Origin of the sequence: Acinetobacter vivianii (assembly GCF_014635885.1) — a bacterium.
In the GTDB taxonomy this organism is placed as follows: domain Bacteria; phylum Pseudomonadota; class Gammaproteobacteria; order Pseudomonadales; family Moraxellaceae; genus Acinetobacter; species Acinetobacter vivianii.
This window is the reverse complement of record NZ_BMDR01000013.1, coordinates 1-57671: the sequence shown is the minus strand read 5'-3', so window position 1 is coordinate 57671 and position 57671 is coordinate 1. Positions and strand designations below refer to the sequence as shown.

At 42.2% G+C, this 57671-nt stretch carries 48 protein-coding genes, 2 tRNA genes and 2 rRNA genes (1 of these 52 running past the window's edge); 27 read left to right on the top strand and 25 right to left on the bottom strand.

Features of this window, described 5'->3' with window-relative positions:
• A protein-coding gene (gene tyrS, locus IEV36_RS17965; RefSeq protein WP_009506246.1) for a tyrosine--tRNA ligase crosses the window boundary here: on the bottom strand, positions 1–1042 show its 5' portion. The gene continues 191 nt to the left of window position 1, outside the view; only the first 1042 of its 1233 coding nucleotides appear in the window; the start codon lies at positions 1040–1042; the stop codon falls past the left edge of the window.
• A 61-nt stretch (positions 1043–1103) separates the two neighbouring features.
• Between tyrS and IEV36_RS17960 the strand changes: the two genes are divergently transcribed.
• Positions 1104–2237 (top strand): anhydro-N-acetylmuramic acid kinase, encoded by a 1134-nt coding sequence (locus tag IEV36_RS17960; protein WP_004776518.1) that lies wholly within the window; start codon positions 1104–1106, stop codon positions 2235–2237.
• Between the two features lie 52 nt (positions 2238–2289).
• Here IEV36_RS17960 and erpA read toward each other — a convergent pair whose 3' ends face one another.
• From erpA to IEV36_RS17935, 5 genes are all read right to left on the bottom strand, one after another.
• Positions 2290–2625, bottom strand: a complete 336-nt coding sequence (gene erpA, locus IEV36_RS17955) for an iron-sulfur cluster insertion protein ErpA (RefSeq protein WP_004776517.1) — start codon at positions 2623–2625, stop codon at positions 2290–2292.
• A 112-nt stretch (positions 2626–2737) separates the two neighbouring features.
• Positions 2738–3742 carry a putative solute-binding protein gene (locus IEV36_RS17950; RefSeq protein ID WP_004776516.1) on the bottom strand — a complete coding sequence of 335 codons (1005 nt, stop codon included), beginning with the start codon at positions 3740–3742 and terminating at the stop codon, positions 2738–2740.
• Positions 3743–4028: 286 nt separating this feature from the next.
• Positions 4029–5036 (bottom strand): putative solute-binding protein, encoded by a 1008-nt coding sequence (locus tag IEV36_RS17945; protein ID WP_004776514.1) that lies wholly within the window; start codon positions 5034–5036, stop codon positions 4029–4031.
• A gap of 217 nt (positions 5037–5253) precedes the next feature.
• Positions 5254–6255: a putative solute-binding protein gene (locus IEV36_RS17940; protein ID WP_005260331.1), complete on the bottom strand. Its 1002-nt coding sequence runs from the start codon at positions 6253–6255 to the stop codon at positions 5254–5256.
• Between the two features lie 210 nt (positions 6256–6465).
• On the bottom strand, positions 6466–7473 hold the full coding sequence (locus IEV36_RS17935) for a putative solute-binding protein (protein ID WP_005260333.1): 1008 nt from the start codon (positions 7471–7473) through the stop codon (positions 6466–6468).
• Between the two features lie 211 nt (positions 7474–7684).
• Here IEV36_RS17935 and IEV36_RS17930 point away from each other — a divergent pair, with 211 nt between their 5' ends.
• The 4 genes from IEV36_RS17930 to IEV36_RS17915 all read left to right on the top strand — a co-directional run bounded on the left by IEV36_RS17930 (position 7685) and on the right by IEV36_RS17915 (position 12038).
• Complete coding sequence (locus IEV36_RS17930) at positions 7685–9613, top strand: ATP-binding cassette domain-containing protein (protein WP_032864124.1); 1929 nt, start codon at positions 7685–7687, stop codon at positions 9611–9613.
• A 339-nt stretch (positions 9614–9952) separates the two neighbouring features.
• Complete coding sequence (locus IEV36_RS17925; RefSeq protein ID WP_004776506.1) at positions 9953–10510, top strand: VTT domain-containing protein; 558 nt, start codon at positions 9953–9955, stop codon at positions 10508–10510.
• A gap of 210 nt (positions 10511–10720) precedes the next feature.
• Complete coding sequence (locus IEV36_RS17920; protein WP_005260337.1) at positions 10721–11878, top strand: PepSY-associated TM helix domain-containing protein; 1158 nt, start codon at positions 10721–10723, stop codon at positions 11876–11878.
• On the top strand, positions 11862–12038 hold the full coding sequence (locus IEV36_RS17915; RefSeq protein ID WP_005260339.1) for a hypothetical protein: 177 nt from the start codon (positions 11862–11864) through the stop codon (positions 12036–12038). The genes IEV36_RS17920 and IEV36_RS17915 overlap by 17 nt, the downstream gene beginning before the upstream one ends.
• Before the next feature lie 33 nt (positions 12039–12071).
• Here the strand turns inward: IEV36_RS17915 and gyrB are convergent, their stop codons facing one another.
• The 4 genes from gyrB to dnaA all read right to left on the bottom strand — a co-directional run bounded on the left by gyrB (position 12072) and on the right by dnaA (position 18365).
• On the bottom strand, positions 12072–14540 hold the full coding sequence (gene gyrB / locus IEV36_RS17910; RefSeq protein ID WP_005260341.1) for a DNA topoisomerase (ATP-hydrolyzing) subunit B: 2469 nt from the start codon (positions 14538–14540) through the stop codon (positions 12072–12074).
• 49 nt (positions 14541–14589) lie between these two features.
• Complete coding sequence (recF, locus tag IEV36_RS17905) at positions 14590–15672, bottom strand: DNA replication/repair protein RecF (protein ID WP_005260342.1); 1083 nt, start codon at positions 15670–15672, stop codon at positions 14590–14592.
• Between the two features lie 28 nt (positions 15673–15700).
• Positions 15701–16849 (bottom strand): DNA polymerase III subunit beta, encoded by a 1149-nt coding sequence (gene dnaN, locus IEV36_RS17900; protein ID WP_005228168.1) that lies wholly within the window; start codon positions 16847–16849, stop codon positions 15701–15703.
• Between the two features lie 112 nt (positions 16850–16961).
• Entirely contained in the window at positions 16962–18365 is a 1404-nt protein-coding gene (gene dnaA / locus IEV36_RS17895) for a chromosomal replication initiator protein DnaA (RefSeq protein ID WP_004776496.1), read from the bottom strand.
• A gap of 667 nt (positions 18366–19032) precedes the next feature.
• Here dnaA and rpmH point away from each other — a divergent pair.
• The 5 genes from rpmH to mnmE all read left to right on the top strand — a co-directional run bounded on the left by rpmH (position 19033) and on the right by mnmE (position 23153).
• Positions 19033–19167, top strand: a complete 135-nt coding sequence (gene rpmH, locus IEV36_RS17890) for a 50S ribosomal protein L34 (RefSeq protein ID WP_000831329.1) — start codon at positions 19033–19035, stop codon at positions 19165–19167.
• Between the two features lie 27 nt (positions 19168–19194).
• Positions 19195–19590 (top strand): ribonuclease P protein component, encoded by a 396-nt coding sequence (gene rnpA, locus IEV36_RS17885; protein WP_005260345.1) that lies wholly within the window; start codon positions 19195–19197, stop codon positions 19588–19590.
• Between the two features lie 9 nt (positions 19591–19599).
• Positions 19600–19920 carry a membrane protein insertion efficiency factor YidD gene (yidD, locus tag IEV36_RS17880; protein WP_004660550.1) on the top strand — a complete coding sequence of 107 codons (321 nt, stop codon included), beginning with the start codon at positions 19600–19602 and terminating at the stop codon, positions 19918–19920.
• Positions 19921–19925: 5 nt separating this feature from the next.
• Positions 19926–21683 (top strand): membrane protein insertase YidC, encoded by a 1758-nt coding sequence (gene yidC / locus IEV36_RS17875; protein WP_005260347.1) that lies wholly within the window; start codon positions 19926–19928, stop codon positions 21681–21683.
• Positions 21684–21797: 114 nt separating this feature from the next.
• Complete coding sequence (gene mnmE / locus IEV36_RS17870; RefSeq protein WP_005260349.1) at positions 21798–23153, top strand: tRNA uridine-5-carboxymethylaminomethyl(34) synthesis GTPase MnmE; 1356 nt, start codon at positions 21798–21800, stop codon at positions 23151–23153.
• 54 nt (positions 23154–23207) lie between these two features.
• Here mnmE and IEV36_RS17865 read toward each other — a convergent pair whose 3' ends face one another.
• Positions 23208–24398 (bottom strand): PilT/PilU family type 4a pilus ATPase, encoded by a 1191-nt coding sequence (locus IEV36_RS17865; protein WP_005260351.1) that lies wholly within the window; start codon positions 24396–24398, stop codon positions 23208–23210.
• A gap of 430 nt (positions 24399–24828) precedes the next feature.
• Here IEV36_RS17865 and IEV36_RS17860 point away from each other — a divergent pair, with 430 nt between their 5' ends.
• Positions 24829–25527 (top strand): DsbC family protein, encoded by a 699-nt coding sequence (locus IEV36_RS17860; protein WP_005260353.1) that lies wholly within the window; start codon positions 24829–24831, stop codon positions 25525–25527.
• A gap of 56 nt (positions 25528–25583) precedes the next feature.
• Here IEV36_RS17860 and IEV36_RS17855 read toward each other — a convergent pair whose 3' ends face one another.
• The 5 genes from IEV36_RS17855 to IEV36_RS17835 form a co-directional block, all read right to left on the bottom strand.
• Entirely contained in the window at positions 25584–25835 is a 252-nt protein-coding gene (locus IEV36_RS17855) for a GlsB/YeaQ/YmgE family stress response membrane protein (protein ID WP_004776487.1), read from the bottom strand.
• Between the two features lie 251 nt (positions 25836–26086).
• Complete coding sequence (hpt, locus tag IEV36_RS17850; RefSeq protein ID WP_004776485.1) at positions 26087–26614, bottom strand: hypoxanthine phosphoribosyltransferase; 528 nt, start codon at positions 26612–26614, stop codon at positions 26087–26089.
• A gap of 233 nt (positions 26615–26847) precedes the next feature.
• Positions 26848–28164 carry a guanine deaminase gene (gene guaD / locus IEV36_RS17845; protein ID WP_005260355.1) on the bottom strand — a complete coding sequence of 439 codons (1317 nt, stop codon included), beginning with the start codon at positions 28162–28164 and terminating at the stop codon, positions 26848–26850.
• A 280-nt stretch (positions 28165–28444) separates the two neighbouring features.
• Positions 28445–29401 (bottom strand): TerC family protein, encoded by a 957-nt coding sequence (locus IEV36_RS17840; protein ID WP_004776481.1) that lies wholly within the window; start codon positions 29399–29401, stop codon positions 28445–28447.
• Positions 29402–29698: 297 nt separating this feature from the next.
• Positions 29699–30613 carry a LysR family transcriptional regulator gene (locus tag IEV36_RS17835; RefSeq protein ID WP_005260357.1) on the bottom strand — a complete coding sequence of 305 codons (915 nt, stop codon included), beginning with the start codon at positions 30611–30613 and terminating at the stop codon, positions 29699–29701.
• Positions 30614–30718: 105 nt separating this feature from the next.
• On the opposite strand from IEV36_RS17835, the gene IEV36_RS17830 reads away from it, so the two are divergent.
• The 4 genes from IEV36_RS17830 to IEV36_RS17815 are packed head-to-tail and all read left to right on the top strand — an operon-like array spanning position 30719 to position 34543.
• On the top strand, positions 30719–31951 hold the full coding sequence (locus IEV36_RS17830; RefSeq protein WP_005260359.1) for an acyl-CoA dehydrogenase family protein: 1233 nt from the start codon (positions 30719–30721) through the stop codon (positions 31949–31951).
• A gap of 12 nt (positions 31952–31963) precedes the next feature.
• Positions 31964–33085 carry a phosphotransferase family protein gene (locus IEV36_RS17825; RefSeq protein ID WP_005260361.1) on the top strand — a complete coding sequence of 374 codons (1122 nt, stop codon included), beginning with the start codon at positions 31964–31966 and terminating at the stop codon, positions 33083–33085.
• The gene (locus IEV36_RS17820; RefSeq protein ID WP_005260363.1) at positions 33082–33780 is read left to right on the top strand and encodes a histidine phosphatase family protein; all 699 of its coding nucleotides are present in this window, start codon (positions 33082–33084) and stop codon (positions 33778–33780) included. Before IEV36_RS17825 ends, IEV36_RS17820 begins: the two co-directional genes overlap by 4 nt.
• 19 nt (positions 33781–33799) lie before the next feature.
• Positions 33800–34543 carry an SDR family oxidoreductase gene (locus IEV36_RS17815; RefSeq protein ID WP_005260365.1) on the top strand — a complete coding sequence of 248 codons (744 nt, stop codon included), beginning with the start codon at positions 33800–33802 and terminating at the stop codon, positions 34541–34543.
• A gap of 515 nt (positions 34544–35058) precedes the next feature.
• Here IEV36_RS17815 and mpl read toward each other — a convergent pair.
• Positions 35059–36420, bottom strand: a complete 1362-nt coding sequence (gene mpl / locus IEV36_RS17810) for a UDP-N-acetylmuramate:L-alanyl-gamma-D-glutamyl-meso-diaminopimelate ligase (protein WP_005260367.1) — start codon at positions 36418–36420, stop codon at positions 35059–35061.
• 222 nt (positions 36421–36642) lie between these two features.
• Between mpl and IEV36_RS17805 the strand changes: the two genes are divergently transcribed.
• The 4 genes from IEV36_RS17805 to IEV36_RS17790 all read left to right on the top strand — a co-directional run bounded on the left by IEV36_RS17805 (position 36643) and on the right by IEV36_RS17790 (position 40832).
• Positions 36643–36996, top strand: coding sequence for a DMT family protein (locus tag IEV36_RS17805; RefSeq protein WP_005186310.1), 354 nt, complete (start codon positions 36643–36645; stop codon positions 36994–36996).
• A gap of 135 nt (positions 36997–37131) precedes the next feature.
• Positions 37132–37644, top strand: coding sequence for a 5-(carboxyamino)imidazole ribonucleotide mutase (gene purE, locus IEV36_RS17800; RefSeq protein ID WP_005260369.1), 513 nt, complete (start codon positions 37132–37134; stop codon positions 37642–37644).
• Positions 37645–37810: 166 nt separating this feature from the next.
• Positions 37811–38938: a 5-(carboxyamino)imidazole ribonucleotide synthase gene (locus IEV36_RS17795; protein ID WP_264822267.1), complete on the top strand. Its 1128-nt coding sequence runs from the start codon at positions 37811–37813 to the stop codon at positions 38936–38938.
• Positions 38939–39536: 598 nt separating this feature from the next.
• On the top strand, positions 39537–40832 hold the full coding sequence (locus IEV36_RS17790) for a lytic murein transglycosylase (protein WP_005260373.1): 1296 nt from the start codon (positions 39537–39539) through the stop codon (positions 40830–40832).
• Between the two features lie 44 nt (positions 40833–40876).
• Here IEV36_RS17790 and IEV36_RS17785 read toward each other — a convergent pair whose 3' ends face one another.
• The 8 genes from IEV36_RS17785 to IEV36_RS17750 all read right to left on the bottom strand — a co-directional run bounded on the left by IEV36_RS17785 (position 40877) and on the right by IEV36_RS17750 (position 49205).
• On the bottom strand, positions 40877–41260 hold the full coding sequence (locus tag IEV36_RS17785; protein ID WP_171067092.1) for a hypothetical protein: 384 nt from the start codon (positions 41258–41260) through the stop codon (positions 40877–40879).
• Positions 41261–41371: 111 nt separating this feature from the next.
• Entirely contained in the window at positions 41372–42283 is a 912-nt protein-coding gene (locus IEV36_RS17780; RefSeq protein WP_005260375.1) for a matrixin family metalloprotease, read from the bottom strand.
• Between the two features lie 381 nt (positions 42284–42664).
• On the bottom strand, positions 42665–43576 hold the full coding sequence (locus tag IEV36_RS17775; protein WP_005260377.1) for a matrixin family metalloprotease: 912 nt from the start codon (positions 43574–43576) through the stop codon (positions 42665–42667).
• A 395-nt stretch (positions 43577–43971) separates the two neighbouring features.
• The gene (locus tag IEV36_RS17770; RefSeq protein ID WP_005260379.1) at positions 43972–44880 is read right to left on the bottom strand and encodes a matrixin family metalloprotease; all 909 of its coding nucleotides are present in this window, start codon (positions 44878–44880) and stop codon (positions 43972–43974) included.
• Entirely contained in the window at positions 44877–45293 is a 417-nt protein-coding gene (locus IEV36_RS17765; protein ID WP_005260381.1) for a hypothetical protein, read from the bottom strand. The genes IEV36_RS17770 and IEV36_RS17765 overlap by 4 nt, the downstream gene beginning before the upstream one ends.
• 214 nt (positions 45294–45507) lie before the next feature.
• The gene (gene dnaK / locus IEV36_RS17760; protein ID WP_004656796.1) at positions 45508–47454 is read right to left on the bottom strand and encodes a molecular chaperone DnaK; all 1947 of its coding nucleotides are present in this window, start codon (positions 47452–47454) and stop codon (positions 45508–45510) included.
• A 152-nt stretch (positions 47455–47606) separates the two neighbouring features.
• Positions 47607–48152: a nucleotide exchange factor GrpE gene (grpE, locus tag IEV36_RS17755; RefSeq protein ID WP_005228204.1), complete on the bottom strand. Its 546-nt coding sequence runs from the start codon at positions 48150–48152 to the stop codon at positions 47607–47609.
• 159 nt (positions 48153–48311) lie between these two features.
• On the bottom strand, positions 48312–49205 hold the full coding sequence (locus tag IEV36_RS17750) for a LysR family transcriptional regulator (protein ID WP_005260383.1): 894 nt from the start codon (positions 49203–49205) through the stop codon (positions 48312–48314).
• A 107-nt stretch (positions 49206–49312) separates the two neighbouring features.
• Here IEV36_RS17750 and IEV36_RS17745 point away from each other — a divergent pair, with 107 nt between their 5' ends.
• The 8 genes from IEV36_RS17745 to IEV36_RS17710 all read left to right on the top strand — a co-directional run.
• On the top strand, positions 49313–50167 hold the full coding sequence (locus tag IEV36_RS17745; protein ID WP_005260385.1) for an MBL fold metallo-hydrolase: 855 nt from the start codon (positions 49313–49315) through the stop codon (positions 50165–50167).
• A 387-nt stretch (positions 50168–50554) separates the two neighbouring features.
• On the top strand, positions 50555–50791 hold the full coding sequence (locus tag IEV36_RS17740; RefSeq protein ID WP_005260387.1) for a hypothetical protein: 237 nt from the start codon (positions 50555–50557) through the stop codon (positions 50789–50791).
• Positions 50792–51150: 359 nt separating this feature from the next.
• Positions 51151–52221: an alpha/beta hydrolase gene (locus tag IEV36_RS17735; RefSeq protein WP_005260389.1), complete on the top strand. Its 1071-nt coding sequence runs from the start codon at positions 51151–51153 to the stop codon at positions 52219–52221.
• 130 nt (positions 52222–52351) lie between these two features.
• Complete coding sequence (locus tag IEV36_RS17730) at positions 52352–52909, top strand: peptidylprolyl isomerase (RefSeq protein ID WP_004776438.1); 558 nt, start codon at positions 52352–52354, stop codon at positions 52907–52909.
• A gap of 423 nt (positions 52910–53332) precedes the next feature.
• Positions 53333–54869: ribosomal RNA gene (locus tag IEV36_RS17725) — 16S ribosomal RNA — on the top strand.
• A gap of 59 nt (positions 54870–54928) precedes the next feature.
• Positions 54929–55005: transfer RNA gene (locus tag IEV36_RS17720), tRNA-Ile, on the top strand.
• A gap of 71 nt (positions 55006–55076) precedes the next feature.
• A tRNA-Ala gene (locus IEV36_RS17715) sits at positions 55077–55152 on the top strand.
• Positions 55153–55522: 370 nt separating this feature from the next.
• A 23S ribosomal RNA gene (locus IEV36_RS17710) occupies positions 55523–57671 on the top strand; the annotation flags it as partial.

Genomic DNA, 57671 nt, shown 5'->3' with positions numbered 1-57671 from the left:
ACTCGCCACCAAACTCACCACGAGAAATCGTTACTTCAGGTGTATCTTCTGGCACTTCACCTTCAGTTACGCGGTTCCCTGCACTCTTATGTGCATTTTCTGCTGCTTCTGCATCATGGAAACGCTCAACCAGCTCAAGTGCTAAAATACGTTTGATCTCTTGTGGATTTCGACCCGCAGCCATCTCATCAAGTAGTACCTTGATTTCATCGAGTGACTTAAAGCTGAGTAGATCGAAGTAGCGCTCAATCAGACTATCTGGCATCGACAGAATTTTTTGGTACATCGCACCTGGTGTATCAAATACGCCAATATAGTTGCCTAAAGATTTAGACATCTTATTGACGCCATCTAAACCTTCAAGAATTGGCACAGTGATACACACTTGTGATTCTTGACCATAACGACCTTGTAAGGTACGACCCATCAACAAGTTAAAAGTCTGGTCTGTTCCGCCTAACTCGACGTCTGCTTCAAGCGCAATCGAGTCATAGCCTTGTACCAATGGATAGAGGAACTCATGAATCGCAATCGGCTGATGGTTGTTATAGCGCTTGGTAAAGTCATCACGTTCTAACATACGCGATACAGTTTGCTGGCTTGCCAACTGAATTAAATCAGCAGCAGTTTTTTGGCTAAACCATTCTGAGTTAAAACGAACTTTAGTTTTATTTGGGTCTAGAATTTTAAAAACTTGTTCTTGGTAGGTTTTTGCATTGGCAATGACCTGCTCTTGTGACAACGGCGGACGCGTCGCGCTCTTACCTGTTGGGTCACCAATCATTGCAGTATAGTCACCAATCAGGAAAGTAACTTCATGTCCCAAATCCTGAAAGGTTTTTAATTTATTGATCAGAACAGTATGTCCCAAGTGTAAATCAGGAGCCGTAGGGTCAAAGCCTGCTTTTACACGGAGTGGACGATTTTCTTTGAGTTTTTTAAGTAAATCTTCTTCAGAGATAATCTCGTGCGTGCCTCGTTGAATGAGAGCAAGCTGTTCTTCGGCTGGCAAGAAATTTGACATCACAAAACCTAAACACATCAGTTATTCAATTTGTGCGATATACTAACATTTTTTCAGCATCTTGCAGGATAAGTTGTATATGAGCGCAATCTATATTGGTGTAATGACAGGCACGAGCATGGATGGTGTTGATATTGTTGCAACTTCATTCGACCCTTTAACGCTGCATGCCACGCTAACCGTGCCTTTTGAGCCAGAATTACGTGATGAGTTAATGGCTTTGACACTGCCTGATGACAATGAAATTGACCGTATGGGTAAAGCTGATGTCGCTTTGGCACAAATGATTGGGCGCGGCATCAACGAATTGATCGAGAAAAATAATTTAGACCGCACGCAAATTAAAGCCATTGGTTCACATGGGCAAACTATCCGCCATCGTCCTGAACATGGTTTTACTTTGCAAATTGGTGACCCGAATATCATCACTGAAATCACTCAACTCCCTGTAGTGTCTGATTTCCGTCGTCGCGATATGGCCGCAGGAGGACAAGGTGCACCTTTAGTTCCTGCTTTCCATCAAGCCTTATTTCAGCATGACAGTATTCATCGTGTGATCCTGAATTTAGGTGGGATTGCCAATATCAGTATGCTGCCTGCAAACAATGCAGACGGCGTTTATGGCTTTGATACAGGCCCTGCCAATATCTTGATGGATGGCTGGTGTCATCGCCATACCGGTCATCCTTATGATGAAAATGGCGACTGGGCGGCCTATGGTAATCCGATTCGCTCATTGCTAGATCGTTTGCAAAGCCATGAGTTTTTTGCCAAAGAACCCCCTAAGAGTACGGGTCGTGAAGACTTTAATCTGGAATGGCTAGATGAACAGCTCAGTGACTGGCGTAATGATCTAGGCTATGACGAGCTAGAAGACACACCCGAAAATGTTCAGGCAACCTTAATGAAGCTGACCACGCGCGCCATTAAAAAAGCCATTTATCGCAGTAAAGAGTCGATGCCGACAGGTGAAATCTATGTCTGTGGTGGTGGTGCGTATAATTCACATTTACTTGAACAATTACGCTGGCGCTTGCGTAAACATAACTGGTCTGTGCAAACCACAGATGCACTAGGCTTAGCACCGACGTGGGTAGAAGCAACAGCGTTTGCATGGCTCGCGATGCGATTCGTGGAACAGTTGAGTGGAAACTTGCCTGCGGTCACAGGTGCATCAGGTGATCGTATTTTAGGGACTATCACCGCGGTATAAACAATAAAAAAAGCTTCTCAACTGGAGAAGCTTTTTTTATGACAAGAATCTATTAAATCGAGAAAGATGAACCACAGCCACAGGTCGTGGTCGCATTTGGATTTTGCACCACAAAACGTGAACCTTCCAGTCCTTCAAGATAGTCAACAACCGAGCCGACCAGATATTGATAGCTCAGTGAGTCCACAAGCATTTTAACATCACCATTCATGAATTCAGCATCATCTTCATTCACGCTTTCAGCAAAGTTAAAGCCGTAAGAGAAACCTGAACATCCGCCACCCGTTACATATACGCGTAACATAAGGTCGTTATTCCCTTCACTTTCGCGTAGTTGGCGAACTTTGTTGGCAGCATTATCTGACAATTCTAGAGCTTGGGCGTTCATGATGGATATTCCTCAGACTTCAATACGTCTTTAATAAATAAAAGACCCGATATTCAGTATAGCATACTCAATATCGGGTCTGTATTTGAAGTTTTAAAGTGCGTTTACAAGATTATTTATAGTTCTCGTCTTGTAAGCCACATTCAAAATTCTTGGCATCTTCACGACAACGGAATTGCCATAATAATTTCATCATACGCTTGTCATAAATCCCTTTTGCAGTCAGGTTGATACGTGCTTCACGCATCAGTTTTTGATAGCCAGGCTTGTCCGCAGCAGGCACTTCCATCCAGTATTTTTGAGGAATATCTGCTTTCATTTTCCCTAGAATGCCAAAAGCACGTGGCAGTTGCGCCTTCACCCACTCACGAGATTTCTGCCCAAACCCTGTCGGGAATTTATCAGGATGAATAATCAGGTTACCTGTCACTTGCAAGATTGGATAATTCACAATCGCACCTTTGGTTCCTAAACCCTTATAGAGTTCCAACGGTTTAAATGCAGCCGCTGGCGCACCAATGATATCGACCTGTCCATTATTAAATTTGGCACCGAAGTTGGTAATATCTGAACTGACCGCTTGTGCGCCGACTTGTGAAGCCATGATTTTTTGGGCTTCATCATAATCCAGTACAGCGATTTTCTTGCCTGCTGCTTTGGCAACAGTATTGATATTACGGTCATTTACCAATAAGTAGGCATCGCCGACAGGAATCACCCCAACCACTTCATATTTGCCATTCACCATCGCTTTGGCAAAGGTTGGACTTGCCAAGCCCTGCATCACTTTCACAGCGAGTTTAAGGTCTGTAATCGCTCCAATTGCATCCAATGAACCTGTAAACTGGTTAAACTGACGTCCCCGCATGCCTGTGATACTGACACCATCACACTTACCTGCTTTAAAGTCTTCCGCAATGACCGCCTCATTGGTGCCCACTTTAAGCTCAATATCTGCGCCCCAGTTTTTTGCAGCCAGTTGATAGTCTTTCATTAAGGCATAGACATCACCGCTTTTCCCGACGATGTCGAATACACAAATTGTTTGTTTCGCTTGAGTCCCGGCAGATACCGCAGCGATACCTGTTGCAAGTATTAATGTTTTAAACCACTGCATTTTATTCTTCCTTTGCATCTATGCTGATTGTTGTTGCACCACACCCAAAATTTAAAATCACACTACACCCTGATTCAGGTTTTCAAATGAATCTATGTTTTTATTCAGTCATGTTTAATCGTCCTGATTAAAACATATTTTCAATTTCTCAAGATTCCATTTGGTTTTTATATCTTTCTATCATTACGATCTTTCAATCTAAACACAATGACTCAAATGACAGTGATAAAAAAACAAAAAGCCTAGAATAATCTAGGCTTTAAGTACACTTTATGGCAATTAAGGATTATTCACCTGGTAATGCACATTCAAAGTTTGCTTTATCTACTGAACAACGTGCTTTCTTCAATACAGACATCATGCCCGCATCGTAAATACCACGTTTGGTTAAGTCCATACGACCGTCACGTAACAGTTTTTGGTATTTTAAGTTGTCTTCAGCACTTAAGTTCATTTTGTATTTTGCTGGAATCTCTGACTCGTAACGCTTGATCATGGCAAATGCTTTTGGCAATTGTTTCACGAAGTAGTCACGAGATTTTTGACCAAAACCAGCAGGGAATTTTTCTGGACGAATCACAAGATCCGCAGTCACTTGTAGAACTGGGAAGTTAAACATTGCACCATTCGCGCCCAAACCTTTGCTTAATTCTAATGGTTTGTAGGCATAAGCAGGCGCACCAACCATATCGACCTGACCATTGTTGAATTTCGCAGCAAAGTTAGAAATATCAGAAAGGACCGCTTGCGCGCCTACGCGTTGTACCATGATTTTTTGCGCATCGTCATAACCCAATACTGCGAATTTTTTACCCGCTGCTTTTTCAATTGAGTTAATGCTCTTGTCACGTACGAAAATGTAAGCAGCACCGAGCGGAGAGATACCCGCGACTTCGTATTTGTTACCACCTAAATTGGTTGTCATTTTTGCAGCATTACGTGCATCAAGAACATAGGTAATTGCACGTTGTGCAACTGCATTGCTTGGTGCACCACCGAGCGAGTCAACAGAACCCGCAAATTTGTTATATGGACGAGCACGCATTGCTGTCATTGCTACAGCAGCACATTTACCCGCTTTAAAGTTATTATCCGCAACCTGTTCATCCGTGATCGCGAGAAGGTTTACATCTGCACCCCAGCCTTTCGCTGCGAGCGCCCAATCTTGCATCATTTTGTATGATTCGCCTGACTTTCCTAGTAAGTCAAATACACATACGTCAATTGCTGCTTGAGTAGAAGCAGATACACCTAGGATCGAAGTTGCTGCAAGAGCAAGTGCCATTTTTTTCATAGTTTTCATCCTTTCACAAACTTTATGTTTGTCTCCTTGTTCGAAGCAAATATTAATCATGTTTTTTGAAAAAAAATAGAGCTTCTACTCTATTTTTATACCCATATTGTTTAGTTTTTGTCCTATTTTATCCATTTTGCTTATTTTCATAGACAAATTTATTATATCTGCTGATCATTATTTGTCTATTTATGTTTCTGAGTTGCTGCACTCCTTATTATTCACCACTCAAAGTACACTCAAAGTTAGTCCGCTCAACGGTACAGCGAGCACGTTTAAGTACATTCATCATACTCGCGTCATATACGCCTTGCTTGGTTAAATTCATACGCCCATCACGCAGCATTTTTTGATAACGGGTTTTATCTTCATTGGTCAACGTAATTTTTTTCGCATTCATGCCCGCCTCTAAACGTTGCACCATGGCAAAGTTACTCGGCAATTTATTGACGAACCATTTTCGTGATTGGGGACCGAAGCCTGCTGGGAATTTTTCTGGGCGAATAATCAGGTCACCAGTAATATTGACCACCGGAAAATTAAATAGCGCGCCATTGACCAGTCCCTTACTGATTTCCAAAGGTTTATAGGCATAGGCAGGTGCAGCAATGACATCGACTTGCCCACTATTAAACTTTTTCACAAAGTCTGAAATATCTGAGGGCACAGCGACCAAGTCGATACTTTCAACAATCGCTTTTTGCGCCTGATCATAATGTAAATAAGCGAATTTCTTGCCTTTGGCTTTTTCAATGGTGTCAATCTTTTTATCACGCACAAAAATGTAGGCCAGACCGACCTGAATAATGCCAGCAACTTCGAATTTTTCCCCATCCATTGTCGCAGTCAGACGATGCTGATTACGTTTATCCAGCACATAACTAATTGCTTTCTGTGCAATGGCATTACTGGTGACTGCCCCGACGGCGTCAACAGAACCAGCAAATTTATTATATTTACGGGCCCGCATGGAGGTCATATAAACGCCATCACATTTGCCCGCATCAAAATCTTTTTCCGCTTTTTCTTCATCTTGATAAGGGATTAATTCAATGTCACCTTGCCAGGTTTTGGCAGCAAGCTTCCATTCTTCGACCAGCTTATAAGATTCCCCAGCCTTACCCAATAAATCAAATACGCAAATGTCCTGTTTTGCCTGTGCAGGCGTCGCCATGACAAATAGAGCCGTAGCACCCAATGCCCAAAGTCCTTTTTTCATCTTGTTTTCCCTTTCTACGCGATATTGCACAATTTTCCATCAGTGCCTGATCAATATAGTCAGCTTTCGGCTAAAAGCATAGTGCTTTTATATACATACGTCGGGTTTTCATCACTTTTAACACTATTGATCACAGTTTGACAATTTAAGCCAAATCCTTTCAAAGGGGCTATTAAACCCCTTCGTTCATCACAAGATGATGGATTCTGGTTATTCTCCGCCTAAGGTACATTCAAAATTAGTACGATCGACTGTACAGCGTGCCCGTTTGAGTACGTTCATCATGGTGGCGTCGTAAATTCCACGTTTAGTCAGATCGATCCGTGCTTCACGCAAAATTTGCTGATAACGTGTTTTATCTTCCTGACTCAGATTGATTTTGTATTTGGCTGGTAATTCCGCTTCGATTCGCTGGATTAAAGCAAAATTGGTATTAAGACGATTGAGAAACCACTGTCTTGAGTTTTGCCCAAAATTGGTCGTGAACTTTTCAGGCCGAATAATCAGATCCATGGTCATGTTAACCGCAGGAAAAGTAATGATTGCACCGTCATTACCTAAACCTTTATAGATTTCCAGTGGTTTATACGCATAGGCTGGCGCTGCCATAATATCGGCCTGCCCTTGATTAAATTTCTTGGCAATATCCGAAATATCAGAAAGTACAGCTTGTCCACCAAGACTCCTCACCACAATTTTTTGGGCTTCGTCATAGCCCAAGACTGCAAATTTCTTGCCCCTGATTTGTTCAATGGTGTTCATTCTTTTGTCTTTGACAAAGATATAGGCCAGACCAATTTGCGAGATACCCGCCACTTCATAGTTTTGATTTGCGACCCGACTGATTAAACGGCGCTGATTACGCTTATCCAAAGCAAAACTAATCGCTTTTTGTGCTATGGCATAGCTTGGCACAGCGCCAATCGCATCTACCGAGCCTGCAAACTTGTTATAGGCACGTGCACGCATTGAGGTCATATACACACCCTCGCAGCGACCTTGTTCAAAATCATGTTCAGCCATCGCCTCGTTTTGATAGCTGACCAGATTGATTTCGCCGTGCCAAGCTCTCGCGGCTAAGGCCCATTCTTCCATGGCCTTGTACGCTTCGCCTGATTTTCCCATCAGATCAAAAACACAAATTTTAGTTGCAGCACTGGCCTGTGTATTTACAGCCAGTATCAGCATTGCCCCCAATGCCAGAATTCCCTTCTTCATTGCCCCGTCCTAGTTGATTCTTTTTCATGTGATGTGTTGTTTTTCCTAGATTTTAAATCATAATCTGATTTTCATCACAAAAATAGAGTATTTACTCTACTTTGTGATAAGCGGGTGAAATGGTGAAGTCTGGTCTAATCTTCAATATAAAATTTGCATTCATGGGTGATCACCTTAAAATGCAGCTATCTATTCGCTATTTTGCATGCTCATGATCCAATTTGACCAAGTTTCATTACGCCGTGGTGGGCGCGTCCTGTTCCAAAAAGCCTCAATGCAGCTTCATCCTGGCTGGAAAATTGGTCTGACTGGCGTCAATGGAGCAGGTAAATCAACTTTATTTGCAGCATTTTTAGGTGAATTGGGCGCAGATGAAGGCAATTTAAGTCGTCCAGCAGTGTGGACAGTGGCACACATGGCGCAAGAAATTAAAGCGCTGGACATGCCTGCCATTGATTTTGTCCTCTCTGGAGATGAGGAATATTGGGATATTCAAGAAAAATTAGCCCATCCTGATCAACTCAGCAATGATGAGTTAGCGCGTCTTCATGGCCGTTTTGATGAAATCCACGGCTATGCAGCCCCAGCCAAAGCGGCACAATTGATGGCTGGCTTAGGCTTTCTGGATCATCAAATCCGTTTAAACGTTGCCAGTTTCTCTGGTGGCTGGCGTATGCGCTTAAACCTGGCACGTACTTTAATGAGTCGTTCAGACTTGTTATTACTGGACGAACCGACCAACCACTTGGATTTAGATGCGATCTTGTGGTTAGAAGACTGGCTGAAAGCGTATGAAGGTACACTGGTTCTAATTTCGCATGACCGTGATTTCCTTGATGCAATTACCGATCATATTCTGCATATCGAAAATCAGGAACTGACGCTATATACGGGCAACTATTCAACCTTTGAAACCACCCGTAGCGAACGTTTAGCGCAACAACAACAAGCATTTGAGAAACAGCAAGAAACGCGTGCCCATCTACAAAAGTTTATTGATCGCTTTAAGGCCAAAGCGACCAAAGCCCGTCAGGCACAGAGCCGTATCAAGCAACTTGAACGCATGCAACAGCTTGCTCCTGCGCATGTCGATACACCATTTACCTTTAGTTTCCGTGAACCCACCAAAATGAGTTCACCATTGCTTAGTTTAGATGCTGCAACTATTGGTTACGGCGATAAAATGATTGCCGAAAAAATTCGCCTGCAAATCACCCCAAGTTCTCGTATTGGTTTACTGGGAATGAACGGCGCAGGTAAATCAACACTGATCAAAACTTTGGTCGGGGATTTGCCTCTACTTGCTGGTGAACGTAAAGCTTCTGAACTACTCAATATTGGTTATTTTGCCCAGCACCAAATGGACGCATTGGATGCCAATGCCAGCCCAATGCTGCAATTGGCCCGTATTGCGGACAAAAAGATCAGTGAAGCTGCTTTACGCGCCTTTCTAGGTGGATTTGGCTTTAGTGGTGAACGTATGGACACCCCATGTGAAAGCTTCTCTGGTGGAGAACGCGCGCGTCTCGCATTGGCCTTAATCGTATGGCAGCGTCCAAACGTGCTGATTCTGGATGAACCGACCAACCATTTAGATTTGGATATGCGCCATGCCTTGACCATGGCACTACAAGATTTTGAAGGCGCTGTGGTACTGGTGTCGCATGAACGTCAATTAATTGCCAGTGTCTGTGATGATCTACTGCTCGTGCATGCAGGTAAATGCACCGAGTTTGAAGGTGATCTGCAAGATTATGCCAAATGGTTGCGTGAAGCACGTCAACAACAGATCAATGCACAAAACGCTGGGCAACAACAAAGCGTGTCCACTCAAGCTCCAGCTGTGAAGATCGACAAAGAAGCTCAACGTAAAGAAGCAGCACGCCGCCGTGAAATGACACGCCCTATTCGTAAAAATATTGAAAAAGTTGAAGCTCAAATCGAAAAGCTGCAACCTCGTCTGGCAGAAATCGAACAGGCGCTGGCAGATAGCACATTGTATGAAGCAAGCCGCAAAGATGACTTGATGAAGCTCATGAATGAACAAAATGAGCTAAAAGCGAAACTGGAACAATTTGAGGAACAGCTTTTAGAGCTGATGATGGAGCTGGAAGAACTCGAAAGCTCATTTGCTGAATAACATGAGTGATCCATATCTGTAACAAAAACAGGTATGGATCTCATCTTTTAAGGCCACTTCTCTCAATATAAAAAACGATTTTTATTAAACGTAAAAATATTGATCAGATACCTAAAAACACTATGAATATCATGAAAAATGTCATGAATCTGTCGATAATTTAAGATAAGGTAAAACTGGAATTTTCGTAGAAAATTGAGCTTTGGGTTCAGGCTCGATATACTCAGCTCCCATTGTTGTAATGTTATAACTGACGAATGAATCCTGAGGGTTAAATTCATTTCACATTTTTTTGTACTTTAATTTGGTGAGTACTCTATTTTGGATCATACAAACTGAATGAATTCTTTAGATTTTATTTTTAATTTTGAACATATTCTGCCGATTTTGGTTCAAGAATATGGTTTATGGATCTATTTTATCCTCTTCTTAATTATTTTTTCAGAAACAGCCTTTGTTTTCATGTTCTTCTTACCCGGTGATAGCTTATTGCTGACGGTAGGTGCATTGTGTTCTGTCGTTGAAATAATGCATCTTGGCTATATGATCAGCTTGCTGTTCTTTGCTGCGGCATTGGGCTATATGGTGAACTATCATATTGGCCGTCATTTTGGTGACCGCATTTTTAATGTGAAATCACGCTTCATCAAGCAGGAATATCTACAAAAAACCAATGTGTTTTTCCTAAAACATGGTGGAAAAACCATTTTATTGGCGCGTTTTATTCCTTTTGCACGTTCTTTTGCACCGTTGGCAGCAGGTTCGAGCAATATGAATTACACGCATTTTGTTGTGTATAACATTCTAGGAGCTTTACTCTGGATCAGCGTACTGGTGACAGCAGGTTACCTGTTTGGCCATGCCTTAATTCAGGTCAGTGATTTTGTAGAAAGTTAATCCCCTTTCAGTACCATATTGTATGATCTAGCAGGAAAGTTCGTCTTTCCTGCTTTTTTTTAATCCATTTATTCTATGTCAGGTTTCACGTGGAACGTAAAAAACAATAGTAAATAATAATGAAAATAATTATCAATAAAAATAGAATCGGCTTGTAAAATATAAATTATCCAGGGAAGCCATGATCCATTCAGCATGGAATAATCAGTTATGAAGCAAGCAATCACTTCAGCTAAGAAAACCAATTCACGCTGGTTCCGCATCAATTTATGGATTCACCGCTGGATCAGCTTATTGATTGTGCTCCCCTTTACGATTTTATCAATCACGGGAATCATTTTGATCTTTCATGAAGAAATCGATCATGCGCTTGGTGTGGAACCGACGGCGCTTCACTCCTCTTTACAACAACAGCGCCCACTGGCAGATTCATTAGCTACAGCACAAAATGCCTATCCTGATGAACACATTATCAGTACAGGCTACGATCCTGAGCATCATCCGGGTGTACTGCTGATCGGAATGGCAAAACCAGAACAGAGTTTTGAGCAAGCGCGTTGGCTATTTGCAGATATTGGTTCTGCAACGCTGATTCAGCAACCAAGTGAACGGGATACTTTAACGGGTTTCTTACTGGAACTGCATGCCAACTGGTTTTTAGGTTTTATTGGACAATTGATTGGTGCCTTGATTGCCTTTCTAGTGTTCTTATCACTAATTTCAGGGCTGGTGGTTTACGCCCCTTATGTGAAAAAATTCTTTTTTGGGATTATTCGAACAGGCAAAGGTCAGCGTTTATTACAACTCGATTTACATAACTTAATCGGTTCAGCCATACTCGGTTGGGCGTTGGTGGTGACCTTAACAGGCTTTTTACTCGGTTTTGGTACGGTTGCCATTGGTTTCTGGCAAATGACTGAACTGAAAGCTCTTCAAGACAAATATCATCATGTCAGCCCAATTAGCCCGACACTAAGCATAGATGATATCTATGCTGCTGCACAAAAAGGTGAAGTCGGCTGGCACCCTACCACTGTGTTCTATCCTAAAACTGAATATTCGACTCAGGGACATTACATGGTATTGCTGCAAGGCGATGAGGGTCTAAACGAAAAAATGCTGAAGGTTGCCTTGGTCAATGCAGCCACAGGACAAGTCGATACTGTTGAAGAACTCCCTACCTATCTGAAAGCCATCTTGCTCTCTCAGCCTCTACATTTCGGTAATTACGGCGGTATGCCATTAAAGATTTTATGGAGCTTATGTACGCTTTTAAGTTTATTTATTACCCTGAATGGCGCTTGGCTATGGTGGGCAAAACGTCAGCAAAAAAGTTTAAAAGGAGCCAACAATGCAACTGTGGAATAAGACAGGTTTCTTATGGCTAATGGCTTTATGCAGTATTTTAGGGATTATTGGAATGCTGCTGATGGACGGTATTGCAGATATTATTTTTCTAATGATCACCCTGCTTCCAGTTTTAGTCGCAGGATGGAGAGCTTATCTTTTACAGCAACGCAAAAGATAAGCTCTTTTTACATGCTATTGATGCCTAAATTAATTAAGCATCAATATCTGCATTTAATGCATTTTCTTCAATGAAGGCACGACGTGGTTCGACATCATCGCCCATCAAGCATGAGAACATACGATCTGCTTCGATCGCATCATCAATGGTCACCTGTAACATATTACGGTTTTCAGGGTCCATCGTGGTTTCCCAAAGCTGCTCAGCGTTCATCTCACCCAGACCTTTATAGCGTTGGATCATCATACCGCGGCGCGAGTCTTGTAAAATGTGCTGCCACACTTGGTGGAAGCTGTTGACTTGAATACGGCGATCACCTTTTTGTAGATAAGCGCCATCCTCAAGCAAGCTGAACCAGCTCTTCGAGTTTTTCAGCAAACGTGCATATTCAGCAGAATTTAACAGACCAGCATCGAGTAAATACGAATGCGGTAAGTTATGCACATAGACCGTTACACGTGGCCAATAATGCGCTGATTTCTCACCTTGCGCATTTTCACGCTCAAACGCTTCCAAGCTAATTTCAGGACGCAAGCTAGGTTGTAACTTTTCAATTGCAACACGTAATTGCTCAGCCCATGATTCAACATAGTCACGTTCATGGTTATGATCTGCTTTGAATGCATCCAGCTCAAGTAAGCCATCCAGTAAACTTGCTGGATAACGTTGCGTTAAGCGCTGTAAACTCTTTTGCGATACCTGATAATCAGCAATCACACTTGCCAATGCAGAACCATTAATCGCAGGTGCTTCAGCGCTCACATGTAATGCAAGTTCATCAATCGCGTTTGAGATCAGGTAAGTTTCAAGTGCATCATTATCTTTGATGTACTGTTCTTGCTTGCCTTTCTTCAACTTATACAATGGTGGCTGTGCAATATAAATATATCCACGTTCAACCAATTCTGGCATTTGACGGAAGAAGAAGGTCAATAACAAAGTACGAATATGTGAACCATCCACGTCCGCATCGGTCATGATAATGATTTTGTGATAACGTAATTTGTCTGGGTTGTATTCTTCACGTCCGATACCACAGCCCAAAGCGGTAATTAAAGTTCCCACTTCCTGACTGGAAATCATCTTGTCAAAGCGCGCACGTTCAACGTTCAGAATCTTACCTTTCAACGGTAAAATAGCCTGCATCTTACGGTTACGACCTTGTTTCGCACTACCGCCCGCAGAGTCACCCTCGACCAGATAAAGTTCAGACAATGCTGGATCTTTTTCCTGACAGTCTGCCAATTTACCTGGTAAACCAGCGATGTCTAAAGCGCTCTTACGACGTGTCATTTCACGTGCTTTACGAGCAGCATCACGCGCACGTGCTGCATCAATAATCTTGCCAGCGATCGATTTCGCAGCTTGCGGGTTTTCAAGCAAATAAGCCGAGAACTCTTTGTTCATCGCCTGCTCGACCGCAGGTTTCACTTCACTCGACACCAGTTTTTCTTTGGTTTGTGAAGAGAATTTTGGATCAGGCACTTTCACTGAAATGATGGCAGTTAAGCCTTCACGCGCATCATCACCAGTCACGGCAACTTTTTCTTTTTTCAGTAAACTTTCATTTTCCATGTAGCTGTTTAAGCCACGGGTCAATGCTGCACGGAAACCTGCAAGGTGAGTACCGCCATCTTTTTGCGGAATATTGTTGGTAAAGCAACGAACATTCTCTTGATAGCTGTCATTCCACTGCAATGCCACTTCAACGCCAATGCCGTTGTCTGCATCTGTGGTGAAATGGAAAATATCGTTGAGATGGGTTTTACCTTCATTAATATATTTAACGAACTCGGATAAACCACCTTCATAATCGTAAACGTGCTCAAGATTAACGCGCTCATCACGCAATACGATACGTACACCCGCATTCAGGAATGAAAGTTCTCTTAAACGACGTGCCAAGATATCAACACTGAAAATGGTTTGGCTAAAGGTCAATTCACTTGGCCAGAAACGAACTGTTGTACCTGATTGGTCAGTTTCGCCCACAACTTTCAATGGATATTGAGGATCACCATGTGCATATTCCTGCTCATGGATTTTACCTGCACGTTGAATGGTCAAATGCAATTTCTTAGAAAGCGCATTTACAACCGAAACACCTACACCGTGTAAACCGCCCGATACTTTATAGCTGTTGTCATCGAACTTACCGCCCGCATGTAGAATGGTCAGAATAACTTCTGCTGCAGAAACCCCTTCTTCAGGGTGAATATCGGTTGGAATACCACGACCATTATCAGACACACTGACTGACTCATCTTCATGAATCGTCACTAAAATCTCGTCACAATGACCCGCTAAAGCTTCATCGATGGCATTATCCACCACCTCAAACACCATGTGGTGCAAACCTGTACCGTCATCGGTGTCACCGATATACATGCCAGGACGTTTACGAACCGCGTCTAATCCACGTAATACTTTAATACTAGAGGAATCATAAGCCTTTTCATTTGTTTGTTCTGTTTGAGAGACTGATTGAGACTCTGAACTCATGGTTACTCCCTAGTAAATATCTAATCTATCCAAAGATGAGGAAATAAAATTATGGCGCAGCAAGACTGACTTGGCCTTGGACAACGTGAAACAATTGAAAGGAAATCGACAAATCATGTAAGTGTTTTAATACCGACGTATGGTCTAAGGTCGTCATAAAAACCTGACTTCCTAACTGACTCAATCGCTCAATTAAACGTTGTTGTGCAGCTAAATCTAACTCTGCTGTCAGATCATCTAATAATACCACAGTTTCCTTGTTACTCGCATGCAGCATTGCAATTTGTGACAGTTTTAATGCCATGATTAACAACTTTTTTTGCCCACGCGATAACACGTCATCTGCGTTGCCGTACGGGGTTTTCAAGCGTAAATCTGCACGATGTGGACCATACTCGGTATAACGCCGTTCCTGGTCCCTTTGATGCTGTTGAATCAGGTCTTGCAACAGACCTTGTTCGGTATGAAAACCGGCATGATATTCCAGTTCAATTTCAAGATTTGGCAAAAGTTGCTGCAAGTCTTCCTGAAAAAACTGGTTCCATTGCTCCACGATACCGACCCGTTGCGAGTGCAAAATTTCGCCATAATCGCTCAGCATTTTGTTCCACGGCTCTAAATCCGCCAGACTCAGGTTACGCCGTGTTTTTAATAAGCTATTACGCTGTTTTAATGCGCGAGAATAGTACTGCCAAGCAAAATAGAACTCAGGTTCCACGTGGAACATCAACCAGTCCAGCAATTGTCGTCTTGGTTTGGCGCCATGATCAATAATATCGGTACTTTGCGGATCAATATGCTGTAAGGGCAAAAGTTTTGCCAGTTGCCCTTGAGTGGCAATGGTATCTCCATTGACCTTGATCAGTTGCTCACCCGAAGCCAGCTTTTGCATACCAATCCGTTCACTCGCCGACTGTGCGAATACAATCGCATCATCCGCCTCGTACTGGATGTAATGTTTTGGAATATGGGTGCGAAATGAGCGACCTGTGGCCAATAAATGAATGGATTCCAGAATCGATGTCTTTCCAGAACCATTAGACCCGTAAAAAATATTAAACGGTTGCAACTCATTGAGTGCAACCGCCTTTAGATTACGTACACGTTCGATATTTAAACGCGTGATTTGCATGCTTAAAAACTCAAATCATCAATGCCAATTACACACGCATCGGCATAACAACGTAAGTCTGGTCTGGATGCGCTGGATCTTGGACAAGTACCGACTGGTTTGCTTCAGTCATGCTCATTCTCACATCATCACCATCCAACACACTCAATACATCAAGGATATATTGCGCATTGAATGACATTTCTAGTGGGGCATCCTGATATTGAATTGCAATATCTTCAACCGCTTCATCTTGCTCTGGGTTATTAGCACGGAGTTGCAACGAATCCTGATTAAAATTCAGGAACACGCCACGTAATTTTTCATTACTTAAAATCGCGACACGTTGTAAAGACTGTTTAAATACATCATGCGCAATAAAGACATGCTTATCACCACCTTTCGGGATAACACGGCGATAATCAGGGAATTTACCGTCAATCAATTTGGTGGTGAAACGAACAGTAATATCACCCTGCTCTTTATCACGGCTTGGCGTATTAATCGTGACATTCAACAATTCACGACCAATTAACAAGGTAAGTTGCTCATCTTCAATGCTCAACAAACGCTGCAATTCACCCACTGCTTTACGAGGCACAATTGCCTGAATCGGTGCAGCAGCAGTTGATGACGCCAATACTTCGCATAATGCTAAACGGTGACCGTCTGTTGTTACGGTACGTAATTGATTTTGATCAATTTCCAGCAATGTACCTGTCAAATAGAAACGTACATCCTGTACCGCCATTGCAAAGGCAGTTTTTTCAAATAAACGTTTTAATTCGCGCTGAGTCACCTGAACTTGTGTGCCCTGACTATTTTCAGTGGTGAGTAAAGGATAATCATCAGCTGGAAGCGTACCCAACACAAAGCGGCTGTTACCCGATTTCAAAATACAACGCTGATCTTCTGTAATTTGTAAGTCAATCAAGGCTGCTGTAGGAAGAGATTTACAAATTTCGACTAATTTACGTGCAGGAACGGTGGTCTCCCCTGCTTCCAGACAAGCACCTTCAGCTAACGTTGTGCTTGCAACCAGTTCAACTTCTAAATCAGAACCCGTAATAGTTAAGGCCTGTTGAGTGGTTTGAATTTTAACATTTGAAAGAATATTCAAAGTATGACGACGCTCTACAGCCCCGACTACATGTGATAAAACATTGAGTAAACTTTCTTTAGCGATTTTCAAACGCACGATTTTATTCCTCTTACAACAGAAGCCGATATGAATGTTAGCAGTGTACTATGCTGCACTTAAAAGCAGTTTGCAACCATGAAAATAGAGTCAGCCGAGATTATGCTCAGACCTAACTTTGTAATAAACGAAGTAAGTTTTTATAATCTTCATTAAAAATCGGATCTTCTTCACGCAAGCTGACCACCTTTTCGCAGGCATGCATCACGGTACTGTGATCTCGCCCACCAAAGGCCATTCCGATTTCGGGAAAACTATCTCCTGTTAATTCACGCGCCAATCCCATCGCCAATTGACGTGGTCTTGCGTAAATACGGGTACGTTTTGGCCCAATCAGTTCTTTTAACGGAATTCGGAAGTATTCACTCACCACACGCTGGATGTTTTCCACACTAATGGTACGGGCACGGATCGCCAGAACGTCTTTTAATGACTCTCTCACCACATCCAGATCAATGGCTGTACCTTTAAATCGTGAAATTGCCACAACTTTGTTCAATGCACCTTCAAGCTCACGAACGTTTGCGACCACTTGTTGCGCAATAAACAAAGCACAGTTGCGAGGTAAATCTACACCACTATTTTCGGCTTTTTTCAGCAAAATTTCGATACGGGTTTCAATGTCTGGTGGCTCAACACCAACTGATAGTCCCCAAGAGAATCGAGAAACCAGACGTGGATCTAGTTCGGTAAGTTCTTTTGGATAACGGTCTGAAGTTAAAATAATTTGCTTAGATTCATCTAGTAAAGCATTGAAAGTATAAAAGAATTCAACAAGACTTGCTTCTTTACCAGCAAGTAAATGAATATCATCGACCAAGAGTAAATCTAAAGAACGACAATTTTTCTTAAACTCTTCAACCTTACCTTTCTGTAATGAACTGACAAAGTCTTGTACAAAACTTTCCGAGGTCATGTACATCACACGTGCATTGGGTTTGGCTTGTAACAGCGCATTCCCTACCGCTTGCATTAAATGTGTTTTACCCAAGCCTGTTGGGCCATACAAAAATAAAGGATTGTGCTGAGATGCGCCTAATTGGGTTAATACCTTACGACAAGTCTCAGCAGCCATCTGGTTAGAACGGCCTTCAACAAACAAAGAAAATGTAAATAACGGATTGAGTTGTCTTTTCTTCGGTATTTTAGTGACATTTTGACTGGGTTGAACCAAATCAGATTCTTTTTTGGCTTTAACAGGCACGGCGGTCACTGTCGGTGCACTACTTAAAGCTGCAGTTGTGGTTGCTGGTTGTTCGTTAGAAGACAAAATGGTACCTGGACGAGAGTCGACCAAAATCTCAACCTGACGTACGCGGCCTTCAGACAGTTGTTCAGCAAGAATTGAAATCAATTCTAAATGGTTATCTTGAATATAACGTGTCCAATAAGGGTTCGGTGCGTATAAACGCATCACACCATCAACCTCTTCGGCAACTAAAGGACGAATCCACATCGCAAAGACGTTATCAGATAGCTCTTGTCGCAAGCGAGTTAAGCAGTCTGTCCAGAGCATGTGCATCCCCTATATATCCATTTTTAAATTCAAAAAATAAAAATCACCAGCCCCATCTTTCGAAGGGGTCGCCATTCTAACCAAGTTATCCACATCTGTCAGGCCAATTTATGGGACTTTTGCTGAAAAAGAAAGCAGTCGTTTATAAATTTAAATTCAAAACCACTTGTGTATAACTTTTTGCACAAGCTGTGGATAATTTTAACCATCAAGTTATCCACAATCTATAAAATTGATAAAAACATGGTTATCCACAAAGTAACTATTTGTTTATTTATAGAAAAACGTCACTTTCCACAGAATAAATCCACCCTAATAAGAATAAATTTAAATTTTAAAATTTGAATTTACTTATAGGGTTCGACCAAATTGTGGATAAACGAGCATATCGAAATTTAAATTCAAAATCCAAGAATTAAATTTAAATTAGAAATAGAATTGTTGATAACTGTGGTATTAAGCTGTGAATATAGCTGAATGTTGATATAATATAAAGAGATAGCTTGTGTATATTTTTTGTTTTCAATAAAAGTACTTCTCTACGCGTAGGCGTATTGCTTCAAAACAGAACAAACAAAATGTAAAGTTTTTGATTTTTCATTGACAGCGTAAACATTGCACAATAAAATCGCGGACCTTTATAGAAAGATCATTTTGGAGTTTCGAAATGAAACGTACTTTCCAACCATCTGAATTAAAGCGTAAACGCGTTCATGGTTTCCGCGCTCGTATGGCTACTAAAGCAGGTCGTCAAGTTTTAGCTCGTCGTCGTGCAAAAGGTCGTCATAGCTTAACTGTTTAATACTGTTAAGCTGACCAGACTTGGGTGATGACACTTTACAGTTTCAGTACTGAATCTCGTATTCGTTGTGCTGCTGATTATAAAAGTGTATTTGATGGTGCGCTTTTTAAAGTGCATCAGCCCCATTTCCTTTTTTTAGCAAAATTAACCGAACAGCCTAACAGCCGTTTGGGTATTGTCGTTGCTAAAAAAAAGGTACGTCGTGCTCATGAACGAAATCGAATAAAACGTCTTGCTCGGGAGAGCTTCCGTTTACATCAAGCGCAATTTAATGCTGATATCGATATTGTGGTGATGCCTAAAATAGGTATAGAAGCAATCTCAAATGAAGAATTACATCAACAATTAGATTTTGCTTGGCAAAAATTACAACGCTTAGCAAAGAAGCATTCCAAAGTCGTTGTGACATCCCTCCAAAATTAGAGATCTCCAATGGTACGTTTACTTCATTGGTTGATAAGATGTTACCAAATTGCAATTAGTCCATTATTGGGTCCTCGTTGTCGCTATATTCCCACTTGCTCGCAATATGCAATTGAAGCTTTACAAACGCATGGGGCGGTCAAAGGTGTATGGCTATCGACTAAGCGAATTTGCCGTTGTCATCCTTGGGGTGGTTCAGGCTATGATCCAGTCCCCCGCAAAGCACTTCGTTTTATTTCGTTTCATCAAATAGATTCTCAAATGCATCACGTTGCTGTACCCTTTCGTGATCGTTTATTCAAGCAAAATCTCTCTAATCATTTGGGATAATAGATATGCAACAATGGGCCAGATTTGCAATTCTTGGAGCCATGTTTGTTACCGCATATTTGCTTATTTTGGCTTGGCAAAAAGACTATGGTCATGCTGCACCAGCACCGCAACAACAAGCGGCGGTTGTCACTGCACATGATGTATCTGCAGATTTGCCAAATGCTCAAAATGCAACAGCGGCTTCAGACTTGCCACAAGCAAATGTGACTGCATCACAAACCACAGAAACACCATCTGTGAGTCAGCAACTGATTTCAGTACAAACTGATCTTTATCATCTTTGGATCAATCCTAAAGGTGGTGATATTGTTCGTATTGAATTGTTAAGCCATGATGAAAGCAAAGACAGCGATAAGCCGTTTGTCATGCTGGAAAGTGATGCGAAACGTACTTACGTCGCTCAATCTGGTTTAATTGGTTTAAATGGACCAGATAGCAGCCGTAGCGGACGCCCGATGTATGATGTTGAAAAAACAACATATACGTTGGCAGATGCGAAGAGCGTTGCAGCAAAAGATGGTAAGACACATCAAGTGTTGACTGTGCCATTGGTATTTAAAACACCTGAAGGTGTGGAAGTGATCAAGTCGTTCACCTTCACGCAAGGTGATTACCCAATTACAGTGAAACATCAGGTTGTTAACCGCAGTCAGCAAAACTGGCAAGGCCAAATGTTTGGTCAGTTAAAGCGTGATAATTCTGATGATCCAGGTAAATCTTCTCAAGGTATCTTTACCCTTGGAACTTATCTGGGTGGCGCATGGGGTACGCCAGACGCGCATTATAACAAGTTGAAATTCAGCAATTTTAATGATGAAAAATTGAATGTTGAAGCCAAAGGCGGCTGGGTTGCCATGGTTCAGCATTATTTCGTCAGTGCGTGGATTCCTGGGAATTTAAAACTTACCCAAGCTGATGGTCAACCGTATGTAGCTAAACTGGAATCGCGCCAGTCTGCTGATCACATGAATATCATGGGCTTTACCTCTCCAGTGATCAATGTACCTGCTGGTACGTCAATGGAAGTGGATGCACAACTTTATTCTGGTCCAAAAATTCAGTCTGAACTCAAAGATTTAGCTGCTGGTTTAAACCAAACTGTAGATTATGGTTGGTTATGGCCAATTGCGAAATTATTGTTCTTGGGCTTACAGTTCTTCCATAACATCATTGGGAACTGGGGTTGGTCAATTATCTTATTGACGATCTTGGTAAAATTGATTTTATGGCCACTTTCTTCAAAAAGTTATCGCTCAATGGCGAAAATGCGTGTGATTGCACCAGAAATGCAACGTATGAAAGAAGAATTTGGTGAAGACCGTATGCGTTTCTCTCAAGAAATGATGGCGTTATACAAGCGTGAACAAGTCAATCCATTGTCTGGTTGCTTGCCGTTATTGTTACAAATGCCGATTTTCTTGGCCTTGTACTGGGTATTGATGGAATCGGTTGAACTTCGTCATGCGCCATGGTTAGGCTGGATTCAAGACTTATCAGCAATGGATCCATGGTTTATCTTGCCGTTGATCATGGGTGTGACCATGTTCGTTCAGCAAATGTTGAATCCACAACCAACTGATCCTATGCAGGCAAAAGTTTTCCGTATCATGCCAATCATGTTTACGGTATTCATGTTGTTCTTCCCTGCTGGTTTGGTGCTTTACTGGATCGTCAACAACAGTATTACCATTTTGCAACAATGGTTTATTAACAAAGGTGTCGAAAAAGACCGTCTCAACAAGGTTGAATCGAGTTCTTAAGTTCGAACTTTTACTGAATAAATCCGCTTAAGATGGTAATCTTAAGCGGATTTTTCTTTGTCTGTATTTAGGGTTCCTGTTTCATAACCCTCGTGTTTTTTAGGTGAATTTAAGATGCAACATCAAACCACAATTGCTGCGATTGCTACCCCATTAGGTCGTGGTGGTGTGGGCGTGATTCGACTTTCTGGCCCTAAAGCTTATGCCATTGCTGAACAGTTGACCCAGAAAAGTCTTCCTGCTGCCCGCATGGCAGGCTTTCGTCAGTTCTATGATGCGGATGGTTCCGTGATGGATGAAGGCATTGTGCTGTGTTTTCCAAATCCTCATTCGTTTACAGGTGAGGATGTGGTGGAATTACAGGGGCATGGTGGTCCAGTCATTCAGAATGCGTTATTAGCCCGTTTACTTGATCTGGGTGCGACAGCTGCAAAGGCGGGTGAATTTTCCATGCGTGCCTTTGAAAATGGCAAGATGGATCTGGTGCAAGCCGAAGCGATCGCCGATTTGATTGATGCCACCTCACAGGCCGCAGCACGTTCAGCGGTTCGTTCATTACAGGGTGCCTTTTCAACCAAAATTAATACTGTTTTAGAAAAGCTGATTCACTTACGTTTGCATGTTGAAGCCGCCATTGATTTTCCAGAAGAAGAAATTGATTTCCTTGCCGATGGCAAGATTTTAGCTTTGCTGGATGACGTACAGAATTCGGTTAAAGCCGTACAGCAATCAGCACGCCAAGGACAGCTGTTACGTGAAGGTTTGCAGGTGGTGATCGCGGGTAAGCCTAATGCGGGCAAATCGAGCCTGTTAAACGCGCTGGCGGGCCACGAACGGGCCATTGTGACTGATATTGCGGGAACGACCCGCGATGTATTGCATGAAAAGATCAGTTTGAATGGCTTGCCGATTACCTTAACCGATACTGCTGGTTTACGTGAAACAGGCGATATCGTCGAGCAGGAAGGGATTCGTCGTGCGATTAAAGAAATTGAACAGGCCGATTTATTACTGCTGGTCTACGATTTAAACCAAGGCGATGAACCGTTACAGCTGGCGCGTGAATATTTTGCCGATCATCTTGAACCGAAACGTTTACTGCTGATTGGCAATAAATGCGATTTAACCGGTCAGGACGCGACTTTAAGTGATTATCAGGGCTTCCGTCATATCAGTGTCTCTGCCAAACAGGATATGGGTGTTCAGGCGCTCATAGATGCGATTACAGCCCATGCAGGCTTCCAGCCTGAGGAAGACACCTTTATTGCCAGAACACGCCATTTAGACGCAATGAAGCGCACTCAGCGCTATCTTGCAGAGGCACGTGAGCAACTTGTTGTGTTTAACGCAGGTGAACTGGTGGCAGAATCATTGCGTCTGGCACAAAATGCATTGGGTGAAATCACAGGTGATTTTAGTGCTGATGATCTTCTTGGGAAGATTTTTGGTTCATTCTGTATTGGGAAGTAATCAATTAAATCAAATACTCATGGCTTGAATTGTAGTGCAATTCAAGCCATTTTTTTATTCCTTCTCTTCAGCGGTTTGCTCTTCCTCAGCTTTTGGTTCTGCTACGACGTTTAATGCAGTCATCATGGCAACCGGTGCACCTTCCTGACGTGTGGCTTTGAGCTTGATCTGTAAACGTAATTCATTGACTGAATCGGCGTTACGTAAGGCTTCATCATAGCTGATGGCACCTTCGTTATAGAGATCGAATAAAGCCTGATCGAAGGTTTGCATCCCTAGCTCTCGCGATTTGCTCATAATCTCTTTGAGTGCGTGGAACTGGCCTTTTAAAATATTATCTGAAATCAATGGCGTATTGAGCAAAATTTCAATCGCTGCCCGACGACCTTTGCCATCCTGCGTTCGTATCAAACGTTGAGAAATAATGCCTTTCATATTGGATGAAAGATCCATGAGTAACTGGTTACGACGTTCTTCCGGAAAGAAGTTGATAATCCGGTCGAGTGCCTGATTGGCATTGTTGGCATGTAAGGTCCCTAGACAAAGATGTCCTGTTTCCGCAAAAGCAATCGCATGTTCCATGGTCTCTGTATCACGGATTTCCCCAATCAGAATCACATCGGGCGCCTGACGTAAGGTATTTTTCAAGGCATGCTGCCATGAATGACAATCAACACCGACTTCACGATGAGTGATCATGGATTTTTTATGTTTATGCACGTACTCAACCGGATCTTCAACGGTAATGATATGCCCCGCTGAGTTTTCATTGCGGTGATCAATCATGGCCGCCAAAGAAGTTGATTTGCCTGAGCCTGTACCACCGACAACCAGAACCAGACCACGTTTTTCCATAATCACATGTTTAAGCGATTCAGGCAGCTTTAGCTTCTGAAAGGTTGGAATTTCCGAGGTAATGGTACGAATTACCATGCCAATCTGTAGCTGTTGTTTAAATACATTGACACGAAAACGTGAAACATTGGGAACATTGATTGCAAAATTACATTCCCATTCATTTTCAAACTCTTGGCGCTGTTTTTCATTCATTAAGCTATACGCGAAGAGTTTTGTTTTATCGGCAGTGAGTTCCTGTTGCCCGAGTGGACGCATAAGTCCTTGTAATTTAATACTGGGTGGAAAATCTGCGGTGATAAATAAATCTGAACCGCCGTATTCCACTACTTTGGTCAGCATATGAAACATAAATGTTTTGGCTTCTTCGAGTAATTCTGCGCTATACATCAATCTACCTGAATCTGAATAATAAGATGGTTTGTTGCGATTTGATTTAAAAATTGCAATTAAAATAATGATCTATGTGGTTTTTTAAATATAAGCCAAGACCATTAAGCCTAAAAAACACCCCAAATGTTTGCTCAATAATTTCCACATTTCATCTCTTGCTTAGGAATTATTTCAAACATGGCTCGATTGATCTAGCAGGTTTTTAATTTAATGCTGCTATTTCAATGTGATGTGAAAAAAAATGTCAATTTCTTACTAAAAATGCAGCTCGCGAGCCGTGTAAATCTCGTTTTTCTCATATCAGGCATGTTCCACGTGAAACATCGCGCGTATCGGTTGAATTTTGGTTGTTGCTGAGTAAGCTGAGCTGTTTGCTGCTGCATTAGTCATTACAATAGCCGCTGATTTTTGTATTCGAGTGTTGGACATGTTAAAAAAAATTGGGATTTTCTCATTATTCAGTTGTGTTTCTGCCATGAGCTTTGCCAATGTAGAGACGTTAAAAAGCAATTTGAGTCAACAATATCCCAATATTCAGGTCACCAACATTCAACCGACTGCAATGAATGGTTTATACAGTGCCAGTCTGGATAATCAGATCATATATCTGGATGAAAGTGCCCAACACATGTTTATCGGGTCAATGGTTCGCTTAAAAGACCAGAAAAATTTGACCAAGGATCTTGTGATCCAGCAAAACACGGTAGACTGGAAACAATTGCCTTTCAAAGATGCCATTAAAACCGTCAAAGGCAATGGTAAGCGTCAATTGGCAGTATTCTCAGATCCAAACTGTTCTTATTGCAAGAAGTTAGAAGCAGAGATGGATAAGCTGAATGATGTAACGATTTATACCTTCATTTATCCACTAAAAGCGCAGTCGGTTGCTGTATCTAAATCAGTCTGGTGTGATGCCAATCAGGCTTATGCATGGAAAAACCTGATCCAGAAGAATGTACAGCCGCAAGCAAAAACCTGTGCGAATCCGATTGAGCGTAATTTGCAGCTTGGTCGAAAATTAGGTGTAGATGGAACCCCGACCCTGATTTTTGGAAATGGATTTAAAATGGTCGGTGCTAGAAGCGCTGAAGAAATTCAAATGATCTGGAAAGAACTCGGTCTATAAATAAAAATGCCCAATCCATTGCGATAAATGAATTGGGCGTTTTAATTGAATACGTTTTAGCTTTTTTTGGTGACCAGATTGTAGATAAATAAAATAATGATGGCACCAACCACAGAGGCAATGAAACCAGCCGCCGAATTTTCACCATATAAGCCGAGTAAGCGACCACCATAGGTTGCCAATAATGAACCCGCGATACCTAATAAGGTCGTTACGATGAAGCCTGCTTTATCTTCACCAGGATGTAAAGCACGTGCGATTAAACCAGCAAAAAAACCAACGACGATTGCCACAATTAGAGACCACATTGTCTTTCTCCTTGTTTTAAAAGTGATATTTCTTTCTATCCTGCTTGATTCGAGCAGACTTTGTCTGTAGTGGATTACTGAGTTATGTCGTATTTTTGTGCAAGCTTTGGGAGGATTTGATTAAAGTATCAATAAAAAAGCTGCTTTTCACACTCGAGCCAAGATAAAGCAAATGAATACTTTATCCGAGCGCAAGATAAACATGGATCTATGCTATTCACCTGTTTTGAGGTGTGAATAGCAAGATTTGATTAGATACCGATTTCACCAATGAAGGGTAAGTGACGATATTTTTGATCAAAGTCGAGGCCATAGCCCACTATAAAGCGGTCTTCGACTTCAAAGCCCAGAAATTTTACATCTAAAGGAATTTCACGGCGTGAAGGCTTGCTCACTAAAGTACATAATTCAATTGAGTTTGGATTACGGGTTTTAAGCATTTCAACTACTTTGCTTAGCGTATTACCTGAGTCGATAATATCTTCGACCACAAGTACATCTTTACCGTGAATTTCGCCATCAAGGTCTTTTAAAATTTTGACATCACGAGAGGAAACGGTTCCACCACCATAACTAGACACGGTCATAAAATCGAGTTCATGTGGTTTGTCGATTGCACGGCATAAATCCGCCATAAAAATGACTGAACCACGTAATAAGCCGATCAGTACCAGTTCTTTATCACTTTGAGCATAGTGTGCATTGATTTTGTCGCCAAGTTCTTTAACTTTGGCTTGAATCTCTTCACTTGAAATCATAATGCGCATTGCAATGGTCATCGGTAGATTCCTAAAAACTTAAAAACTTAAAAACGGGAAAATAAAAAAGGTGTTGACCTGCAACACCTCGAAATCTTGAGCTAATCTGGCAATTTTAAAACAAAATCACTTTTCATGCACCTTTTGATGACGAAGAAAGTGTTTCATTTTGAGCAGATGAGCTGTCACGTTTAAGTAGAACAGCACATGCAATCGCGATACATAGCCACCCAAGTCTTTGTTTGTTTAAAAATTTAGTTTTGGCTATAGGCTTTTTGTCCATAGATGTAAGTCGCCTCAATATTTCGGTCATCGCCCATGGTGAATAAAGCAAATAAGCTATCTTCAACCGATTTTGAACGTGATTGACGCAATTGTTGTAATGCGGTTGGCTGAGTATTCAAGACCACAAAATCAGCTTCTTTACCGATGTTAAAGTTACCGAGTTTCTCATCCAGATCCAGTGCTTTCGCACCACCGAGTGTCGCGTGATACAGTGATTCAAAAGCAGAAAGTTTATCGCCTTGTAACTGTTGAACCTTGTACGCTTCATTCACGGTTTGCAACAGGCTAAATGAAGTCCCTGCCCCAACGTCAGTGCCTAAACCGACTTTTACTTGCTGTTCCCATGTCTTTTTCAATGGGAATAAACCACTGCCCAAGAACAGGTTTGAAGTCGGACAGAAGGCAATGGCAGAGTTGGTTTCATGCATACATTTCCATTCTGCGTCTTCCAAATGTACGCAATGCGCAAATACAGAACGTTGACCAGTTAAGCCATAATGATGATAAACATCCAAATAACCGTCCTGCTCAGGGTATAGATCTTTTACCCATGCGATTTCATCTTTGTTTTCACTTAAATGCGTATGCACATAAACATCTGGATATTGCGCTTTGAGTTGTCCAGCTTTTTCCAGTTGTTCTGGTGTAGATGTTGGCGCAAAACGTGGGGTAATCGCGTATAAAGCACGTCCCTGCCCATGCCATTTCTCAATCAAGGCTTTAGAATCATCATAGGCGCTTTCTGCGGTATCACACAGCGCTTCTGGCGCATGACGATCCATCATCACCTTACCTGCGATTAAACGCATCTGGTGCTGTGCTGCGGCTTCAAATAAAGCATCTACTGATTCAGGATGTACCGTACAGAACACCAATGCAGTGGTGGTACCGTTTTTAAGCAATTCATTGACAAAAAACTTGGCTATGTCTTGGGCATAAGCTTTGTCTTTAAACTGAATTTCAGTCGGGAACGTATAGGTGTTAAGCCAGCTTAATAATTGTTCGCCGTAAGCACCGACCATTTCCGTTTGTGGGAAATGGATATGTGTATCGATCATGCCCGGGATGATCAATTGTTCTGGATAATGCTGAATTTCAACGTTTGCAGGAAGATGGGCTTGAGCGTCGTTCCACGTGCCAAACCAGCGAATTTTACCTTGTTCAGTGATCATTACGCCGTCTTCGATATAACGGACTTGATCGGCAATTTCAGTGGCTTGAGAAACGGTCTTTTGAATATCTAAGAAGTGACCACGAATCACCGTGGTTGGGGTAGCCAAAGTCATAACAACCTACAATTTTACTTTTTTCGGTTGATTGTACCTGATTTTGCCAAATTTACTGGATTATTCGGCTAATTAACGTGCTTAAAAGGTATATAAATGTGACTTATTCACCGAACGTTCTCATTTTTGCGGGTGGGGTCATGGCATAGGTGAAGTGTAAAAATAAGAGATTGGAACCGTGATTAAACAGGACCATGAATGACTCCCCCTTGCTGCACGATTGATTTATTTTCCTAATAAAAAAAGGCCTGCAATGCAGGCCCTTTTTATGTTCAAGCTATTATTGAGCTTGACGCTTATTGTGACGTAACGATAGATAAGCGGTGATGCTTAATACCAGAACAATAAAGCCTAACGAGATCCAGATTGGCATGTGGAACACATCGAGCAATAACATTTTTGCACCAATGAACAATAAGATGATGCCCAAGCCATACGGTAAGTAATGCATTTTCGATGCAGCACCTGCCAATAAGAAGAACATCGCACGTAAACCCAAAATTGCCATTAAGTTTGCGGTTAAAACAATGAACGGGTCACTGGTCACGGCGAAAATTGCAGGAATGGAATCCACCGCGAAGATCACGTCAGATGCTTCAACCAAAATCAAAACTAAAAATAAAGGCGTTGCCCATAACACACCATTCTGGCGAACGAAGAAATTGTTGCCTTCAAGCTGTGGCGTGATACGCATATGTTTGCGTAACCATTTCAGTAACTTGATATCTTCAATATTGGTGTCTTCTTCATCCTGACCTTTCAGGAATTTAAAGCCTGTGTAGACTAGGAAGGCACCGAAGATATACAGCACCCAGGAGAACTCTTGCACAAACCACGCACCAATAAAGATAAAAATGGTTCTAAGCACGATTGCGCCGAGTACGCCGTAAAGCAGGATTTTACGTTGATATGCAGGTGGAATCGCAAAAGCTGCGAAAATCATCAGCCAGACAAAGACGTTATCAATTGCCAGCGATTTTTCCAGTAGATAACCTGCGAAGTATTCCATGGTTTTCTGGTTTGCAATGGTTGCACCCACGGTTTGCTGTAGATAAAACCATAATCCGCCACCAAAAATCACTGCAACACTGACCCAGGCAATACTCCAGTAGGCTGCCTGTCTGATTGGCACGTCCTGATTTTGTTTTTGTTTAAAGCCTAAAAAGTCGACCAGTAGCATCACGGTAACGAGACCGAAGAATGCGACATAGAGCCATAAATTACCGATAGTTTCCATCACAACTCCCTATCTGGCAAATGGACATAAAAAAACCTCGACCAGTTGCCAGATGAATTAATACATCTGTTTCAACATGATCAAGGTCTTGCCTACACCACGATGGATTGTGATGCTCAGAGTCCGACTTTTTGCAAAGTGTAATGACGAAGCTCTGACACCTAAGGCATTCAGCGCTTAGGTTTGGAGGAGGCTACTCCCCTTGTCAACATATTCTGTATGGATATTCATATCCAAATATGCGCATAGAATTACATACTTTTAAATAATGTGCAAATATTCATCAGCAACGATGATCTAAAAAATTTTCAGGATTTCCGTCCGTAAAAATTGATGGCGTGGGTTATGTTTCACATTTTCATGCCAATACATGCCCATATTGATTTGAGGCAGCTCGATTGGCAAAGGATGGATATGTAAGACTTTGGAATAATGCAAATGTTTGAGGATGCTTTGCGGAATGGTGAGAATGGCGTTGGGATAATGATTCAATATCTGTAACGCTGTTGCATAGTGCTGGCAGCGTAGGAAAATCTGGCGAGATAATTGCTGCCGATTAAGATAAATATCCTCGAGCAGAATCCCAGTACGCCGTGAAGACACCCCAATATGCGGTGAAGACAAATACAACGATAAATCCATATTCGCCTGCTGGGTGCACACCACAAAATGGTCTTCAATCAGATTTTCAAACTGTAAGCTGGCCTGATACGGTTGCACCAGATCAATGACAAAATCAATCTGTTGGGCAGAAAGATCCGCCAGCATGTTTTTACGATCCAATTTGGAGCTCAGGAACTGGATGTCCAGATTCAGTTGCGCAAAATGATGCACCAACTGCGGAAAAATAATCGGCTCAATTTCGTCATGAATGGCGATCTTTAAGCTCTGCAACATGTCAGGCACAAAGTCCTGTTGCGGCACGGCAATACTTTGAATGGTTAATAATGCGGTTTGAATCGGCTGGTAAATTTGCTCGGCATACGGTGTAGGCAGCATTTTTTGGCCGCTGCGCACGAATAACTCATCACCAAGCTGACTACGCAAGCGTTGTAAGGCATGACTCACTGCAGACTGGCTGATACAGAGCAATTGTGCCGCTTTAGAAATGCTCTTCTGTTCAAAAATCGCAATAAAAAGCGGATATAAATTAATATCAATACGATGAAAATGTCCCACTTCCAGCGGGTTAGTATTATGAATCTGATTCATAGTTTTGAATAAAATAAAATCATTTCATTCATAATAAATTTTCGCTTATGGTGATGTAAAGCAGCGAATCAGCTTTCGCCAAATTTTATATTGAGGGAGAAAAGGATGTTTGCATTATCAGCGCGTGCGCAGGATTTTATTGCACGAACGCAAGCGTTTATCCAACAAGAAATTGAACCCGTTGAAAAAGCATTCTGGGATGAGGTACATCGCCTCAATGTCGATGGTGACTGGACCAAATGGCAATGGCCTGAACAATTACAACAATTGAAAGATAAGGCAAAAGCAGCGGGCTTATGGAACATGTTCTTACCTGATGCTGAGTTAGGTGCGGGTTTATCGGTTCAGGAATATGCACACATTGCTGAACTGACTGGACGTAGCCTGCTTGCTCCAACGGTATTTAACTGTAATGCGCCCGATAGCGGCAATATGGAAGTGTTGTGGCGCTATGGTAGCGATGCGCAAAAACAGCAATGGCTACAACCTCTACTCAAGGGTGAGATTCGTTCAGTTTTCTGTATGACTGAGCCTGCGGTAGCATCCAGCGATGCAACCAATATGCAGGCGACTGCGGTGGTAGAGGGTGATGAAATTGTCTTGAATGGACGTAAATGGTGGTCATCAGGTTTAGGTGATCCAAATGCCAAAATCATTATTTTTATGGCCTATACGCCTGACCCAAGCAAAGACCGTCATCACCAGCATTCTATGGTGCTGGTACCGGTCAATACCGCAGGTGTAACCATTGAACGTATGCTGCCGGTGTTTGGCGATTACGATGCACCACATGGGCATGGACAGGTCAGTTTTGACAATGTTCGCGTGCCTGTCAGCAACTTCATTGGTGGTGCAGGACAAGGTTTTGAAATTGCTCAAGGCCGCTTGGGCCCTGGGCGTATTCATCATTGTATGCGCTGTGTTGGCGCGGCAGAGAAAGCGTTGGAACTGATGATTGACCGTGGCATGTCGCGCAAGGCATTTGGCAAAGAACTGCTCAAGCTAGGCGGGAATCTGGAACGCGTTGCCGATGCGCGTGTGCAGATCGATCAGGCGCGTTTATTGACCTTATACGCTGCCTATAAGATGGATACGCAAGGCAATATGGCGGCGTTAACTGAAATTTCAGCCATTAAAGTGGTTGCGCCAACCGTCTTGCAAAATGTGGTGGATATGGCGATTCAGATCCACGGCGGCGAAGGGGTTTCCCGTGATACACCGTTAACGGCTTTCTTTACTCAGGCGCGAAGTTTACGTTTGGCCGATGGACCTGATGAGGTTCATAAAGGCATGATTGCTAAATTAGAACTCAAAAAACGTGGCTATGGTCGTGGATAAGGATAAAAGCAAATGGCAGTAATTGATATTGGTGGTCAGGTTCGTCACGGTGAGGAACTGGACATTGCAGCGGTTGAAACATGGTTAAAAAATCAGGGTGTGAATTTGCAAGGACAGGCAAAAGTCACCCAATATTCAGGTGGCGCATCCAACTGGACTTACCGTTTAGCGTATGACAATGCTGATCTGATCCTACGCCGTCCACCGAAAGGCACCAAAGCCAAATCAGCGCACGATATGGCACGTGAATACAATGTGCAGAAGTATTTGGCACCTTTCTACCCTGTAATGCCTGAAATGATTGCGCTGTGCCAAGATGACAGTGTGATTGGTTGTGATTTCTATGTGATGAAGCGGATTGAGGGCATTATTCCACGTGCGAATCTACCCAAGGAATTACAGCTGGATGAGCAGCAAGTACAGCAACTTTGCCTGAATGTCTTAGATAAATTGATTGAGCTGCATCAAGTGCCTTATCAAGGTACAGAGCTGGAAAAACTGGGTAAAGGTGAAGGCTATTGCCGCCGTCAGGTCGAAGGTTGGGATGCACGTTATAGCAAGGCTTTGACACCGAATGTACCTGATTTCGCGTTTGTGCGTGAATGGTTGCAACAACATATTCCTGCGGATTCAAAAACCTGTGTGATTCATAATGACTGGCGTTTTGATAATGTCATTTTAGATCCACAACAACCCACTCAAGTGATTGGGGTACTGGACTGGGAAATGGCGACCTTGGGCGACCCATTAATGGATTTGGGCAGTGCCCTCGCCTACTGGATTCAGGAAGATGACGATGCATTGATGAAATCCAGCCGCCGTCAACCAACCAATCTGAAAGGCATGCTGACACGTCAGCAAGTGGTGGATTATTATCTGGAAAAAACAGGTTTAAAGCCTGATAACTGGGCATTTTATGAAGTATTTGGCCTGTTCCGCCTAGCCGTGATTGCACAGCAAATCTATTACCGTTATTACCATCAGCAAACCGATAATCCAGCCTTTAAAGACTTTTGGATATTGATTCATGCCCTGCATATTCGTGCCTTAAAATTGATTGCACAAGGAGATACACAAGCCCAGCAATTAATTCCTGAATATGGCGCAAAACTGAAGGAAATTTTAAAAGGATGAGCACAATTTATCTGGTGCGACATGGGCAGGCCTCCTTTGGGGCAGCCAGTTATGACCTGCTCTCTGCAAAAGGAGAGCAACAGGCACAAGCGGCGGGTGAGTTTCTTAATAAAACTTTGAAATCTTCACCCTTGGTGGTGGCGGGTTCAATGCAGCGTCATCAACAAACGGCGCAACTCGCTTTAGCGCAAGGTTTTGCAGATGTATCGATTCAAACTGAATCCAGCTGGAATGAGTTTGATCATCAACATGTGTTTTCTCAATATGAACCACGCTTTAATCAGCCTGAATTACTCAAGCAGGATGTCGCACAAGTTGCAAACCCGCGTGCCTATCTGGCAAAAATCTTTGATGGAGCGATTGAGCGCTGGATTGGAGAGCAATATGACCATGAATATCATGAAACATGGTTAGGTTTCCAAAGCCGTGTAGAAAGCGCATTGCACGGCCTGTGTCAGCAGCTTGATGCGACACAACAGCGTCAGGCGGTTGTATTCAGCTCAGGTGGTGTCATTTCGGTGGCGGTCGGCAAGGTACTGGGTTTAGATGCGAAACAGATCTTTGCGCTGAACTGGTCGATTGCCAATGCCAGTATTAGTACGCTGCGTTGGGTAGATGGGCGTTTGCAATTACTGAGTTTTAATGAACATCATTATTTAAAAGCACATGATGCAGAACTTCTCACATGGATTTAAACAAGAATAGGTGGCGGAAATGGCAAGAACAATTTTAATTACAGGTGCAAGTTCGGGTTTAGGCGCAGGTATGGCGCGTGAATTTGCAGCCAAAGGCTACAATCTGGCGCTTTGTGCACGACGTTTAGAGCGTCTGGAAGCGTTACAACAGGAGTTGCAAAGCCAGTTTTCAGTTCAGGTCAAAATCAAGACCCTTGATGTGACCCATTACGATGACGTGTTTACCGTATTTAAAGCTTTTCAGCAAGAATTCGGCAGCATTGACCGAATTATTGTCAATGCAGGTGTCGGTGATGGCCGCCGTATTGGTAAAGGGCATTTTGAGGTGAATCGGGCTACGGCGGAAACCAATTTTATTTCTGCCTTGGCGCAATGTGAAGCAGCAGTTGAAATTTTTAGAGCACAAAACAAAGGGCATTTGGTGGTGATTTCATCGATGAGTGCGATGCGTGGTTTACCGAAGCATTTGTCGACTTATGCAGCCAGTAAAGCGGCGGTGGCGCATCTAGCTGAAGGCATCCGTGCGGAATTGCTGGGTACACCAATTAAAGTTTCAACGATTTTCCCTGGTTATATTCGTACTGAATTGAATGAGGGTGCAAAGAAACTGCCGTTTGAAGTGGATGAGAAAACAGGAAGTAAGGCCTTGGTGAAGGCAATTGAGAAAGAGCCTGTGAAGGCGTATGTGCCGCAGTGGCCGTGGTTGCCAATGGGCATTGCAATGAAGATTTTGCCGTTAAAATGGGTGAATAAACTGAGTTGATTGCCATTAAAATAAATCGGAGATATCTCTATTTCGCAAGTTTTCACAGCCTTATATAGGCTGAATAGTCGAGTTGTTTGGGTATAGGCGTTTCCTTACTTTTCAAAGATGAAAAGTAACAAAAATCTTTTGTTGGACTGATGGTATATCCCTATACCACAGTCCAACGGGCGGCATCCATGCCGCCGTCACAATAGTAAATATCAGCAAGAAATTAATTTAATCTGAGTTCGACAAGAAAGATGATACGCGTAAACGTCATCCACAACCTGAGCTAACTAAAGCGTTTAAAGCTTTGAGTTAGCGTAAGACAAACAAAGTGCGTAGTTTGTTGCTCAAGCATAGCTTTCACCTTACGGTACGGCAAAGATTATTAATCTTTGCTATTCGTCCCTCAGGTTTTGCCTACTTTTCCCGAAAGAAAAGTAGGGCGAGCCGCAGGCTGATCCAGAAATTAGATAAGAACTTGCAAGACTCCGTTAAGACAATAGTTTTTCAGAAAGTTTTGACTTTAATTACGACAAAGCCGTAATCAACTTTTGGTGTAAACCACCAAAACCACCATTCGACATGATCACCACAGCATCCCCCTCACCTGCTTCATTCACCACACGGGCAATGATGTCATCTAAAGAGCGGCTGACTTCTGCCTTGTTTGATGACGCTGCAATGATAGGTTGTAAATCCCAATCCAGACCTTCAGGTTGATACCAGATCACTTCATCCGCTAAACGGGCTGAATGTGCCAAACCATCTTTATGGCTGCCCATACGCATGGTATTTGAGCGGGGTTCAATGATCGCCCAAAGTTTACGTTCACCTAAGCGTTTACGAGCACCGTCCAGTGTGGTTTCAATGGCAGTTGGATGATGGGCAAAGTCATCATAAACTTCGATGCCACGAACCGTACCTAACAGCTCCATACGGCGTTTTACCCCACCGAAGTTGGAGAGTGCTTCACACGCCTGTTCAAGGCTAACACCCACGTGCTGTGCAGCAGCAATGGTCGCTAAGGCATTGGCAACGCTGTGCTGCCCTGTCATGTTCCATTTCACTTCACCGACCACGTTGCCCTGTTCAAGCACTTTAAAGTGGCTACCATCCGCACTGATCAATTCGGCAGATAACGCGGCTTGCGCATTTGGCTCTAGGCTGGTACGAATCACTGGTGTCCAGCAGCCCTGCTCCAACACTTCATCAATATTGGTTTCAGTAATTGGCGCAATAATACGACCTTCACTTGGAATGGTACGGACTAAATGATGGAACTGCTTTTGAATCGCAGCAAGATCATCGAAAATGTCAGCGTGGTCAAATTCAAGATTGTTTAAAATCGCGGTTTTAGGATGATAATGAACGAATTTAGAACGTTTATCGAAGAATGCCGAATCATATTCATCAGCTTCGACACAGAAATATTGACCACCACCTAAACGTGCGCTTTCGCTAAAACCAAGTGGTACGCCACCGATCAAGAAACCTGGATTTAAACCCGCCTGATCCAGCACCCAAGCCAACATGGTTGTGGTGGTGGTTTTACCATGTGTACCTGCGACACCCAGTACATGTTTGCCTTGGAGTACATGGTCTGCCAGAAATTGTGGGCCAGAAATATAAGGGAGACCTTCATTCAGCATGTATTCAATCGCATCAATGCCACGTTTCATGGCATTGCCGACGATCACAAGATCAGGATGTGGCTGTAAATGGCTACGGTCGTAGCCCTGCATAAGCTCAATACCCGCATTTTCGAGTTGAGTTGACATAGGTGGATAAACATTGGCATCTGAACCTGTGACTTTATGTCCTAAATCTCGTGCTAATAGAGCCAAAGACCCCATAAATGTGCCACAAATACCCAAAATATGCAGATGCATAACGCGCCTTCTCCACTGCTTTTCATACAGCACTGATATCGTATGTATGATTGTCGTTATCAATAAAAATCAAACGCAACGATATCAAGGCTTGCATGGAAAAGATAGTCAAAATTCGTTGTTGTTGTTTAGTTCTAATTGCACAGATGAATGCTAAAATTTCAGGGTTTTTGCAAGCATATCTTCTCTGCTATTCACCCTTGATCTGGATACAAGCACATTATGTTGAGCCCTACTCTTTTAGCGTTATGTTTGTTGATTATTTCCAACTGTTTTATGACACTGGCATGGTATGGGCATCTGAAAATCCTGCATGATGCACCGATCTGGCAAGCGATCCTGTTTAGCTGGTGTATTGCCCTGCTGGAATATAGTTTTATGATTCCTGCTACCAAGTTGCTCAACCAGCATGGCTGGAGTCTGGGTGAAATGAAAATTACTCAGGAAGTTGTGACATTAATGGTGTTTGTGCCCTTTATGATTTTTGTGTTTAAACAGCCTTTTAAGCTGGACTACATCTGGGCAATGCTCTGTTTAATGGGCTGTGTCTATTTTGTATTTCGAAATCAAAGCTAATTTTTCGTGAATTAGTTCACGCGTTCTTTTGTTGGGGATGCTTGAAAAAACCGCTATAATATTTGCCAATTTATTCCTTCGTGCTTGGCGTAAGTCGAGATACTTCTCTATTTTTATCATGTTTTGGAAAAGCCAATGAATGCGGTCGCAACAGATAGCCAACCTTTAGTCGGAATTATCATGGGTTCTCAATCAGATTGGGCAACCCTTGAACATACCGCTAACATGCTCAAACAATTGGGTGTTCCTTTTGAAGCTGAAGTGGTTTCTGCGCATCGTACCCCAGATCGTCTGTTTGAATATGCTGAAACGGCACGTGATCGTGGTATTCAGGTGATTATTGCGGGTGCTGGTGGTGCTGCGCATTTACCGGGGATGTGTGCGGCTAAAACTGATTTACCAGTATTGGGTGTACCGGTTAAATCATCGATTTTAAATGGTGTAGATTCATTGCTTTCAATCGTACAAATGCCAGCAGGTATTGCGGTCGGTACTTTGGCGATTGGTCAGGCTGGCGCAACCAATGCAGCGATTATGGCAGCACAGATTTTAGGTTTGACTCGTCCAGACATCGCTAAAAATGTGGCTGACTTCCGTACTGCACAAACAGAAAAAGTATCGAGCAATAACATTCCTGGTCATGAATGAGGATAAGCAAAGCAACGCTTTGCCCGAATGCAAGACAAGGACTTTGTCCGAGTAAGAGGATAAGCAAACTTAAAGCATTGCTTTAAGGCTTTGCCCTGAGGAGCATAAGCTCCGTAAGAAGACGAGTAAGAATGTTGTTTTAAGGCTTTGCCCGAGCAAAAGAGTTATAGATATGAATAAAACCATTGGCATTTTTGGTGGTGGACAGCTTGGCCGTATGATGGCGCAAGCGGCATTGCCACTTAATATTCAATGCACCTTCTTTGAAGCGGAAACGGATTGCCCTGCTGCGATTCTGGGCCCTGTTTTCTCGAGTCAGTCTGCACAGGGGTTACAGGATTTCATTGCCAGCGCAGATGTATTTAGTCTTGAATTCGAAAATACGCCTGTTGCGGATGTGGATGTTTTAACTCAAAGCAAAACCCTGCACCCTCCTCGCCTTGCATTAGCAACTGCACAAAACCGCTTGGCTGAGAAAAGTTTGTTTGATGAGTTAAACATTCCTGTTGCGCCGTATCGTGCTGTGGATAGTTTAGAGAGCTTAAAACAGGCGGTTGCTGACCTTGGTTTACCGATTGTCTTAAAAACCGTGACAGGTGGATATGATGGCAAAGGTCAGTTCGTATTACGCACTGAAGATCAAATTGACACGGCTTGGGCTGAACTTGGCCCTGCAAAAAGCCTGATCGCTGAAAGCTTTGTTAAATTTAGCCGTGAAGTCTCAATTATTGCGGTACGTGGACAAAACGGTGATGTGAAAACTTGGGCACTGGCAGAAAATCATCATCATAACGGCATCTTGTCACATTCAATTGTGCCGGCACCGAATAGTGTTGATTTACAGCCTGTTGCACAAGACTATATTACTCGTTTGTTGAACCACTTAAATTATGTGGGTGTGCTCACGCTTGAACTGTTTGTGACTGAACAAGGCCTCTATGCCAATGAAATGGCATGTCGTGTGCATAATTCAGGTCACTGGTCGATTGAAGGTGCGATTTGCTCGCAATTTGAGAATCATATCCGTGCTGTTGCTGGTTTACCTTTGGGCTCAACAGACGTTATTCGTCCAACGGTGATGATCAATATTATTGGCCAACATCCAAAATCTGAAGATGTTTTGGCGCTGAACGGTGCGCATTTACATCTCTATAATAAGTCTGAGCGTACAGGTCGTAAGCTGGGACATATTACCTTGATGCCGAATAATTCGGATGATTTAACCGGTTTATGCCGTCAATTGGCTCAAATTTTACCTGTACCACTGGCATTAAGCGCAGATATGAAGCTCTGAACTTATCCACAATAGCTAAAAAAAGCGATCTTCGGATCGCTTTTTTCATTCTATGCCATTTTTAAATTTAAAAAATAAACATGAGGGTGCTGTGGATAAATTGTTTTCGGTATTTTGAATTTAAAATTGCGTCGTTTATTTGAATTTAAATAAAAGTGGATAAGTTGTTTTACGGTTTAAATTCAAAATTGAGATCTTTTTTTAAATTTAAAAATTAAGGCAATACTAGCTTTTTAAATTTAAATCATGGGCTGTGGATATCTATTTTTCCTAAAATAATGATATAAAAAATAAAAGTTTATCGTTCTCTTGGTGTTTTATTTGTATCACTCACCGTTTAACTCGAAGAAATGAATTTAAAAGTGGATAAGTTTTTTAAATTTAAATGATCGAGTTATCCATTATTGTGTTTTTGAATTTAAATTGGGCTTGTTGATAACTTTTAAATTTAAAATAAAGCCTGAATTATGAATTTAAAAGTAGTGTTTTAAATTTAAAAACCGAGAAATGAATTCAAAGTTACGTTTCCAAACTATACATCTTCATATAGCGTGTTAAGGTGGAGAGGAAATTTAAATTCAAAAGTTTTGGTTCAGTCATGAAACGTCATTTTTCTTTTTTTCTAGGCACTGCCTTATTTACTATTTTCAATCAGGCGCATGCCGAGCTGGTCATTAATGGTGCAACCGTTTCTACACCAGCCACTACAGCACCTGTTGCCAGTAATTATACGCCAAATTCTAATTTTCAGGGCTGTATTGCCAATTTGCGTTCGCAAGCAATTTCATCGGGCGTTTCTGGCGCGACTTATGATCGTTATACGCAAAATTTAACGCCTGATTATTCTGTGATTGATAAATTAAATTATCAGCCTGAATTTTCGACACCGATCTGGGATTATTTGTCTGGCCTTGTGGATAACGAGCGCGTTCAGGCAGGACAACAAAAATTAAACCAACATCGTGCTGTATTGAACCGTGTTGAGCAGGCGTATGGTGTACCTGCTGAAACGGTTGTGGCAGTGTGGGGCGTCGAAAGCAATTATGGCGATATTTCGGGTAAATATCCTTTATTACAAGCTCTAGGGACTTTAAGTTGTGAAGGTCGCCGTCAAAGTTATTTCCGTGGTGAGTTTTTTGCCACCATGCGTATTTTACAGCGTGGTGACTTAACTCAGGATCAACTTTATGGCTCATGGGCAGGTGCTTTTGGTCATACCCAGTTTATGCCGTCGACTTATGAACGTTTAGCGGTCGATTTTGATGGTGATGGCCGTCGTGATCTGGTTTCTAGTACCACAGATGCCTTGGCTTCAACAGCAAATTTCTTAAAACGGGCAGGGTGGCAAACAGGCATGCCGTGGGGTTTTGAGGTAAAAATTCCGCAAGGTATGTCGATTTCTGGTGAAAGCCGCCGTAATAAAAAGCCATTAAATAGCTGGATTGCACAAGGGGTCACCCGAGTTGATGGTACAGCATTGATTCAAGGTAATTTATCTGGCAGTACGCCAGCAGGACTGATTTCGCCAGCGGGTGCAAATGGTCCAGTGTTCTTGGTCTTTAAAAACTTTGATGCAATTTATAGCTATAACGCGGCTGAAAGCTATGGTTTAGCGATTGCACATTTATCAGATCGTTTACGTGGTGGTACACCATTTTTAACTTCATGGCCAACGGATGATCCTGGTACATCACGTGCGGAACGTCGTGAAATTCAACAGTTTTTAGTGCAACGTGGCTATGATATTGGTGCAGTTGACGGATTGATTGGGGATAAAAGTCGTCAGGCCATTCGTCAGGAGCAAACTCGTTTAGGCTTAAATCCAACAGGACGTGCGGGGCAGCAGATTTTACGAGCTTTCCGTCAGGAACAAGCCAAACAAATGATGCAATAAATGATTCATTAAAAAAGGTCTGCCTCGTGCAGACCTTTTTTATTTTAAGGTGCTGGATCTAATTTAACAGCTTCTAAAATATCAAAAATGACCGCAGTCACATCCTGACTTAAATCACGGTCATTAAAAATCTCATAAGCGGTAATGGTGACATCGGTGTCACTTGGAAGTTGCTTTTGTTCTTCTTCAATCAGATGTTCGATGGGTAACAAGGTCTGTTTGACTTCCAGATGTAAAATCTCATCATACGCGACATTTTCATCTTCCAATTCAACTTCTTGCTCGTTGAAATAAGGAATTAAAATAGAATGGAGAAAGGGGCTAATATCTTCAATATTCAAGAATTCGATATCACGAGTCTGCTCAATCGTACTGATGTGGTCGTTCACTTCAATTAAGATATGATAATAACTCATGCCGATCTCCATTAAGATAAATATGATGTTTTCATCCACAATAACATGAATAAATCCAAAGAATCGACCCATTCTTGTTACTAAGAAAGTGATAATCGATAAAACACCTATATTTTATAAGGATTAAAGCTCCCGAGAAAAACCTAATAATTCCAGATCTGTATCCGTCAGCTGAAAATCTTTTGCATTCTGCTCTTTGATGCGCGGATACATCAAGGATTTTGGATCTTGAGTATGCTTTAGGCCTAAGGCATGTCCAAATTCATGCGCCAGCGTTAAACGTAAATCATCCATTGATGAAAATTCATAAATAAAAATCTGTTGGCCGTGAAATTGACCTTTATGAAGGATTTGAGGCTTAAAGGTCTGGTTAAATGCAGCTACAGATTCAGTCAATTGTTGATGCAACTGTTTAGACTGCTCTGTTTGTCGGTTGAATTGTTGAACCAGTTGATTGTGTTCAGCAATTTTTGCCTCTAAATCTACAGATTGCTGTTGCAGTGTGTGTTGTTGCTGCTCGAGTCGTGCGATTTGCTTTTGATTTTTGGTTGAGACTTTTAGATTTTGCACGGCCTGCTGATATTTTTGCTGATTATTTTGGTAATCAATCTTTTGTAATTCAAGTTGAGTCTCTGAGCGGGCAACGCTTTGTTTTAAATGCTGTAATTGCTGATTTTGGTCTAACCAATGCTGTTGTTCCTGCTCGAGCTGGTTCAGATTTTCTGAGCGCTTCATGCTGCGCACTTGGCGTTGATCAAAAACCAAATGAATGACAAAGCTTGCTTCAGGATCATAGACAAAATAATTTTGTCCCGTATCTTTTGCCCAGATTGCAGCAGCTTGTTGACTTAACTCAATCATTTGCTGTTGTGTGATATTGAGACGTGGATCAAGATCGGCAATTCGGTAACGCAAAGGGTGTTCGGTGCTATAGCGGATTTGTGTCTGGGAAGCATTTGAGGAAATTTGAGCAAAAGCTGACGCTGGGGCCAGCATGAAAAAGCATGCAGCCAACAGGAGAGAAAACGAACGCATAAAGGGAGATAAAGCTTGAAAAAGGTCGCATTTTAATCAATTTAAACATGTAGTCAAATTGATGAGCTGAGTGATGTTTGATGGTTTAAAGAAATATTTCTAGAAAATGAATAAAAATACAAATGTAGAAAAAAGCAAGAAAAATGGGGGTAAATATAGTGAGTTTGCAGCTAAAAACAATTAAAAATAAAATCAGAACAACTGCTTATTTTTTATTCTTATCTCGTTTATTTAAATTCAGCTACGTATCCAAAAGCATCTGAACATAAAATAATGCACCAAAAATTATTATATTATTCACATAAAAATCAGAATTTAACTGTTTGAAAAATAGACTTTAATTCTACTCGATCTGAAGGATCAATCATATCGGGTTCAAACTTAATACATCGCTTTAACTAGATCCTTGTCTGAATCGGTTAATGCAAACTTTTGCAGGTTCTGTTGTTGAATAATCGGGTACATCAAAGAGCTTGGATCATCGGTATGCGCTAAGCCTAAAGCATGTCCAAACTCATGCGCCAGTGTTAAGCGCAGGTCATTGGTAGAGGAAAACTCATAAATCATGATGTGCTTGCCATTAAAATGCCCTTTGTGGAATAGGCGTGGCTGGAAGATCTGATTAAACTGATTCGCCGATGCAACCAGTTGTTGATTGTTCTGATTAAGTGACTGGATATCCTGATTGAGCTGTCGAGTCCGTTGATTATGCTGTTGAATCTCCTGTTGCAGAGCTAAAGATTGTTGCTGTAAGGCGGCTTGTCGTTGTGTGAATTGATCAGCTAAAGCTTTTGAAGAAGAACGTTGCTGATTAAAACGCTGCACATCCTGATTATATTGCTGAAATTGCGAATTGAGTTGGGCTTGTTTATGGGCAATCAGAGCCGAGGTTTGCTGGATTTCGGCCTTCATGTGCTGTAATTGTTGATTCTGATCTTTCCATTGTTGCTGGTCTTGTTGCAGTTGTTGCAGGCTTTGCACACGGTCTGTGCTTCGTTGTTGGCGTTCATCAAAAACCAGATTGATACTAAATTCGGCCTCTGGATCGTAAATAAAATTTTGCTGGCCCGTTTCATGTTCCCAGATTTTGGCTGCTTGCTGGGTCAGTTCGAGCACTTGTTGCTGACTTAAATGAAAGCGCGGATCGATATCGGCAATACGATAATGCAGCGTTTTTTTGAATGTTTGATGCTGATGCGGATCAATCAGATTGATATTGTTCTGGGCATGGGTGAGGTGAGGGGATGCCATACATAAGCATGCAGCAATCATTGCAAAACCAAGATAATGCATCAGCCAAACTCCCCCTAAATAAGGCTTATTTTTGAGCAGTATTTGATTCAGGTCAAAACGCTATCTATTTAATAAATAAAACTAAAAACTGTGATTTTTTTCTAATAAATAAAAAAATGAATCGAATAATTTGCAGAATCATAAATGTAGTCTTTTGCGTGTTTTTTTATTCATAATAATAAGTGAATCAAGCGATTAAATTTATTGAGCTAAAAAACTTCTCATTAAGCAGCAATAAAAGTCCCTATTGTTAACTTTTGTAAAATATCGATAAAGTGGTAATTTTTTTGAATTTTTTATAAAAAATTGCTGCTTTGTGACACTTAATGTCTGGGGGATTTTTGAGCAAAATGTGAATTGTTACTCATTCTATATGCATATTATTTTTTCTCTGTTTATCGGGTGTTTAACAGATTTCGATCTGCCTCGGTTAAACGGAAATGCGCTCTATCTTGATCTTTCATAATGGGATGCATAAGCGCCTGTGGATCATCGGCATGTTGTAATCCTAAGGCGTGACCGAATTCATGCGCCAGTGTTAAACGCAGATCATCTTCGGATTCAAATTCATAGATTAGAATCTGTTTGCCATTAAATAGACCTTTATGAAATAAATGTGGCTTAAACCGTTGCTTATATTGGTCGACAGAAGCATTAAGTTGCTGGTCTAGTGAATTAAGCTCATCCACTTGTTGATTCAGCTGCTGAATCTTTTGGTTGTACTGGTTAATTTCCTGCTTAAGAGACTGTGCATTTTGCTGCAAAGCTTGTTGTCGCCGCTGAAAATAATCAGGATTGGCGAATGCCGCTGGGTTTTGTCGCGCCCGTTGCTGTTCTTGGTTGTAAGCTTGGATTTGCTGATTCAATTGTTGCTGTTTTAAACCTAGAAATTGCCGGTTCTGAAGAATCTCCTGTTCAATCTGATCTAAGGATTTCTTTTTCTCTTGCCAGCGTTGCTGGTTTGATTCAAGTTGGCTCAAATGTTCCCGACGTTGTTCACTTTCGATTTGACGCTCATCATAGATAAGATGAATCGCCAGTTGGGCGTTTGGATCATAAACAAAGTAATCCTGTCCTGTGCCATCTTTCCAGATTTGCACAGCTTGCTCACTAATCGCTTTCACTTGCTCTAGGCTGAGCTTAAAACGTGGATCAACCTCTGCAATGCGGTAGCGAAGCCGTGTATCAAAGGGCTTGCTGATTCGATCGGTCAGTGAGTTAAATTTAAGTTGTGGGTGTTGATAGGTCTGATAACCTGACCAGAACAGAAACATTACCAATGCCAGAAGAAGGAGATTCTTCATTCGCTATTCGTTGAGAATAAAGGTTGATATAGGCTAGGGAGTAGTAATATCCCCCAGATTAGTGTCGCGAAAATATTTCCCATTTCATAAAAAATAGCGCCTAGACCAGATATGAATGTCCAGGAAAAACTGGGTAATAGATAAAGCAGTAAAAGCGGGAAATAGCTATAGAGATATAACGTTCTTGCCCAAGCTTTAAAGAAAAATAAACCAGCTAACATGATCACAGCAATGATTGATGCCAGTCCTGTCAGAAGGATTTCCCAGTTTTGTGGTTCGGTTGCCAGTAATTCGCTGACAGCTATAGATCGTTCATTATAGACATCCAAAATTGCACTGATAAAAATACAAAGCAGTGAAGCAATTAATAACAGTCTAAATTTGGATTTGGTCAGGACGGGATCTTTTTTCATTTTTTAACAATAATGGATTTTCTAATTGTTTGAATTATACATAAAAAGGATTCAGTTTCTTAAATGGTTCTATCCGTTTAAGAAAGTCCCAAGCATCTACGATTCAGTAAATAATAGAATACACTGAATTAGGCACAGGTTATTTTGAGCATCTCACAGCATTTAGAGTATAAAAAAACCGCGCTTACGCGCGGTCTTTTTTTAAAGAGACAAATTATTTTTTGTCATCTTTTACTTCTGTGAACTCAGCATCTACAACGCCATCGTCCGCTTTTTGTTGTTGACCCGCATCGCCACCTTGGAATGCATTTGGATCAAAACCTTCTGCGCCGCCAGCTGCACCTTGTGCTTGTTCATAAGCACGTTGTGTAATTGGCATCAAGATGTTTTGTAAAGCTTCAGTCTTCGCTTTGATGTCTTCAACATCATTTTCTTTAGTTGCTGCTTCAAGCTCAGAAACCGCAGTCGTGATCGCAGTTTTTTCATCTTCAGTCACTTTGTCACCAAGATCTTTTACTGCTTTAGTTGAGCTAGAAACAAGCGCATCTGCTTCGTTACGCGCTTTCGCTAACTCTTCAAACTTACGGTCTTCTTCAGCATTCGCTTCAGCATCTTTGATCATTGCTTCGATTTCAGCATCAGACAAACCTGAGTTTGCTTTAATCTGGATAGATTGCTCTTTACCAGTGCTCTTATCTTTAGCCGATACTTTCAAGATACCGTCAGCGTTGATGTCGAACGATACTTCAATTTGCGGTACGCCACGTGGAGCAGGTGGGATATCGCCTAACTGGAAGTTACCCAACAATTTGTTTTGTTGAGCCATTTTACGTTCACCTTGGTAAACCGAAATGTCTACTGCAGGCTGGTTGTCAGCAGCTGTAGAGAACACTTGTGATTTCTTCGCAGGAATCGTGGTGTTTTTCTCAATGATCGGAGTTAATACGCCGCCCATTGTTTCGATACCTAAAGTTAATGGTGTTACGTCTAATAAAAGTACGTCAGTTTTGTCACCAGACAATACTGCACCTTGAATCGCAGCACCAATCGCAACCGCTTCGTCAGGGTTCACGTCTTTACGTGGCTCTTTACCGAAGAATTCTTGTACTTTTTGTTGTACAAGTGGCATACGAGACTGACCACCCACCAAGATTACGTCAGAGATGTCAGAAGTCGAAAGACCAGCATCTTTAAGCGCGATACGGCAAGGCTCAATTGTACGAGCAACTAAATCAGCAACCAAACCTTCAAGTTTTGCACGCGTTACATTGATCACTAAGTGTTTAGGACCAGTTGCATCGGCAGTGATATACGGAAGGTTGATTTCAGTTGCATTCGATGAAGAAAGCTCGATTTTTGCTTTTTCAGCAGCTTCTTTCAAACGTTGTAACGCAAGTGGATCATTTTTCAGGTTCACACTTTGTTCTTTCTTGAATTCTTCAACAAGGAATTCAATTAACGCGTTATCAAAGTCTTCACCACCAAGGAAAGTATCACCATTTGTTGATAACACTTCGATTTGCTGGTCGCCATCAAGGTCTGCGATTTCAATGATTGATACGTCAAAAGTACCACCACCTAAGTCGTAAACTGCAACTTTACGGTCGCCTTCTTTTTTGTCCATACCGAACGCAAGTGCCGCAGCAGTTGGTTCGTTAATGATACGTTTAACGTCTAAACCAGCGATTTTACCCGCATCTTTAGTTGCTTGACGTTGCGCATCGTTAAAGTAAGCAGGAACAGTAATCACTGCTTCAGTAACTGTTTCACCTAAATAGTCTTCTGCAGTTTTCTTCATCTTTTTCAAGATTTCAGCAGAGATCTGTTGAGGTGCTAATTTTTTATCGTTTACTTCAACCCAAGCATCGCCATTGTCTGCTTTGATGATTTTGTAAGGTACAAGACCGATGTCTTTCTGTACTGCTTGATCTTCATAACGACGACCAATCAAACGCTTGATTGCGAATAATGTATTTTTCGGGTTGGTTACCGCTTGACGTTTTGCGCTTTGACCAACAAGGATCTCGCCATCTTTATATGCAATGATAGATGGAGTTGTACGTGCGCCTTCAGCGTTTTCGATTACTTTTACTTTATCGCCTTCAAGTACAGCAACACATGAGTTGGTAGTACCTAAGTCAATACCAATAATTTTTGCCATTGATTGTGTTCCTCTAAAATTTTGTTGCAATGTTTTTGCTTGTTATTCGATATGAGAGTCAATCGGTTTTTTTCAAGCATTTTTATGAAAAAAAATCAAAAAACTCTCAAATTTCTACATTTTTGAGCAAATAAATGCTCTGCTGGTCGGGGTTATTGACCCACCATCACCATTGCTGGGCGGAGTAGGCGACCATTTAAGGTATAGCCTTTCTGTAAAACCGTACCGATTTGATTCGCTTGCGCATTTGGATCAATACCTACAGCTTGGTGTAAATCTGCATTGAAACCATTTTGAGTATCTGCTTCGACTACACCAAACTTCTCAAGCGTGGTGAGTAGCGATTTCAAAGTCAGCTTAACGCCTTCAAGTACTGGCGTTTCTTCTTCGCCAGCAGCCTGAATCGCACGTTCGAGATTATCGACAGAATCGAGTAATTCTTTGGCAAACTTTTCAAGCACCGTATCTTTGTGCTTTTCAGATTCGCGTTGGATACGTTCTACACTTTTCTGCGCTTCATAAACCGCATTGGCAGTACGTGCTTTTTCTAATTTCAGGCTTTCTTCAAGCTTGGTGATTTGCGCTTGTAAATCTTCAACGCTAAGCTCGTTTGCTTGCTCTACACCTTCAGCTTGAGTTTGTTCAGTCTGTTGCTCATTTTGAATGTCTTGAGCTTGCTCATTGTGCTCATTAGCCATTGATGATCTCCGTTGAAAAAAGTTCTTAAACATGTACAGTCCTTTTGGCGTGAATGCTCTTAGGGTTAAACCCGAACTGCCACATCTTGGTCATTCATTGATAGGGATGAAGTATGGGCTAGCCGACAAAATTCAAGCGTTCAGGTCAATTTAAATCTTTTAATTTTGCTGATTTAAGTAAAAATTTAGGTTTTCAATCACAAAAGCAATAAATTCTTGGGTAATTTTCGGTAAATGTTGCCTTGAAGCATAGACTAACGACAAGGTCAGATCAGGTGCAGAAAAATCTGTAAATACCTGTTGCAAACGCTGCTCAGCGATGTCTTTGCGCACCAGTAAAGTGGGTAGCATCGCAATGCCTTCAGCTTTTAGACACATCTGATAAAGCGCAATCACATCATTGCTTTTAAACGTAACATTTAATGGATAGTTCTGAGGTTGCTGATCTGTATCAAACAAGGTCCAGTACTGGTTGTGGGTGTGGTGTGCAATACATTCATGTTGAATCAGTTGACTGGGATGCGACAGGGGAGTGTGATCCTGTAAATAATGGGGATGCGCGCAAAAGGTCGATTCAATTTGGCAGACAGGCCGTGCAATCAATCCATCCGCAACTTTCTGGGTAATGCGTAATGCAAGGTCAACCTGAGCATCGATCAGATCTACGGTATTTTCAGTTAAATACACATCAAAATGAATCTGTGGATAGCGCTTTTTAAATTGCTTAATACATTCATTCACGCCTAGCTGGAATAAAAACAGACCACAAGTAAAACGAATCGTCCCGTTATGTTGTTCGGGTGCGGCCAAACCTTCTAACAGCTGTTGCTGCTGTAAAATATTTTCACAATAGACCAGCGCTTTCTCACCTGCTGGGGTGAGCGATACTTTACGGGTATTGCGTTGAAATAATCGGGTCGAAAAGGTTTGCTCGAGGTGGTCTAAATAGCGAGACACCATTGCTTTGGAATAATCCAGATGTTCTGCGGCTTTGCTCAGATTGCCTTGGTGAGCAATACAAACAAAGACTTGAATGGCTTTTAAGGTATCCATGTTTATTATCATTGTTGCAAGATATGCAACATTTTATCTTAGTTTAGTGTGTTTCTTCAGCAAGAATTGCAATTTAAAGTAGTTGTTATCAAATTGGAGACGATAACATGAATACCAAAGCTTATGTCCTTGCTTTATCTGCCTTCGCAGCAAGTTCTGCTGCATTTGCACAAGACTTAAAAATCCAGAATTTTTTGGCTCAGCCTGACCATTTTGGCGTGACTTCAACTTTAATTGAAGGGGATAAAGAAGTCTTACTGGTCAATGCACAATTTTCTAAATCAGAAGCATTACGTATTGCTGCCGACATCTTGGATAGCGGTAAGACCTTAAAAACTATTTTTGTCAGCTATGGCGATCCAGATTTCTATTTTGGTTTAGATGTATTTAAACAGTACTTCCCGAATGTTCAGATCATTGCGACGCCAGAAACGGTGAAACATATTCAGGATACACAAGCCTTGAAAGTTGCATATTGGGGACCCAAAATGGGCGCCAATGCACCAAGTAAAATTATTGTGCCACAAGCCTATACCTCAAAAACTTTAAAACTCGAAAATGAAAATATCGAAATTAAAGGTAAAAAAGAACTGACTTATTTATGGATTCCAAGTGCTAAAGCAGTTGTCGGCGGTATTCCTGTATCTTCGGGTATTCATTTGTGGACAGCAGATACCCCAACAGTCAAAGATCGTGCTGAAGTGGTACAAACCTTAGAAAGTATTAAAGCACTTAATCCTAAAGTGGTTGTACCTGCACATATGAAAGTAGGGGCGGCTGAAGGTCTGGATGCGGTGAATTTCTCGATTGACTATTTAAAGCAATATGAGAAAGCGGTGAAAAGCACAAAGAATTCAGCTGAACTGGTGAAAATGATGCAAAAGCAATATCCAGCATTGGGTGAGTCGAGTAGTCTTGAACTTGGTGCCAAAGTTGTAAAAGGCGAGATGAAATGGCCTTAATTATGGGCTAAGCAATCAAAACCGTGATGAAAATGCACGGTTTTTTTATGTCTGCTACATTTATTTTTAATCAAAAATACTTAATTGTAATCTTTTAGGACGGTTGTGCTGTGTTTCTATGAATTATAAAAAAATAAGATAATTGCTTTTTTAATTTTCTAAGTCGATAAAACGCGATGAAAATGCTGTGTTGATAAATGCTTAGCGTTTTATTCGGGATTGGGGAATATGTGAATTAAGCAAATAGATGATTTAAGAAAAATTGCAAAACAATGCGGCTTCCATAACAAACTGCAACTAATCCTCATCACGTCCGTGGAAAAAATTGTGAATTATAGGCATCGCAAAGACAACTTTGCTTTTCGTCATAATGAAAGGAAATACCAAATGAAAAAGTTAGCATTGATTTCTGCAGTTGTAGCTGGTGTTGCATTAACGGCAGTAGGTTGCTCGTCTCAAGGTGGTTTAGAAGCTTCTGGTTCGGCTCAAACAAGCGCAAGCCCAGCTGGTGTACAAGGTGGCGTTGGTGTAGACGCAGGTTCATCAGTTGATGTTCAACCAGGTGGTGCTTCAGCTGACGTTTCAGGTTCTGTATCAGGTTCAGCAGGCGCTGGCGCTCAATAATTTTTTATTGTTAAGTTGGCTTCGCATAAGATTGATCAACAGATGCCGCATTTAATCTTATCTATGTACTGCTATACATAACGCGAAGTTGACTTATTCATGAAAATGACACTTTTAAAGTGATATAAAACTAGAACTAACCGGTTAGTTCTAGTTTTATAGTTTTGAAAATAAACAGTTAAAACAGCGTTTAATTGACATAAAAAGTAGCTGTGAATAAGCACTATGGTTAATGACTTTTTAGCAATAGCCCTTTAGCGTACGACTTATTTCAAATCTTGAACTTGATCTAAGACTTTATAAAAGCATATAGTCGAAGACAACAAGAATTATGGACAGAGCGAGAGAAGGGGACAAAAGTGACAGCATTACCTCCAAAAATACAAACACTTTTAGACAAAGGACAAGGTCCTGCTGCACGAGCGCTCGATAAGCTGCCCAAAATTGTACAAGAATCTCTGGCCAAGCTTTTAGGCTACCCTCATCAATATCCGGATCTGGATGCATTTACTAAATGTTTGATGGCTGTTCAGATCAAGCAAGGTCGCATTGGTTTTATCGGTGATGATCCCATTGATTCCCGTCGTCAGTTTGATGCGCAAATGTTGGCGATTCTGAATAAACCGACTTCGATTGAATCCGTTGAAGATATCCGTTTACCGCTACAAAGTGGAACAGTGTTCGCAAGACATTATCATCCAGCGCTAAATAAAAAATTGCCTATGCTGGTGTTTTACCACGGTGGTGGTTTTGTAGTGGGTGGTTTAGATACGCATGATGAAGCCTGTCGACTGATTGCCAAGCATGCCAAAGTTCAGGTTTTAAGTATTGACTATCCACTGGCACCTGAAGCATCACCTCAGTTGCTGATTAAATCGTGTGAAGATGCATTGGCATGGGTTTATCAAAACCGCCGTCAATTGAAAATCTATAAAAACCGTATTGCGGTTGGTGGAGACAGTGCGGGTGGAAATATCAGTACGGTAGTCGCGCAACATGCTGTTGGGAAATCTTATGCACCACAAGCACAGTTACTGATTTATCCTGTGGTCGACTTTAAAAGCAGACATCCATCATTCTATGCCTATGGCGAGGGACTGGTGTTAACCAGTAAAGATGTGGACTATGTGACAGATTATTATGCGACCCAGCAAAATGTGGCTTTAGACGATCCATTAATTTCACCGACCTATGGCAGCCTTAAAAAGTTGGCACCTGCATATGTGATTACGGCTGGTCATGATCTACTTCATGATGAAGGTGCAATCTATAGTCATAAACTCAGACAAAATGGCGTCAAAGTGCAATACGTCGATTATCCAGACCAAACGCATGGTTTTATCAATATAACGCCCGTCTCAAGCAAAGCAAAACGCAATACCATTGAAGTGGCGAAGAACTTCAGAAAGTTCTGGGATAAACATAGTTAATGACAAAGAACCGATGTTTCACGTGAAACATCGGTTCTTTGTTTTAGGTAACAAATAGAAATAGCAAAAACAGATTTGCAAAATTAAGATGAAGATCCACAACACGTCTATTTCCAAGCTGAGAAAAGCAATGATGAAAAAGTTGTTCATTACAACAAGTTTAATTTTGGCAAGCGGTCATTTATTTGCAAATACGATGGTTGATATGAAAACCAGTATGGGGAATATTGAAATCGAGCTGTTTGATGATAAAGCACCAGTTTCAGCAAAGAACTTTGAAAGCTACGTAAAAAGTAACTTCTATACAGGTACGATTTTTCATCGCGTGATACCTGGTTTCATGGTGCAAGGTGGCGGCCTAGAAGCAAACATGATTGAGAAAAGCACGAAAGCGCCGATTGTGAATGAAGCAAGTAATGGTTTAAAGAATACCCGTGGTACTTTGGCAATGGCACGTACCAGTGATCCAAACTCGGCAAGCAGTCAATTCTTTATTAATGTGGCGGATAATAACTTTTTAAACAAATCACCGATGGATGCGGGCTACGCCGTTTTTGGTAAGGTCACAAAGGGCATGGATATCGTTGACAAGATTGTGAGTGTTCCTACAGGTAACTATGGAATGCATCAAAATGTCCCTAAACAGCCAGTTAAAATACTTAGTGTTCAGATAAAGAACAAGAAGTAAAAAGCAAAGCAGAAATATGAATAAAATATTTCTGCTTTAAATTTATATGGTTACAACGAATTTGTTTGAATAGTGCACATATTTGTGTGTAAAAAAAGAACACTCAATAAAACAAGGGCTTAAAAAAGCTTGCACACTAAAAAAAATCTCCTATAATGCACACATCCCGACGCAATGAAGCAAAAATAACTTAGCTTTAACGGTTAAGTTGTTAAATATTTATTGCGTTTTATTTATCGCTGACGAGGCGATAAAGAGATCATTAAGAGAATAGAAGAACAACTTGTGTGGATTTTTACTGGTTGATCAATCGAAAATATTTCATTGATTGAATGGTAAAAATTTCTCGAAGTTTATTTGAGCGAATTTTTAGTCAGAAAATTGATGAGCCAAGATTTGTAGCCATAAGCTACTAATGATTTTAAACTGAAGAGTTTGATCATGGCTCAGATTGAACGCTGGCGGCAGGCTTAACACATGCAAGTCGAGCGGGGGAGGTTGCTTCGGTAACTGACCTAGCGGCGGACGGGTGAGTAATGCTTAGGAATCTGCCATTTAGTGGGGGACAACATTCCGAAAGGAATGCTAATACCGCATACGTCCTACGGGAGAAAGCAGGGGATCTTCGGACCTTGCGCTAAATGATGAGCCTAAGTCGGATTAGCTAGTTGGTGGGGTAAAGGCCTACCAAGGCGACGATCTGTAGCGGGTCTGAGAGGATGATCCGCCACACTGGGACTGAGACACGGCCCAGACTCCTACGGGAGGCAGCAGTGGGGAATATTGGACAATGGGCGGAAGCCTGATCCAGCCATGCCGCGTGTGTGAAGAAGGCCTTATGGTTGTAAAGCACTTTAAGCGAGGAGGAGGCTACTTAGATTAATACTCTAGGATAGTGGACGTTACTCGCAGAATAAGCACCGGCTAACTCTGTGCCAGCAGCCGCGGTAATACAGAGGGTGCGAGCGTTAATCGGATTTACTGGGCGTAAAGCGTGCGTAGGCGGCTTTTTAAGTCGGATGTGAAATCCCCGAGCTTAACTTGGGAATTGCATTCGATACTGGGAAGCTAGAGTATGGGAGAGGATGGTAGAATTCCAGGTGTAGCGGTGAAATGCGTAGAGATCTGGAGGAATACCGATGGCGAAGGCAGCCATCTGGCCTAATACTGACGCTGAGGTACGAAAGCATGGGGAGCAAACAGGATTAGATACCCTGGTAGTCCATGCCGTAAACGATGTCTACTAGCCGTTGGGGCCTTTGAGGCTTTAGTGGCGCAGCTAACGCGATAAGTAGACCGCCTGGGGAGTACGGTCGCAAGACTAAAACTCAAATGAATTGACGGGGGCCCGCACAAGCGGTGGAGCATGTGGTTTAATTCGATGCAACGCGAAGAACCTTACCTGGCCTTGACATACTAGAAACTTTCCAGAGATGGATTGGTGCCTTCGGGAATCTAGATACAGGTGCTGCATGGCTGTCGTCAGCTCGTGTCGTGAGATGTTGGGTTAAGTCCCGCAACGAGCGCAACCCTTTTCCTTACTTGCCAGCATTTCGGATGGGAACTTTAAGGATACTGCCAGTGACAAACTGGAGGAAGGCGGGGACGACGTCAAGTCATCATGGCCCTTACGGCCAGGGCTACACACGTGCTACAATGGTCGGTACAAAGGGTTGCTACCTAGCGATAGGATGCTAATCTCAAAAAGCCGATCGTAGTCCGGATTGGAGTCTGCAACTCGACTCCATGAAGTCGGAATCGCTAGTAATCGCGGATCAGAATGCCGCGGTGAATACGTTCCCGGGCCTTGTACACACCGCCCGTCACACCATGGGAGTTTGTTGCACCAGAAGTAGCTAGCCTAACTGCAAAGAGGGCGGTTACCACGGTGTGGCCGATGACTGGGGTGAAGTCGTAACAAGGTAGCCGTAGGGGAACCTGCGGCTGGATCACCTCCTTAACGAAAGATTGGTGACCGGTAAGAATCCACAACAAGTTGTTCTTCGAAGATGTATCTGAGGGTCTGTAGCTCAGTTGGTTAGAGCACACGCTTGATAAGCGTGGGGTCACAAGTTCAAGTCTTGTCAGACCCACCACTACTGACGAAGTGATGAATAATCACAAGCTGCTAGATGAGAAGATATATCGTTCATTATGATTGTAAGCTGGGGACTTAGCTTAGTTGGTAGAGCGCCTGCTTTGCACGCAGGAGGTCAGGAGTTCGACTCTCCTAGTCTCCACCATGAATTAAATGAAACATTTAATTCTGAGCTAAATAGATTATAGAGTTTAGTGAATACGGTCTAAATTGACTGGTTTATTAATCTCTGTGATTTATCACAGTTTACTACGCACCGACGAGGTGGTAGTTAATCATTAACAGATTAGTAGAATTGAGTCTGAAATAAATTGTTCACTCATTCTTTGATTTAAACATTTTAATGTTTAAGTTGAATGAAATGAGAACTAGCAAAAACACTGAATCAAGCGTTTTGGTATATGAATTTAGATTGAAGCTGTATGGTGATTAAGTTCACAGACAACGAATAGTAGCAATTAAGTTTGCAACGCTAACACTCACTTGTATGTGTTAACGACTGTTTGGGGTTGTATAGTCAAGTAATTAAGTGCATGTGGTGGATGCCTTGGCAGTCAGAGGCGATGAAAGACGTGATAGCCTGCGAAAAGCTCCGGGGAGGCGGCAAATATCCTTTGATCCGGAGATTTCTGAATGGGGGAACCCACCCGCTATAAGGCGGGTATCATAAGCTGAATACATAGGCTTATGAAGCGAACGAGGGGAAGTGAAACATCTCAGTACCCTTAGGAAAAGAAATCAATTGAGATTCCCTTAGTAGCGGCGAGCGAACGGGGATCAGCCCATTAAGTTATGTGTGTTCTAGTGGAACGCTCTGGGAAGTGCGAACGTAGAGGGTGATATTCCCGTACACGAAAGGGCACACATAATGATGACGAGTAGGGCGAGGCACGTGAAACCTTGTCTGAATATGGGGGGACCATCCTCCAAGGCTAAATACTCCTGACTGACCGATAGTGAACCAGTACCGTGAGGGAAAGGCGAAAAGAACCCCTGTGAGGGGAGTGAAATAGATCCTGAAACCGCATGCATACAAGCAGTGGGAGCACCTTCGTGGTGTGACTGCGTACCTTTTGTATAATGGGTCAGCGACTTATATTCAGTAGCAAGGTTAACCGAATAGGGGAGCCGTAGAGAAATCGAGTCTTAATAGGGCGTTTAGTTGCTGGGTATAGACCCGAAACCAGGCGATCTATCCATGAGCAGGTTGAAGGTTGGGTAACACTAACTGGAGGACCGAACCCACTGTCGTTGAAAAGCCAGGGGATGACTTGTGGATAGGGGTGAAAGGCTAATCAAGCCTGGTGATAGCTGGTTCTCCCCGAAAGCTATTTAGGTAGCGCCTCGGACGAATACCATTGGGGGTAGAGCACTGTTTCGGCTAGGGGGTCATCCCGACTTACCAAACCGATGCAAACTCCGAATACCAATGAGTACTATCCGGGAGACAGACTGCGGGTGCTAACGTCCGTAGTCAAGAGGAAAACAATCCAGACCGCCAGCTAAGGCCCCAAAATCATAGTTAAGTGGGAAACGATGTGGGAAGGCATAGACAGCTAGGAGGTTGGCTTAGAAGCAGCCACCCTTTAAAGAAAGCGTAATAGCTCACTAGTCGAGTCGGCCTGCGCGGAAGATGTAACGGGGCTAAAACTATGTGCCGAAGCTGCGGATGTATACTTATGTATACGTGGTAGGGGAGCGTTCTGTAAGCCGATGAAGGTGTATTGAGAAGTATGCTGGAGGTATCAGAAGTGCGAATGCTGACGTGAGTAACGACAAAACGGGTGAAAAACCCGTTCGCTGAAAGACCAAGGGTTCCAGTCCAACGTTAATCGGGGCTGGGTGAGTCGACCCCTAAGGCGAGGCCGAGAGGCGTAGTCGATGGGAAATTGGTTAATATTCCAATACTTCTGTGTAATGCGATGAGAGGACGGAGAAGGTTAAGTCAGCCTGGCGTTGGTTGTCCAGGTGGAAGACAGTAGGCATGCATCTTAGGCAAATCCGGGGTGCTCTATGCTGAGAGTTGATAGCAAGCTGTACTTGTACAGTGAAGTGGCTGATACCATGCTTCCAGGAAAAGTCTCTAAGCTTCAGTTACACAGGAATCGTACCCGAAACCGACACAGGTGGTCAGGTCGAGTAGACCAAAGCGCTTGAGAGAACTCTGCTGAAGGAACTAGGCAAAATGGTACCGTAACTTCGGGAGAAGGTACGCTGCTGACGGTGATGGGACTTGCTCCCTGAGCTATTGGCAGCCACAGAAACCAGGCCGCTGCAACTGTTTATTAAAAACATAGCACTCTGCAAACACGAAAGTGGACGTATAGGGTGTGATGCCTGCCCGGTGCTGGAAGGTTAATTGATGGGGTTAGCGTAAGCGAAGCTCTTGATCGAAGCCCCAGTAAACGGCGGCCGTAACTATAACGGTCCTAAGGTAGCGAAATTCCTTGTCGGGTAAGTTCCGACCTGCACGAATGGCATAATGATGGCGGCGCTGTCTCCAGCAGAGGCTCAGTGAAATCGAAATCGCTGTGAAGATGCAGTGTACCCGCGGCTAGACGGAAAGACCCCGTGAACCTTTACTGCAGCTTGACATTGAACTTTGACCTTACTTGTGTAGGATAGGTGGGAGGCTTTGAAGTACGAACGCTAGTTTGTATGGAG

What these genes read in the sequence shown, in the direction of transcription:
- IEV36_RS17960 (WP_004776518.1), top strand. Translation starts at nt 1,104, where the DNA reads ATGAGCGCAATCTATATTGGTGTAATGACAGGCACGAGCATGGATGGT.
- erpA (WP_004776517.1), bottom strand. Translation starts at nt 2,625, where the DNA reads ATGAACGCCCAAGCTCTAGAATTGTCAGATAATGCTGCCAACAAAGTT.
- IEV36_RS17950 (WP_004776516.1), bottom strand. Translation starts at nt 3,742, where the DNA reads ATGCAGTGGTTTAAAACATTAATACTTGCAACAGGTATCGCTGCGGTA.
- IEV36_RS17945 (WP_004776514.1), bottom strand. Translation starts at nt 5,036, where the DNA reads ATGAAAAAAATGGCACTTGCTCTTGCAGCAACTTCGATCCTAGGTGTA.
- IEV36_RS17940 (WP_005260331.1), bottom strand. Translation starts at nt 6,255, where the DNA reads ATGAAAAAAGGACTTTGGGCATTGGGTGCTACGGCTCTATTTGTCATG.
- IEV36_RS17935 (WP_005260333.1), bottom strand. Translation starts at nt 7,473, where the DNA reads ATGAAGAAGGGAATTCTGGCATTGGGGGCAATGCTGATACTGGCTGTA.
- IEV36_RS17930 (WP_032864124.1), top strand. Translation starts at nt 7,685, where the DNA reads ATGATCCAATTTGACCAAGTTTCATTACGCCGTGGTGGGCGCGTCCTG.
- IEV36_RS17925 (WP_004776506.1), top strand. Translation starts at nt 9,953, where the DNA reads ATGAATTCTTTAGATTTTATTTTTAATTTTGAACATATTCTGCCGATT.
- IEV36_RS17920 (WP_005260337.1), top strand. Translation starts at nt 10,721, where the DNA reads ATGAAGCAAGCAATCACTTCAGCTAAGAAAACCAATTCACGCTGGTTC.
- IEV36_RS17915 (WP_005260339.1), top strand. Translation starts at nt 11,862, where the DNA reads ATGCAACTGTGGAATAAGACAGGTTTCTTATGGCTAATGGCTTTATGC.
- gyrB (WP_005260341.1), bottom strand. Translation starts at nt 14,540, where the DNA reads ATGAGTTCAGAGTCTCAATCAGTCTCTCAAACAGAACAAACAAATGAA.
- recF (WP_005260342.1), bottom strand. Translation starts at nt 15,672, where the DNA reads ATGCAAATCACGCGTTTAAATATCGAACGTGTACGTAATCTAAAGGCG.
- dnaA (WP_004776496.1), bottom strand. Translation starts at nt 18,365, where the DNA reads ATGCTCTGGACAGACTGCTTAACTCGCTTGCGACAAGAGCTATCTGAT.
- rpmH (WP_000831329.1), top strand. Translation starts at nt 19,033, where the DNA reads ATGAAACGTACTTTCCAACCATCTGAATTAAAGCGTAAACGCGTTCAT.
- rnpA (WP_005260345.1), top strand. Translation starts at nt 19,195, where the DNA reads ATGACACTTTACAGTTTCAGTACTGAATCTCGTATTCGTTGTGCTGCT.
- yidD (WP_004660550.1), top strand. Translation starts at nt 19,600, where the DNA reads ATGGTACGTTTACTTCATTGGTTGATAAGATGTTACCAAATTGCAATT.
- yidC (WP_005260347.1), top strand. Translation starts at nt 19,926, where the DNA reads ATGCAACAATGGGCCAGATTTGCAATTCTTGGAGCCATGTTTGTTACC.
- mnmE (WP_005260349.1), top strand. Translation starts at nt 21,798, where the DNA reads ATGCAACATCAAACCACAATTGCTGCGATTGCTACCCCATTAGGTCGT.
- IEV36_RS17865 (WP_005260351.1), bottom strand. Translation starts at nt 24,398, where the DNA reads ATGTATAGCGCAGAATTACTCGAAGAAGCCAAAACATTTATGTTTCAT.
- IEV36_RS17860 (WP_005260353.1), top strand. Translation starts at nt 24,829, where the DNA reads ATGTTAAAAAAAATTGGGATTTTCTCATTATTCAGTTGTGTTTCTGCC.
- IEV36_RS17855 (WP_004776487.1), bottom strand. Translation starts at nt 25,835, where the DNA reads ATGTGGTCTCTAATTGTGGCAATCGTCGTTGGTTTTTTTGCTGGTTTA.
- hpt (WP_004776485.1), bottom strand. Translation starts at nt 26,614, where the DNA reads ATGACCATTGCAATGCGCATTATGATTTCAAGTGAAGAGATTCAAGCC.
- guaD (WP_005260355.1), bottom strand. Translation starts at nt 28,164, where the DNA reads ATGACTTTGGCTACCCCAACCACGGTGATTCGTGGTCACTTCTTAGAT.
- IEV36_RS17840 (WP_004776481.1), bottom strand. Translation starts at nt 29,401, where the DNA reads ATGGAAACTATCGGTAATTTATGGCTCTATGTCGCATTCTTCGGTCTC.
- IEV36_RS17835 (WP_005260357.1), bottom strand. Translation starts at nt 30,613, where the DNA reads ATGAATCAGATTCATAATACTAACCCGCTGGAAGTGGGACATTTTCAT.
- IEV36_RS17830 (WP_005260359.1), top strand. Translation starts at nt 30,719, where the DNA reads ATGTTTGCATTATCAGCGCGTGCGCAGGATTTTATTGCACGAACGCAA.
- IEV36_RS17825 (WP_005260361.1), top strand. Translation starts at nt 31,964, where the DNA reads ATGGCAGTAATTGATATTGGTGGTCAGGTTCGTCACGGTGAGGAACTG.
- IEV36_RS17820 (WP_005260363.1), top strand. Translation starts at nt 33,082, where the DNA reads ATGAGCACAATTTATCTGGTGCGACATGGGCAGGCCTCCTTTGGGGCA.
- IEV36_RS17815 (WP_005260365.1), top strand. Translation starts at nt 33,800, where the DNA reads ATGGCAAGAACAATTTTAATTACAGGTGCAAGTTCGGGTTTAGGCGCA.
- mpl (WP_005260367.1), bottom strand. Translation starts at nt 36,420, where the DNA reads ATGCATCTGCATATTTTGGGTATTTGTGGCACATTTATGGGGTCTTTG.
- IEV36_RS17805 (WP_005186310.1), top strand. Translation starts at nt 36,643, where the DNA reads ATGTTGAGCCCTACTCTTTTAGCGTTATGTTTGTTGATTATTTCCAAC.
- purE (WP_005260369.1), top strand. Translation starts at nt 37,132, where the DNA reads ATGAATGCGGTCGCAACAGATAGCCAACCTTTAGTCGGAATTATCATG.
- IEV36_RS17790 (WP_005260373.1), top strand. Translation starts at nt 39,537, where the DNA reads ATGAAACGTCATTTTTCTTTTTTTCTAGGCACTGCCTTATTTACTATT.
- IEV36_RS17785 (WP_171067092.1), bottom strand. Translation starts at nt 41,260, where the DNA reads ATGGAGATCGGCATGAGTTATTATCATATCTTAATTGAAGTGAACGAC.
- IEV36_RS17780 (WP_005260375.1), bottom strand. Translation starts at nt 42,283, where the DNA reads ATGCGTTCGTTTTCTCTCCTGTTGGCTGCATGCTTTTTCATGCTGGCC.
- IEV36_RS17775 (WP_005260377.1), bottom strand. Translation starts at nt 43,576, where the DNA reads ATGCATTATCTTGGTTTTGCAATGATTGCTGCATGCTTATGTATGGCA.
- IEV36_RS17770 (WP_005260379.1), bottom strand. Translation starts at nt 44,880, where the DNA reads ATGAAGAATCTCCTTCTTCTGGCATTGGTAATGTTTCTGTTCTGGTCA.
- IEV36_RS17765 (WP_005260381.1), bottom strand. Translation starts at nt 45,293, where the DNA reads ATGAAAAAAGATCCCGTCCTGACCAAATCCAAATTTAGACTGTTATTA.
- dnaK (WP_004656796.1), bottom strand. Translation starts at nt 47,454, where the DNA reads ATGGCAAAAATTATTGGTATTGACTTAGGTACTACCAACTCATGTGTT.
- grpE (WP_005228204.1), bottom strand. Translation starts at nt 48,152, where the DNA reads ATGGCTAATGAGCACAATGAGCAAGCTCAAGACATTCAAAATGAGCAA.
- IEV36_RS17750 (WP_005260383.1), bottom strand. Translation starts at nt 49,205, where the DNA reads ATGGATACCTTAAAAGCCATTCAAGTCTTTGTTTGTATTGCTCACCAA.
- IEV36_RS17745 (WP_005260385.1), top strand. Translation starts at nt 49,313, where the DNA reads ATGAATACCAAAGCTTATGTCCTTGCTTTATCTGCCTTCGCAGCAAGT.
- IEV36_RS17740 (WP_005260387.1), top strand. Translation starts at nt 50,555, where the DNA reads ATGAAAAAGTTAGCATTGATTTCTGCAGTTGTAGCTGGTGTTGCATTA.
- IEV36_RS17730 (WP_004776438.1), top strand. Translation starts at nt 52,352, where the DNA reads ATGATGAAAAAGTTGTTCATTACAACAAGTTTAATTTTGGCAAGCGGT.